Source organism: Streptosporangium heterodermiicola (genome assembly GCF_051390675.1).
Classification (GTDB): domain Bacteria; phylum Actinomycetota; class Actinomycetes; order Streptosporangiales; family Streptosporangiaceae; genus Streptosporangium.
In genome coordinates this window covers 56552-114093 of sequence record NZ_JBPJSR010000012.1, presented here as the reverse complement: position 1 = coordinate 114093, position 57542 = coordinate 56552, and the positions used below count along the sequence as shown (strand labels likewise).

Annotated in this window: 48 protein-coding genes (2 of these 48 running past the window's edge); 32 read left to right on the top strand and 16 right to left on the bottom strand. The window is 71.7% G+C overall.

Features of this window, described 5'->3' with window-relative positions:
- On the top strand, positions 1-388 hold the 3' portion of the coding sequence (locus ACSC1Q_RS25290) for a hypothetical protein (protein WP_436761196.1). 236 nt of this gene lie to the left of the window's left edge; the window shows 388 of its 624 coding nt (coding positions 237-624); its start codon lies beyond the left edge, outside the window; the stop codon is at positions 386-388.
- A 138-nt stretch (positions 389-526) separates the two neighbouring features.
- Positions 527-1306 (top strand): class I SAM-dependent DNA methyltransferase, encoded by a 780-nt coding sequence (locus ACSC1Q_RS25285; protein ID WP_436761195.1) that lies wholly within the window; start codon positions 527-529, stop codon positions 1304-1306.
- A 68-nt stretch (positions 1307-1374) separates the two neighbouring features.
- Here ACSC1Q_RS25285 and ACSC1Q_RS25280 read toward each other — a convergent pair whose 3' ends face one another.
- Entirely contained in the window at positions 1375-1950 is a 576-nt protein-coding gene (locus ACSC1Q_RS25280) for a TetR/AcrR family transcriptional regulator (protein WP_436761194.1), read from the bottom strand.
- Positions 1951-2040: 90 nt separating this feature from the next.
- Between ACSC1Q_RS25280 and ACSC1Q_RS25275 the strand changes: the two genes are divergently transcribed.
- Together ACSC1Q_RS25275 and ACSC1Q_RS25270 are read left to right on the top strand one after the other, a co-directional pair.
- Positions 2041-2874, top strand: coding sequence for an NAD(P)H-binding protein (locus tag ACSC1Q_RS25275; RefSeq protein WP_436761193.1), 834 nt, complete (start codon positions 2041-2043; stop codon positions 2872-2874).
- Positions 2875-3073: 199 nt separating this feature from the next.
- The gene (locus ACSC1Q_RS25270) at positions 3074-4705 is read left to right on the top strand and encodes an NsdA family TPR-like regulatory protein (protein ID WP_436761192.1); all 1632 of its coding nucleotides are present in this window, start codon (positions 3074-3076) and stop codon (positions 4703-4705) included.
- Here ACSC1Q_RS25270 and ACSC1Q_RS25265 read toward each other — a convergent pair.
- From ACSC1Q_RS25265 to coaA, 3 genes are all read right to left on the bottom strand, one after another.
- Positions 4669-5247: a GNAT family N-acetyltransferase gene (locus ACSC1Q_RS25265; protein WP_436761191.1), complete on the bottom strand. Its 579-nt coding sequence runs from the start codon at positions 5245-5247 to the stop codon at positions 4669-4671. The two genes, ACSC1Q_RS25270 and ACSC1Q_RS25265, sit on opposite strands and share 37 nt — an antisense overlap.
- Positions 5248-5348: 101 nt before the next feature.
- A complete protein-coding gene (locus ACSC1Q_RS25260) occupies positions 5349-6104 on the bottom strand; it encodes a GntR family transcriptional regulator (protein ID WP_436761190.1) in 756 nt (251 codons plus the stop codon).
- A gap of 837 nt (positions 6105-6941) precedes the next feature.
- Positions 6942-7877, bottom strand: a complete 936-nt coding sequence (gene coaA / locus ACSC1Q_RS25255) for a type I pantothenate kinase (RefSeq protein ID WP_436761189.1) — start codon at positions 7875-7877, stop codon at positions 6942-6944.
- A gap of 203 nt (positions 7878-8080) precedes the next feature.
- Here coaA and glmS point away from each other — a divergent pair, with 203 nt between their 5' ends.
- The 12 genes from glmS to tsaD all read left to right on the top strand — a co-directional run bounded on the left by glmS (position 8081) and on the right by tsaD (position 20210).
- Positions 8081-9934 carry a glutamine--fructose-6-phosphate transaminase (isomerizing) gene (gene glmS / locus ACSC1Q_RS25250; protein ID WP_436761188.1) on the top strand — a complete coding sequence of 618 codons (1854 nt, stop codon included), beginning with the start codon at positions 8081-8083 and terminating at the stop codon, positions 9932-9934.
- A 177-nt stretch (positions 9935-10111) separates the two neighbouring features.
- Complete coding sequence (locus ACSC1Q_RS25245) at positions 10112-11527, top strand: PhoX family protein (protein WP_436761187.1); 1416 nt, start codon at positions 10112-10114, stop codon at positions 11525-11527.
- A 61-nt stretch (positions 11528-11588) separates the two neighbouring features.
- Positions 11589-11939, top strand: a complete 351-nt coding sequence (locus ACSC1Q_RS25240) for a holo-ACP synthase (RefSeq protein ID WP_436761186.1) — start codon at positions 11589-11591, stop codon at positions 11937-11939.
- A 10-nt stretch (positions 11940-11949) separates the two neighbouring features.
- Positions 11950-13509: an NAD(P)H-hydrate dehydratase gene (locus ACSC1Q_RS25235; RefSeq protein WP_436761185.1), complete on the top strand. Its 1560-nt coding sequence runs from the start codon at positions 11950-11952 to the stop codon at positions 13507-13509.
- Entirely contained in the window at positions 13506-14633 is a 1128-nt protein-coding gene (gene alr, locus ACSC1Q_RS25230) for an alanine racemase (protein WP_436761184.1), read from the top strand. Before ACSC1Q_RS25235 ends, alr begins: the two co-directional genes overlap by 4 nt.
- A gap of 20 nt (positions 14634-14653) precedes the next feature.
- Complete coding sequence (locus ACSC1Q_RS25225; RefSeq protein ID WP_436761183.1) at positions 14654-15742, top strand: alpha/beta fold hydrolase; 1089 nt, start codon at positions 14654-14656, stop codon at positions 15740-15742.
- A gap of 241 nt (positions 15743-15983) precedes the next feature.
- Entirely contained in the window at positions 15984-16436 is a 453-nt protein-coding gene (gene tsaE, locus ACSC1Q_RS25220; RefSeq protein ID WP_436761182.1) for a tRNA (adenosine(37)-N6)-threonylcarbamoyltransferase complex ATPase subunit type 1 TsaE, read from the top strand.
- 306 nt (positions 16437-16742) lie between these two features.
- Positions 16743-17411 (top strand): hypothetical protein, encoded by a 669-nt coding sequence (locus ACSC1Q_RS25215; RefSeq protein WP_436761181.1) that lies wholly within the window; start codon positions 16743-16745, stop codon positions 17409-17411.
- Between the two features lie 6 nt (positions 17412-17417).
- Positions 17418-17978 (top strand): class F sortase, encoded by a 561-nt coding sequence (locus ACSC1Q_RS25210; RefSeq protein ID WP_436761180.1) that lies wholly within the window; start codon positions 17418-17420, stop codon positions 17976-17978.
- 75 nt (positions 17979-18053) lie between these two features.
- Positions 18054-18737, top strand: coding sequence for a tRNA (adenosine(37)-N6)-threonylcarbamoyltransferase complex dimerization subunit type 1 TsaB (gene tsaB, locus ACSC1Q_RS25205; protein ID WP_436761179.1), 684 nt, complete (start codon positions 18054-18056; stop codon positions 18735-18737).
- The gene (rimI, locus tag ACSC1Q_RS25200) at positions 18734-19186 is read left to right on the top strand and encodes a ribosomal protein S18-alanine N-acetyltransferase (protein WP_436761178.1); all 453 of its coding nucleotides are present in this window, start codon (positions 18734-18736) and stop codon (positions 19184-19186) included. Before tsaB ends, rimI begins: the two co-directional genes overlap by 4 nt.
- Positions 19179-20210, top strand: coding sequence for a tRNA (adenosine(37)-N6)-threonylcarbamoyltransferase complex transferase subunit TsaD (gene tsaD, locus ACSC1Q_RS25195; protein WP_436761177.1), 1032 nt, complete (start codon positions 19179-19181; stop codon positions 20208-20210). The genes rimI and tsaD overlap by 8 nt, the downstream gene beginning before the upstream one ends.
- Before the next feature lie 288 nt (positions 20211-20498).
- Here tsaD and ACSC1Q_RS25190 read toward each other — a convergent pair whose 3' ends face one another.
- Positions 20499-21557 (bottom strand): alkene reductase, encoded by a 1059-nt coding sequence (locus ACSC1Q_RS25190; RefSeq protein WP_436761176.1) that lies wholly within the window; start codon positions 21555-21557, stop codon positions 20499-20501.
- Positions 21558-21666: 109 nt separating this feature from the next.
- Here ACSC1Q_RS25190 and ACSC1Q_RS25185 point away from each other — a divergent pair, with 109 nt between their 5' ends.
- Positions 21667-22311 carry a MarR family winged helix-turn-helix transcriptional regulator gene (locus tag ACSC1Q_RS25185; RefSeq protein WP_436761175.1) on the top strand — a complete coding sequence of 215 codons (645 nt, stop codon included), beginning with the start codon at positions 21667-21669 and terminating at the stop codon, positions 22309-22311.
- A gap of 48 nt (positions 22312-22359) precedes the next feature.
- Here ACSC1Q_RS25185 and ACSC1Q_RS25180 read toward each other — a convergent pair whose 3' ends face one another.
- Both ACSC1Q_RS25180 and ACSC1Q_RS25175 read right to left on the bottom strand, forming a co-directional pair.
- A complete protein-coding gene (locus ACSC1Q_RS25180) occupies positions 22360-23649 on the bottom strand; it encodes a hypothetical protein (protein WP_436761174.1) in 1290 nt (429 codons plus the stop codon).
- Positions 23650-23887: 238 nt separating this feature from the next.
- Positions 23888-25054: a class I SAM-dependent methyltransferase gene (locus ACSC1Q_RS25175; RefSeq protein ID WP_436761173.1), complete on the bottom strand. Its 1167-nt coding sequence runs from the start codon at positions 25052-25054 to the stop codon at positions 23888-23890.
- 243 nt (positions 25055-25297) lie between these two features.
- On the opposite strand from ACSC1Q_RS25175, the gene groES reads away from it, so the two are divergent.
- From groES to ACSC1Q_RS25155, 4 genes are all read left to right on the top strand, one after another.
- The gene (groES, locus tag ACSC1Q_RS25170; RefSeq protein ID WP_329090052.1) at positions 25298-25609 is read left to right on the top strand and encodes a co-chaperone GroES; all 312 of its coding nucleotides are present in this window, start codon (positions 25298-25300) and stop codon (positions 25607-25609) included.
- A 91-nt stretch (positions 25610-25700) separates the two neighbouring features.
- Positions 25701-27320 carry a chaperonin GroEL gene (gene groL / locus ACSC1Q_RS25165; RefSeq protein WP_436761172.1) on the top strand — a complete coding sequence of 540 codons (1620 nt, stop codon included), beginning with the start codon at positions 25701-25703 and terminating at the stop codon, positions 27318-27320.
- A 310-nt stretch (positions 27321-27630) separates the two neighbouring features.
- Positions 27631-28269 (top strand): sigma-70 family RNA polymerase sigma factor, encoded by a 639-nt coding sequence (locus tag ACSC1Q_RS25160; protein WP_329090055.1) that lies wholly within the window; start codon positions 27631-27633, stop codon positions 28267-28269.
- An 82-nt stretch (positions 28270-28351) separates the two neighbouring features.
- Entirely contained in the window at positions 28352-28555 is a 204-nt protein-coding gene (locus ACSC1Q_RS25155; RefSeq protein ID WP_436761171.1) for an anti-sigma-D factor RsdA, read from the top strand.
- Here the strand turns inward: ACSC1Q_RS25155 and ACSC1Q_RS25150 are convergent.
- Together ACSC1Q_RS25150 and ACSC1Q_RS25145 are read right to left on the bottom strand one after the other, a co-directional pair.
- The gene (locus ACSC1Q_RS25150; RefSeq protein ID WP_326635634.1) at positions 28516-28893 is read right to left on the bottom strand and encodes a DUF5319 family protein; all 378 of its coding nucleotides are present in this window, start codon (positions 28891-28893) and stop codon (positions 28516-28518) included. The two genes, ACSC1Q_RS25155 and ACSC1Q_RS25150, sit on opposite strands and share 40 nt — an antisense overlap.
- Before the next feature lie 105 nt (positions 28894-28998).
- A complete protein-coding gene (locus tag ACSC1Q_RS25145; protein ID WP_436761170.1) occupies positions 28999-30009 on the bottom strand; it encodes a helix-turn-helix transcriptional regulator in 1011 nt (336 codons plus the stop codon).
- A 539-nt stretch (positions 30010-30548) separates the two neighbouring features.
- Here ACSC1Q_RS25145 and guaB point away from each other — a divergent pair.
- From guaB to ACSC1Q_RS25130, 3 genes are all read left to right on the top strand, one after another.
- Positions 30549-32030: an IMP dehydrogenase gene (gene guaB / locus ACSC1Q_RS25140; RefSeq protein WP_436761169.1), complete on the top strand. Its 1482-nt coding sequence runs from the start codon at positions 30549-30551 to the stop codon at positions 32028-32030.
- A 133-nt stretch (positions 32031-32163) separates the two neighbouring features.
- Positions 32164-33282, top strand: a complete 1119-nt coding sequence (locus tag ACSC1Q_RS25135; RefSeq protein ID WP_436761168.1) for a GuaB3 family IMP dehydrogenase-related protein — start codon at positions 32164-32166, stop codon at positions 33280-33282.
- A 148-nt stretch (positions 33283-33430) separates the two neighbouring features.
- A complete protein-coding gene (locus ACSC1Q_RS25130; RefSeq protein ID WP_436761167.1) occupies positions 33431-34363 on the top strand; it encodes a hypothetical protein in 933 nt (310 codons plus the stop codon).
- A gap of 57 nt (positions 34364-34420) precedes the next feature.
- On the opposite strand, the gene nagA is transcribed toward ACSC1Q_RS25130, so the two are convergent.
- Together nagA and ACSC1Q_RS25120 are read right to left on the bottom strand one after the other, a co-directional pair.
- Positions 34421-35557 carry an N-acetylglucosamine-6-phosphate deacetylase gene (nagA, locus tag ACSC1Q_RS25125; RefSeq protein ID WP_436761166.1) on the bottom strand — a complete coding sequence of 379 codons (1137 nt, stop codon included), beginning with the start codon at positions 35555-35557 and terminating at the stop codon, positions 34421-34423.
- Between the two features lie 108 nt (positions 35558-35665).
- A complete protein-coding gene (locus ACSC1Q_RS25120) occupies positions 35666-36397 on the bottom strand; it encodes an HAD family hydrolase (RefSeq protein ID WP_436761165.1) in 732 nt (243 codons plus the stop codon).
- A gap of 82 nt (positions 36398-36479) precedes the next feature.
- Between ACSC1Q_RS25120 and ACSC1Q_RS25115 the strand changes: the two genes are divergently transcribed.
- From ACSC1Q_RS25115 to ACSC1Q_RS25105, 3 genes are all read left to right on the top strand, one after another.
- The gene (locus ACSC1Q_RS25115; RefSeq protein ID WP_436761164.1) at positions 36480-37691 is read left to right on the top strand and encodes a helix-turn-helix domain-containing protein; all 1212 of its coding nucleotides are present in this window, start codon (positions 36480-36482) and stop codon (positions 37689-37691) included.
- A gap of 96 nt (positions 37692-37787) precedes the next feature.
- Positions 37788-38192 carry a hypothetical protein gene (locus tag ACSC1Q_RS25110; RefSeq protein WP_436761163.1) on the top strand — a complete coding sequence of 135 codons (405 nt, stop codon included), beginning with the start codon at positions 37788-37790 and terminating at the stop codon, positions 38190-38192.
- Between the two features lie 597 nt (positions 38193-38789).
- Entirely contained in the window at positions 38790-40532 is a 1743-nt protein-coding gene (locus ACSC1Q_RS25105) for a glycerol-3-phosphate dehydrogenase/oxidase (RefSeq protein WP_436761162.1), read from the top strand.
- Between the two features lie 268 nt (positions 40533-40800).
- On the opposite strand, the gene ACSC1Q_RS25100 is transcribed toward ACSC1Q_RS25105, so the two are convergent.
- Both ACSC1Q_RS25100 and ACSC1Q_RS25095 read right to left on the bottom strand, forming a co-directional pair.
- Positions 40801-43713 (bottom strand): M36 family metallopeptidase, encoded by a 2913-nt coding sequence (locus ACSC1Q_RS25100; protein ID WP_436761161.1) that lies wholly within the window; start codon positions 43711-43713, stop codon positions 40801-40803.
- A gap of 359 nt (positions 43714-44072) precedes the next feature.
- Positions 44073-46349 (bottom strand): beta-propeller domain-containing protein, encoded by a 2277-nt coding sequence (locus ACSC1Q_RS25095; protein WP_436761160.1) that lies wholly within the window; start codon positions 46347-46349, stop codon positions 44073-44075.
- Between the two features lie 146 nt (positions 46350-46495).
- Between ACSC1Q_RS25095 and ACSC1Q_RS25090 the strand changes: the two genes are divergently transcribed.
- Positions 46496-48019: a succinic semialdehyde dehydrogenase gene (locus ACSC1Q_RS25090; RefSeq protein ID WP_436761159.1), complete on the top strand. Its 1524-nt coding sequence runs from the start codon at positions 46496-46498 to the stop codon at positions 48017-48019.
- A 40-nt stretch (positions 48020-48059) separates the two neighbouring features.
- Complete coding sequence (locus ACSC1Q_RS25085; protein WP_436761158.1) at positions 48060-49775, top strand: GMC family oxidoreductase N-terminal domain-containing protein; 1716 nt, start codon at positions 48060-48062, stop codon at positions 49773-49775.
- Positions 49776-50203: 428 nt separating this feature from the next.
- Here ACSC1Q_RS25085 and ACSC1Q_RS25080 read toward each other — a convergent pair whose 3' ends face one another.
- Positions 50204-50671 (bottom strand): Lrp/AsnC family transcriptional regulator, encoded by a 468-nt coding sequence (locus ACSC1Q_RS25080; protein WP_436761157.1) that lies wholly within the window; start codon positions 50669-50671, stop codon positions 50204-50206.
- Between the two features lie 65 nt (positions 50672-50736).
- On the opposite strand from ACSC1Q_RS25080, the gene ACSC1Q_RS25075 reads away from it, so the two are divergent.
- On the top strand, positions 50737-52131 hold the full coding sequence (locus tag ACSC1Q_RS25075) for a pyridoxal phosphate-dependent decarboxylase family protein (protein ID WP_436761156.1): 1395 nt from the start codon (positions 50737-50739) through the stop codon (positions 52129-52131).
- Between the two features lie 15 nt (positions 52132-52146).
- Here ACSC1Q_RS25075 and ACSC1Q_RS25070 read toward each other — a convergent pair whose 3' ends face one another.
- A complete protein-coding gene (locus ACSC1Q_RS25070; RefSeq protein WP_436761155.1) occupies positions 52147-52554 on the bottom strand; it encodes a winged helix-turn-helix transcriptional regulator in 408 nt (135 codons plus the stop codon).
- An 84-nt stretch (positions 52555-52638) separates the two neighbouring features.
- Between ACSC1Q_RS25070 and ACSC1Q_RS25065 the strand changes: the two genes are divergently transcribed.
- A complete protein-coding gene (locus ACSC1Q_RS25065; protein WP_436761154.1) occupies positions 52639-53472 on the top strand; it encodes an NAD(P)H-binding protein in 834 nt (277 codons plus the stop codon).
- 249 nt (positions 53473-53721) lie between these two features.
- On the opposite strand, the gene ACSC1Q_RS25060 is transcribed toward ACSC1Q_RS25065, so the two are convergent.
- The gene (locus tag ACSC1Q_RS25060; protein WP_436761153.1) at positions 53722-56814 is read right to left on the bottom strand and encodes a class III lanthionine synthetase LanKC N-terminal domain-containing protein; all 3093 of its coding nucleotides are present in this window, start codon (positions 56812-56814) and stop codon (positions 53722-53724) included.
- A gap of 590 nt (positions 56815-57404) precedes the next feature.
- Between ACSC1Q_RS25060 and ACSC1Q_RS25055 the strand changes: the two genes are divergently transcribed.
- Positions 57405-57542: the beginning of a DUF885 family protein gene (locus ACSC1Q_RS25055; RefSeq protein WP_436761152.1), read on the top strand. The gene runs 1398 nt beyond the window's last position; the window shows 138 of its 1536 coding nt (coding positions 1-138); its start codon is at positions 57405-57407; its stop codon lies beyond the right edge, outside the window.

The window sequence follows — 57542 nt, the reverse complement described above, 5'->3', positions numbered from 1 at the left end:
CGACGAGGTGTCCGACTTCTTCCACGTGCGCGGCGGCAGGCCGGAGCCGAGGGAGACACAGGTCGCCGTCGGGCGGGCGGCGCGGGCGGCGCTGTGGGCGCGCGTGGTGCGGGCGGTCGCCGGTGAGGTGCGCGCCCGGCGGGCCCGCGCGGGACCTGACGGGCCCGGTGACCCGCTGGACGCCGTGCTCGGGTCCACCCCGCAGGACACGCCCGCCGCGCGGGTCGCCCAGGTGTACCTCCTGCCGTTCCGGACCTCGGTGGCGCCGGTGGGCCACGTGGTCGCCTGGGCGCTGCTCGCGGCCGCGACCCACGGCGTCGACCTGGCGGCCGTGCCCGCGGGGTCGGCCGTACGGGAGTCGCTGAGGCTGTGGCCGGTGGCTTCGTGAGGAAGTTGCTGCGCCGGGTCACCGGCCGCCGGGTCAACCGGCAGGCGTGGTTCATCTGGTAATCCCCGCCGGGCCCGACGGCCCGGCGCGGTACCCGGCCCCGGCCCTCGACGGGATGTCCGCGCGGAGGAGGCGCTCATGACACATGTGGACGAGACGCTGGCGGCGTACGAGAGCGTCGCGGCCCGGTACGACGAGCTGAACGCGCGGATGGACACCGCCACCCTGGTGGACCGCTACGTGGAGGTGGCCGATCGGTACGGCGCAGGCGGGCGGCGGCTGCCGGACGCCGGGTGCGGGACCGGCCGCAGCAGCGTGGCCTTCCGCGAGCGGGGGTTCGAGGTGACCGGCTACGACCTGTCCCCGGCGATGGTGGCGATGGCCCGCGACAGGCCCGGGGCCGAGGACGTCCGGTTCCTGGCGGGACGGCTGCAGGAGCCCCCGCCCGGGCTGACCGGCTTCGACGTGGTCGCCTGCGTGGACCTGCCGATGGCGTACCAGACCACCACGGACGAGCTGCGGCGGGCGCTGTCGGCCGCGCGCGACCAGCTCGCGAGGGACGGGGTGCTGGTCTTCGACCTGAGCACCATCGGTTACTACCGGCGCGCGTTCGGCGTCCCCGCGGTGGCCGACCGGGGGGACCGGTACGTGGCGTGGTTCGCGGTGTCCCCGCGGATCGAGGCCGACGCGGTCGTGGTCACCCAGTTCGACCTGTTCGAGCGGGCCGGCGCGGGCTGGGAACGGGTGTCGATGCGGCACGCGCAGCGGCACCACTCCGACCGGACGGTGCGCCGGGTGGCCGAGCGGGCCGGGCTGCGCGTCGTGGCCACCCGGGGGCTGGAGGGGACGTCGGCGCGGGAGCCGGCCGACGAGGACGCCCACGACCGGATCCTGTACGTCGCCCGCCGGGCCGGCTGAGCGGGGTTTCTCCGTGTGTGCACCCGGTCGCCGACCGGGTGCCGCGTCAGAGGCGTCGGGCGGGCCTCTCAGGCGAGTGAGTCGATCCAGCGCTCCAGGCGACGGCACTCCCCGGTCATGAGCTCGGGGTCCCTGAAGGTGTTGGTGAGGAGCGAGATGCCCTGGTAGGCGGCGACCAGGGCGATCGCGAGCTCGCGGGAGTCGGACCGGCCCATCGACCCGAACTGCCGCTCGGCGTAGTCGATCAGCAGCCGCATGACCTCGGCCGCGGCCCGGTCCAGGCCGTCGGTGCGCTTGTCGAGCTCCGAGCAGAGGGTCCCGGTGGGGCAGCCGTACCGGGCGGTGACCTCGCGCTGCTCGACCCAGCCGCGCAGGAGTGCCTTCAGGCGGTCCTGGGGGCCGCCGGCGCGCAGGTCGAGGGAGGCGGTCATCGCCCGGAAGCCGAGCGCGTGCGCGTCGATCGCCGCCTCGACGAGCTGGTCCTTGGTCTTGAAGTAGTAGTAGACGTTGCCCAGGGGGACCTCGGCGACGCGGGCGATGTCGGCCAGCGTGGTCTTCTCGACACCCTGCTCGTGCAGGACCCGGGACGCGGCGGCCACGAGCCGTTCGCGCTTGCCCCGCTTCGTTTTGGTTGAGTCAGTCATCTCACTGAGAAGTGTAGACAGCCGGTGCGGCGGCTGGCTATGGTCCACTTAGTCAGTCAACTAACTCAGCTGCGACGGGCGGGACCTTTCATGATCGTGGTTACGGGATCGACCGGGAACGTCGGACGGGTGCTCGTACGGGCGCTCGCCGAGGCCGGAGAGCGGGTGGCGGCGATTTCGCGGCGGCCTGCGGACATGCCCGAAGGCGTGACGCACCACACGGCCGACCTGGCCGACCCGGAGAGCCTCCGGCCCGCCCTCGACGGAGCCGACGCGCTGTTCCTCCTCGTCGCAGGTGCCGGTGAGCACCTGAACCCGAGGGCCATCCTCGACGTCGCGAAGGCGGCCGGGGTCCGGCGGGTCGTCCTGCAGTCCTCCCAGGCCGCAGGGACGCGACCGGAGTCCGGCTCCCACTCACCCCTCCGGGCGCTGGAGGACGCCGTACGGCGGTCGGGTCTTGAGTGGACCGTCCTGCGGCCGGGAGGCTTCGACTCCAACGCGTTCGCGTGGGCGGAGACGATCCGCTCGCGGCGGACGGCCGCCGCGCCGTTCGGCGACGTCGGGCTGCCGGTCGTCGACCCGGCCGACATCGCCGAGGTCGCGGCCGTGGTCCTGCGCGAGGGGGAGCACGCCGGTCACACGTACGAGCTCACCGGCCCGGCGCCGATCACCCCGCGTCAGCGGGCTCGGGCGATCGGGGACGCGCTGGGCGCGCCGGTGCGGTTCGTCGAGCAGAGCCGCGAGGAGGCTCGGGAGCAGATGCTGCGTTTCATGCCCGAGCCGGTCGTGGACGGCACCCTCGCCATCCTGGGCGAGCCGTCGGCCGCCGAACGGCGGGTGAGCCCCGACGTGGAACGGATCCTCGGCCGCGCCCCCCGCGCCTTCGCCGAATGGGCGCGACGCAACGTCGGCGCCTTCGAATGACTTTCGGTGACCCCCCGGGTTCCGTCGTTCCCGGTACCGGTCCGGGACCGGCGCGGGCCGGGTGCGACGGCTGATCGGTTCAGGAACCGGCGGCCGGGCCGCCGGTTTCCGAATGGGCCGTCACTTGGCGTAATCGATGCCGTAGCGTTTGGAAGACAACACACCGCCTTGGGGGAGTGACGCCCGGGAGGGGCGAGCGATGCCACCCAGACCCCGCAGCCTCAAGCAGCAGATGGACGCCCTCACGGCCCAGATGCGCGAGCACGGGGCGACGTGGAGTCAGATCGCCGCGGACTATCAACTCCGATTCACGTTCAATCCGCTGCGTGGCTACCGCGAGGCACACCGATACACGCAGTCCAAGGTGGTCCAACTATGGAATCTGCGCTGGCCCGACGACGCGCTCAGCGAACGCCGGCTCGGGGCGTGGGAGGCCTGGCCCTCGGTGACCGGGAACGAGCCGCCCCTCTCCGGTCTGGAACGCCTGGCCCGCATCTACCAGTGCCGGGCCGGGGATCTCGTCCACGGAGAGGACCACGGTCGTGACGACGACCACCCCGGCGGGCACCCGGCGATCAAGGACGGCCCCGTTCCCCGGTCCGCACTCACAGTCACCGACATCTCCTCGTTCCTGGGCGGGTTGCCGACGCGGTCGCCCGGCCACGGGGCCGACCGGGTTCTCGCGATCGCGGATCTGCGGGAGCGGGAGTTCGGCTATCTGGTCGCCGCTCTCACCCAGTGGGCGGACGGGATGAAACGCCGCGACCTACTGGCCGTGATCGCCTCGGCGGCAGCGGCGGCGCACGCCTCCCCCCTTCTCGCCCACCTGAACGACGACTCCCTCGAACGTCTGGCGCTGGTCTCCAGGACGCCCTCGCGGGTCGACGGCGAGGCGGTCGGGCACGTGGAGACGATCCTTCGTCACGCCATCAGACAGGAGGACATCCTGGGGCCCCAGGCCGTGCTGGAGACCGCTCTGGCGCAGTACGGGCTCGTCCGTCGGCTCCTGACCGGCACCGCCGACGAGGCCCTGAGCCACCGGTTGGTGTCGCTGCTGGCGGACACCTCCCGCTTCGTCGGGTGGCTGCTGTTCAACTCCGGTGACTTCGCCGGAGCCGAGCACTATTACGGCCAGGCCAGGCGCGCCGCCCACGAGGCCGACGACGACCTCATGTCCAGCTACGTGCTCGCCCAGTGGAGTCATTTGGCCACCTGGTCCGGTGATCCCCGCCTCGGGGTCGAGCACGCTCTCGGGGCACTCGCCTGGGCGCGGCGAGGCGGCAGTCCCACACTGGTCGCCTACGCCAACGACGTCGGCGCCCGCGCCTACGCGGGGGTCCTGCGTCGCGAGAACGCCGGCAACCGGGCCAAGGACCACGCGCGGTGCCGTACCGCGTTGTCGGCCGCCCGCTCGGGGCTGGACGACTCCGCGGAGGACGACCCCGGCCGGAGCCTGGCGTACTTCTTCGGCCCGGCCATGCTCACGCTGACCCGCGCCCTGTGCCACCTCGACATGCGCGAGCCCGACAGCGCGATCTCCTGCGCGCGGGAGGCGATGACCTCGATCGGGACGGCCTTCTCCCGCAACCTGGCGTTCGGTCACCTGTATCTCGGCCGCGCCTTCGCCCAGAAACGTGAGATCGGCCAGGCCTGTACGGAGCTGGCCAGGGCCGCCGAGCTCACCGGCCGCAACCGGTCCCCGCGGCTGGTCGCGGCCACCGCCGACGCCCGCCAGGCCCTCTCGCCCTGGAACCGCACCGACCCCCTGGTCCGCCTGGACGAGCGGCTGCGCTCCTACGGCCTGCCCGCTGGCAGGTCTTCCAGTACGTAGATGTCGTAGACGTCGTTGACGGACGACGCCGGGGCGTCCACGCTCCCGACCTGCCGCCAGCCCCACGACCGGTAGAGCCGCTGGTTGCGCTTCAACCGCGGCTCCACGGCCAGCACCGCCCGCCGCGCCCCGCATCCGGCCAGCGCCGCCTCGGTCAGCCGCCTGGCGACGCCGCGCCCGCGGTGGCCGGGCAGTACGCCCAGATCCACCAGGTGCCAGGTGCGGGAACCGGACTCGTGGGTGAACCCGGCCGGGAGCGGATCACGCATGCCGTTCCACCAGCGGCCGCCCTCCCGCAGGAACGCCCCGTAGGCGAAGCCGACCAGCAGCCCGTCCTGCCGGGCGACCGCGAGCCGGAACCCCCGCCGTTCGAGGAGGTCGGCGTAGGAGGCACGCTGGTGCTCGAACTCGGCGGCCCCCTCGTCGTTGGGCGGGGCGCCGAACGACTCCCGGTACGCCGCACCGACCTCCTCGGTGATCGTCTTGGCCTCCTCAGGGCCCAGGACCCCCACGACCACCCGACCGCTCGCCGTCTCGCCCACGGCACCCGCCTTCCTCACCGGCTCCCGTTCCGAAACTATCCACGCGGCTCCGACCGAAACGGCCGGGAAGCCCGAGCCGACAGGCGTAAGGATCGTCGGGTCTACAGGTCCATGCGGTCCACCCGGACCGCACGGTCTCCGGGGACGACGATCGGGTCCGCCACCTCGACCACGCGTCCACGGGAGCGCATTAGCCGGGTGATCGAGAAAACGGGCACTCCGGAGCCGATCCCGAGGCGTTCGGACTCGTCCGGGGTCGGCATGCGGACCGCCGTCTCCTCCGTGATCTCGTCGACCTCGATGCCGAGCGTGCGCAGCTGGCCGATGGTGCCACCGGGCCACGGCTCGTTCCTCGGGTCCGCGACCGGTGTGCCCTCCACGTCGGAGGCGAGCAGGCACGGCCGGGACATCTGTGAGGGGACGCCCCTGGCGTAGAACACGAACCGGCGCTCCAGCACCCGGGCCCCGGGCTCGACACCGAACAGACCGGCCAGGCGCTCGTCGGCCTCGATCCACCGGAACGCCTTGTCCAGCCGGTACTCCGCCCAGGTGATCCCGGCATCCGTGGTGAACGAGGTCCGCGGTGTCTCCTGCGGGCCGGTGTCGGCCCGGTAGCGTTCCATGGAAATGCGCCTGGTGACCGGCCGCTCGCGGACCCAGGTCCCGCCGCGCCCCCTGGTGTCGACCAGGCCCGAGGTCTTGAGACTGTCGATCGCCTGTCTGATCACGATGTCGGAGACGCCGTACCGGGCGGCGAGGTCGGCGTGCCGGGGGAGCTTGGTGCCGGGCGGGTGGTCGCCACGGAGGATCGCGTCCCGCAGCTCGGCAGTGACGTGCTCGTAGGCGTGGCCGGTCACATGCTTCCTTTCTGTCTTTCTGTCTCTCTGCGTAGATAACCCATACGACTTGACAAGCATCCTACCCGTTACTCGTTGCCGTATACGGTAATCAATCAGTGTACTCGACATGGAGGGATAATGGCGGTTTCTCATGATCCAGCGCGTTATGCTCGTCTGTCTTACACATGGCTTGACGAGCGCCATCACCTGTTCGACACGCCGGAACCCACTGTCGTATTCGTGAGCCGCAGCGTTTCCCGAGGGGAGCCTCATCCCACTCTTGAACGGGCTGAAGCCGCGTTCTGGCGTGCGATCACCGACAGCATCCTGAGTCGTGAGCGGCGCGTCGTCTCGGTCGCGTGGCCCAAGGTCGATGTCGAGGCGGCCGTGCTGGTCGACTACGACACCGGCCTGGTCCACCTTGCCTGCCGCGACGGCCGGGCAGCGGGCGCCCGCTTGTTCGCCGACGAGGATCTGCGTACCGAACTCGCGGCTCTGGACGTTCACGCCGACGTCCACCACGGGTTCGGCGTCGCCCTGGTGTCGGTCTGGCGTGAACTTCTCGTCTGGACGGACGGCACGGTCTACCGGTGGTGGACCGGTCACCTGTCGTGGAAGACGGGACGGCGGCTCTACACCGCGTACGGCGCGGACGATCCGGTGACGGCGGCGCGCCGCGTCGCCCGTCGCTGCGAAGCGCTCCAGCGGGCTGGAGGGACCCGCGCCACCACGCCTCGAAGCCGGGGAACCGGCCATCGACCGGGGAGTGTGAGGGGACGGGAGGTTCTTCGCCCGGGGGACCATGGGGCGAGGCCCGAGCGCGGGGCGCGCGGCGGGTGGGAGGACCCGGGGAGGTCAGGTGCGGCGGAGGCGGACGCGTTGGATGGAGTGGTTGGCGCCCTTGTGGAGGACCAGGTCGGCGCGGCCTCTGGTGGGGGCGATGTTCTCGACGAGGTTGCGCTCGTTGATGTCGCGCCAGACGTTCCTGGCGAACTCGGTCGCCTCCTCCTCCGACAGGTCGGCGAGGTATTTGAAGTAGGACTTCGGGTCCTCGAAGGCCGTGCGGCGGAGCTTGTGGAAGCGGTCCACGTACCAGTCGCGGATGTGTTCGACCTTGGCGTCCACGTAGATGGAGAAGTCGAAGTAGTCGTTGATCGCGAGGGCGGTGGGCGGGGCGGGCTGGAGGACGTTGAGGCCCTCGACGATGAGGATGTCCGGGCGGCGCACGGTCTGGGTCGCGCCGGGCACGATGTCGTACTCCAGGTGGCTGTAGACCGGGGCCGTCACCTCCGGCAGGCCCGCCTTGACGTCGGCGACGAACCTGACCAGGGCCCGCCGGTCGTAGCTCTCGGGGAAGCCCTTCCTGTGCATGATGTCCCTGGCGGTGAGGGTCTCGTTCGGGAACAGGAAGCTGTCGGTGGTGATCAGGTCCACCCGGGGGTGCTCGGGCCAGCGGGCGAGCAGGGTGTGCAGCAGCCTGGCCGTGGTCGACTTGCCGACCGCGACGCTCCCGGCGATGCCCAGGACGTACGGGGCCTCGCGCCGCCCGCCGCCGAGGAAGGTGTTGAGGGCCGCGCTGCGCTGCCTGGCCCCGGTGAAGTGGAGGTTGAGCAGCCGGGTGAGCGGCAGGTAGATGTCGGTGACCTCGGCCAGGTCGATCGGGTCGTCGACGCCGCGCAGCTCCTCCAGCTCGTCCACGGTGAGCGTGAGGGGGGTGTTCTTGCGAAGGTCGCTCCACTGAGCCCGGCTGAGCTGCACGTACGGTGTCGCGGTGTCCGAACCGTTGGCCATGCTCAGAGAGCCTACTGATCCGCCGGGAGCGGGTTCCCGCCGGGTGTTGGTCCGAGAGGAACTCAGAGAGGGACTCCGAAAGAACGAGACCATGCCGGGGGTTGATCCGTCGGGAGCGGGGCCTTGTCGGGGACCGGGCGGGATTCTTGGGCTGTCCGGGGGGTTCGCCATAGACGCTGTGGACGATCTCTCAGGGAGGGGGTATGACAATGTGCGGAATAGTGGGATATACGGGACAGCGTCCGGCGGTCGAGGTCGCGGTCGAGGGGCTGGGCCGGCTGGAGTACCGGGGGTACGACTCGGCGGGGATCGCCCTGGTCGGGGCGGACGGCCTCGCCGTGGAGAAGCGGGCGGGGAAACTGGCCAACCTGCGTTCGGCACTGGTCTCGCGGCCCGTGCCGCCGGTCGACGCGACGACGGGGATCGGGCACACCCGGTGGGCCACCCATGGAGCCCCGACCGACCGCAACGCCCACCCGCACACCGACTGCGACGGGCGGATCGCGGTCATCCACAACGGGATCATCGAGAACTTCGCCGCGCTCAGGGCCGAGCTGGAGGGCGCCGGGCACCGGATCGTCTCCGAGACCGACACGGAGGTGGTCGCGCACCTGCTTGAGGAGTTCGCCGCCGGGGGGCTCATGGAGGCGATGCGCCGGGTCTGCCTGCGGCTGGAGGGGGCGTTCACCCTGCTCGCGGTCTCGGCGGACGAGCCCGACGTGGTGGTGGGCGCGCGGCGCAACTCGCCGCTGGTGGTCGGCAGGGGGGACGGGGAGAACTTCCTCGGCTCGGACGTGGCGGCGTTCATCGCGTACACGCGCGAGGCGGTGGAGCTCGGCCAGGACCAGGTGGTCGAGCTGCGTCCCTCGAAGATCACGGTCGTCGACTTCCAGGGCCTCCCCGCCGTGACGCGCGACTACCACGTCGGCTGGGACGCCTCCGCCGCCGAGAAGGACGGCTACGACCACTTCATGCTCAAGGAGATCGCCGAGCAGCCCCGGGCCGTCGCCGACACGCTGCTCGGCAGGATCGGCCAGGACGGGCGGCTGGCGCTGGACGAGATGCGGCTGTCGGACCAGGAGCTGCGCGACGTCAACAAGGTCATCCTGGTCGCCTGCGGGACCTCGTACCACGCCGGGCTCATCGCGAAGTACGCCATCGAGCACTGGGCCCAGCTGCCCTGCGAGGTCGAGGTGGCGAGCGAGTTCCGCTACCGCGACCCGATCCTCACCCGCGACACGCTGGTGATCGTGATCAGCCAGTCGGGCGAGACCATGGACACCCTCATGGCGGTACGGCACGCGCGCGGGCAGCGGTCCCGGGTGCTGGCGGTCTGCAACGTGAACGGTTCCACGATCTCCCGCGAGTCCGACGCCGTCCTCTACACCCACGCGGGCCCCGAGGTCGCGGTGGCCTCCACCAAGGCGTTCCTCACCCAGTTGGTGGCGTGCTATCTGGTGGCGCTCTATCTCGCCCAGGTCAGGGGGGTGAAGTTCGGCGACGAGATCGGCCAGATCGTCGAGCGGCTGGCGCAGACGCCGTCCAAGGTGAGCGAGGTCCTCTCGACCGTCGAGCCGGTCCGCGCGCTGGCCAGGTCGCTGGCGGGCGAGCGGTGCGTGCTCTTCCTGGGGCGGCACGTGGGCTTCCCCGTCGCGCTCGAAGGGGCGCTGAAGCTCAAGGAGCTGGCGTACATGCACGCCGAGGGCTTCGCGGCGGGGGAGCTGAAGCACGGCCCGATCGCGCTGATCGACAGGGGGCTCCCGGTGGTCGTCGTCGTCCCCTCGCCGTCCGGCCAGCGGGTGATCCATGACAAGATCGTGTCCAACATCCAGGAGATCCGGGCCAGGGGCGCGAGGACCCTCGTGATCGCCGAGGAGGGGGACGTCGCGGTCGGGCGGTACGCCGACACGCTGATCCACATCCCCGCCGTGCCGACCCTGCTCCAGCCGCTGGTCGCCACGGTGCCGCTCCAGGTCTTCGCCTGCGAGCTGGCCACGGCCAAGGGGCACGACGTCGACCAGCCCCGCAACCTCGCCAAGTCGGTCACGGTGGAGTGAGCCCCGGCCGGAGGTTCTCCACAGCCTGTGGACAAAGCCTATGGATTACCCACAGCCGGAAGTGGGTATAGGGGTGGGCCGCCTGCTTGTCAGATTAATTGTCGATATATGCCATATAGCGGTTTACTAGGGCGGATTAACGTGGCGTGAATCCACCGGACCCAAGGGAGCCGCAAGATGGATCGTCGTCGTTTCCTCGCCCGAGGCGGTGCGCTGGCCGCCCTCGGGGTGGCCGGGCCGTTCGCCGGTGTCGCACAGGCGGGACTGAACGGGGAGATCCTTCCGGGCGCCGGGTACGGGCCGCTGAAGCCGGTCAAGGACGAGCGGGACGGCGTGGTGCGCCTCCACCTGCCCGCCGGTTTCAACTACAGGTCCTTCAGCGCAGCCGGTGACAAGTACGGCGACGGATCCACCGTCCCCTCCCGGCACGACGGCATGGCCGCGTTCCGCGGGCCCGCGGGCAGCGCGATCCTCGTCCGCAACCACGAGGTGAACGGCCCGGTCGGCGCGTTCGGCGACCCGGCCAGGGCCTACGACCCGGCGGCGGGCGGCGGCACCTCGACCCTCCGGGTCACCCGCCACGGCAAGGTCCTCAAGTCCGCCCCCAGCCTGACCGGCACCCAGATGAACTGCTCGGGCGGCCCGATGCCCTGGGGCGCCTGGGTGACCTGCGAGGAGACCGTCAACGGGCCCGACGTGGGCAACGACTCCACCGGCCAGGACAACAGCAAGCTCACGCAGAAGCACGGCTACGTCTTCGAGGTCCCGCTCGACGGCAAGGCCGGAGGGCCGATCAGGAGCGCCGGGCGGTTCGCCCACGAGTCGGCCGCGTTCGACGGGTTCACCGGCGCGGTCTACCTCACCGAGGACAACTTCAACTTCGCCTCCGGCTTCTACCGCTACCTGCCCCCGAAGAACCCGCTGACGGCCCGCCGCATCCTCGACGGCGGCAGGCTCCAGATGCTGGCCGTGCGGGGCGCCCCGGGCAAGGACCTCTCCCTCGGCCAGCCCAAGGGGGCCTCGTACGCGACCACCTGGGTGGACATCGACGACCCCGATCCCGCCTTCATCGGCACCCCCGCCAACGTCGTCGCCGGTCAGGCCGTCGGCAACCAGGGCAGGGCCAAGGGGGCGGCGATCTTCTCCCGGCTGGAGGGGGCGATCAACCACCACGGCACGATCTACTTCGTCTCCACCCAGGGCGGCGCGACCGCGCCCGGCGACACCCCGGCCAGCGGCTTCGGCAAGGGACGCGGCCAGGTGTGGGCGTACGAGACGTGGAGCGGGCGCCTCAGGCTCGTCTACGAGTCGCCGGGCGCGGTCACCCTCGACCTGCCCGACAACGTCACCGCCAGCCCCCGGGGCACCCTGGTCCTCTGCGAGGACGGCTCGGGCGACAACTACCTGCGCGGCCTCACCCGCCGGGGCGAGATCTTCGACTTCTCCCGGCTCGTCCCCGTCGAGGGCGACTCCGGCGCCGAGTTCGCCGGATCGACGTTCGGCCCCGGCGGCCACACCCTCTACGTCAACGTCCAGGCGTCCAAGGGGATGAGCTTCGCCATCTGGGGCCCCTGGCAGCGCGGCGACTTCTGACCTCCGGCTCCCGGCCCGGTGGCCGGGATCCAGCAGCGCGTGCCGCCGCTAGCCTGGGAGCGTGATCGTTGGTATCGGCGTCGACGTCGTGGACACGGCCAGGTTCGAGGCGACGCTGGCGCGGACGCCCGCGCTGCGGGGGCGCCTGTTCACCGAGGGGGAGAGCGCGCTGGGCACGGCCTCCCTGGCCGCCAGGTTCGCGGCCAAGGAGGCCGTCGCCAAGGCCCTGGGGGCGCCTCCCGGGCTGCGGCACCTGGACGCCGAGGTGGTCAGCGGGGAGCACGGGCGGCCCGAGCTGCGGGTGACCGGGCGGGCGGCGGAGGTCGCCGGGGCGCTGGGCGTGGCCAGATGGCACATCTCCCTGACCCACGACGGGGGCGTCGCCATCGCCTATGTGATCGCCGAGGGATAGATTCGGTGGAATGCGGACCGCGTACACATCCGACCAGATCAGGGCGGCCGAGGCGGCGCTGATGGCGACGCTGCCCGAGGGCGCCCTGATGGAGCGGGCGGCCACCGGGCTCGCGGTGGTCTGCGCCAGGATGCTCGGCGGGGTGTACGGCTCCCGCGTCGTGCTGCTCGTCGGCGGCGGCGACAACGGCGGCGACGCCCTGTACGCCGGGGCCCGCCTGGCGGCCAGGGGGGCGAGGGTCGAGGCGCTCCTCGCGGGGACACGCGTCCACGCGGGCGGCCTGGCGGCCCTGCGCCGCGCGGGCGGCCGGGTGACCGGCCTGCGCTCCGACCACGGCCCCGCGCAGGACCCGGCCCCGGGAGGCCCGACTCGGAGGACCCTGGAAGACCCGGCGGGAGCGCGCGTCCGCGCCCTGCTCGACGCGGCCGACCTGATCGTGGACGGGATGCTCGGCATCGGCGGGGCCGGGGCGCTCAGGGAGCCGTACGCGACCCTCGCCGGGCTCGCGAACGACGCGCCCGGCGAGGTCCTCGCGGTGGACGTGCCGAGCGGCGTGGACGCGAGCAGCGGCCGGGTGGAGGGCCCGGCGGTCCACGCGGACGCCACCGTCACGTTCGGGGCGTGGAAGGCCGGGCTGCTCGTCGATCCCGGCTCCGGGCACGCGGGCCGTAAGGAACTCGTCGACATCGGCCTCGGCCCCCACCTGCCCGACCCCGACGCGGCCGTGCTCACCGGCCCCGACGTGGCCGCGCTGCTGCCCAGGCCCGGCGCGTCGTCCGACAAGTACCGCAGGGGCGTCGTCGGGATCGCGGCCGGGAGCGAGCGCTACACCGGCGCCGCGGTGCTCGCCGTGGGCGGGGCGCTGCGGGCCGGGGTGGGCATGGTCCGCTACGCCGGGGCCGCGGAGCCGGTGGCCCAGGTACGGGCCCGCTGGCCCGAGGCCGTGATCACCACGCTCGCGCCGGGAGAGGGGGTCGAGGAGGTGGGCCGCGTACAGGCGTGGGTGCTCGGACCCGGCCTCGGCACCGGCGACGAGGCGCGCGCCGTCGCCCGCTCGGTGCTGTCTAGCGAGGTCCCCGTGCTCGTCGACGCCGACGCGCTGACCCTGGCGGCCCAGGACAGGTCCCTGCTCCGCCGGGCCGCGCCGGTGCTGATCACCCCGCACGCGGGCGAGCTCTCCCGCCTGATCGGCGTGCCGAGGGAGCGGATCGAGGCGCGGCGCCTGGAGAACGCGCGGCGGGCGGCGGACGAGCTGGGCGTGACGGTGCTGCTCAAGGGCTCGACCACGCTGGTCGCCGAGGAGGGGCGGCCGGTCAGGATCAACCCCACAGGCAGCCCCTGGCTCGCGACCGGCGGCACCGGCGACGTGCTGGCCGGCCTGGCGGGCGCGCTGCTGGCCGCCGGGCTGAGCGGGTACGACGCGGCCTCCTGCGCCGCCTACCTGCACGGGATCGCCGGTGGGGAAGGCCCTCTCACCGCCTGGGACGTCGCCGAGGCCCTGCCGGAGGCGGTGCGCTCCCTGGCCGAAGGACCTCGGCACAACCGCTCACCTGCCAAACTGGGAGCATGAGTTTCCCGATGACTCCCGCCGAGGCACGGGTGGACCTCTCGGCGATCGGCGAGAACCTGGCGCTGCTCGCGAGCCACGCCCCGGGCGCCGAGATGATGGTCGCGGTGAAGGCCGACGCCTACGGGCACGGGCTGGTCCCCGTCGCGCGCGCCTGCCTGGAGGCCGGGGCGGGGCGGCTGGGCGTCGCCTACGTCCGCGAGGCCCTGGAGCTGCGGGCCGCGGGGGTCACCGCGCCGATCCTGGCGTGGATCCTCCCGCCGGGCGAGCCGCTGGAGCGGGCCGTCGGGCACGACGTCGAGCTGTCGGCGGGTTCCGTCGTGACGGCCGACGCGATCGCCGGCGCCGCCGCCAAGGCCGGCAGGGCGGCGAGGGTGCACCTGAAGGCCGACACCGGCATGTCGCGCGGCGGCGCGTCGGCGGCCGACTGGTCCGCCCTGGTCGACCGGGCGCTGCGGCACCGGGCCGAGGGCACGATCGAGATCGTCGGGCTCTGGTCCCACTTCGCCTGCGCCGACATCCCGGGAGACCCGTCCGTCGCGGCCCAGCTGGCCGCCTTCGACGAGGCGCTGCTCGTCGCGGAGAAGGCGGGCGCGGGGGGCTCCCACGTCGTCAGGCACATCGCCAACTCGGCGGCCATCCTGACGCTGCCGCGGGCGCGCTATGACCTGGTCCGTCCGGGCATCGCGGCCTTCGGGCTGAGCCCGGTGCCCGGGCTCGGGGACTTCGGGCTGCGCCCGGCGATGACGCTCACCGCCCGGATCGCGCTGGTCAAGCGGGTGCCCGCCGGATCCGGCGTGTCCTACGGGCACCTGTACATCACGGATCGGGAAACGACGCTTGGCCTCGTCCCGCTCGGGTATGCGGACGGGGTCCTACGGCACGCCACCAACCTGGCGGAGGTGCTGGCCGGTGGCCGCAGGAGGCGGATCGCGGGCAGGGTCTGCATGGACCAGTTCATGATCGACGTGGGGGACGACCCGCTGGCGGAGGGTGACGAGGTGATCCTGTTCGGCGACGGCTCGCGAGGTGAGCCCACCGCCCAGGAGTGGGCGGATTCCCTCGGCACGATCACGCATGAGATCGTGACCAGGATCGGTTCGCGGGTCCCGCGCGTTTACCGGTGAGAGGCAGCTCAGGGGGTCGCATGAGTAGTACCAGACGGCGCAGGGCCGGTATCGCGGGCGCGATCGTCGGTGTCGCGTCGGCGGGGGTGGCCGCCGGGGCCCTCGCCAAGCGGTACGCCGTCGGGCGCATCAGGCTCCGCCCCGACCTGGAGGCGAGCGAGCCGCTCGGCGAGCTGCGCGGCCGCCCCACCACGGTCACCACCTCCGACGGTGTTCCCCTGTACGCCGAGGTCGACGGGCAGGAGGACGCCCCGCTGACCGTGGTGTTCTGCCACGGCTACACCCTCAACCTCGACTCCTGGCACTACCAGCGGCGCGACCTGGGCGGCACGCACCGCCTGGTCCTGTGGGACCAGCGCTCCCACGGCCGCTCGCCGCGCATCCCGATGCGGGACTGCTCGATCGACCGGCTCGGCGACGACCTGGCCGAGGTCATCGAGGCGCTGGTGCCCGGCCCGTGCGTGCTCGTCGGCCACTCCATGGGCGGTATGACGATCATGGCGCTGGCCGACCGGCACCCCGAGCTGTTCGGCGACAGGATCAAGGGCGTCGCGCTGATCTCCACCTCCACCGGCAAGCTCGGCGAGATCTCCCTGGGCCTGCCCGCGCTGCTGTCGAAGGCGGTGCACAGGGTCACGCCGGGCACGGTCTCGCTCCTGAGGCGCGGCGGCTCGCTGGTCGACAAGAGCCGCCAGGTCGGCAACGACGTGGCCTTCCTCGCCCTGCGATACCTGGGTTTCGGTGACTCCAGGAACGTCAGCCCCACGGTCGTCGACTTCGCCGAGTCGATGATCCGCTCCACCCCGTTCGAGGTGATCGCCGAGTTCTACCCGGCGCTGATGTCGCACGACAAGCTGAGCGCGCTGCGCGTGCTGGACGGGGTCCCGACCTCCATCATGGTCGGCGACAAGGACTGGCTCACGCCCGTCGAGCACAGCAGGGCGATGGCGGCGGCGCTGCCGAGCGCCCGGTTCACCGAGGTTCCGGAAAGTTCGCACCTGGTCCAGCTGGAGCGGCCTGCGGTGGTCAACGACGCCCTGCGCGACCTGCTCAAGCGGGTGGACGCGGGTGAGATCGACGCCGCCGACGCCGGTGACGCGGACCGGTGAGCCGGGGGCACGCGCACGGCGTACGGGTGATCCCGAGGTCCTACGGGAGACCGGGTTCGGAAGGGTGCCGGGCGGCGCCGTGGGCGCGCACGGCGTACGGTGAGTCCCGAGGTCCGACGGGACCGGGGTTCGAGAGGGTGCCGGGCGGCGCCACGGGGTGGTCGGCGGGCCCCGGGAGGCGCCGTGAGACACCAAGAGGCACGAAGAGACACCAAGAGGCATCGACAGGAGTGACGAAGCGGTGAGAATCGTGGCGACCGCCGAGGAGATGCGGGAGCTGGGCGAGGAGCTGGCGGCGCTGTTGCGCCCGGGAGACCTGGCGGTGCTGTCGGGCCCGCTCGGCGCGGGCAAGACGACCCTGGTGCAGGGGATCGCCGAGGGGCTCAAGGTGCGCGGCCCGATCACCTCGCCGACCTTCGTCATCGCCCGGGTGCATCCCTCGCTCTCGGGGGGCCCGCCGCTGGTCCACGCCGACGCCTACCGGCTCGGGGGCGACCTGGAGGTCGACGACCTGGACCTGGACGCCTCGCTTGAGGAGTCGGTGACGGTCGTGGAGTGGGGCGAGGGCCTGGTGGAGGGGCTCGCCGACGACCGGCTGGAGATCCTCATCGGCAGGGGCGCGTCCGGAGAGCCGGGCGAGGAGCGGACCGTGACCCTGCGGGGAGTCGGGCCGCGCTGGCACGGTGTCCTCTAGCGGTGTCCTTTGGCGGTGTCGGCCGGCGGTGTCCTTTGGCGGTGTCCTTTGGCGGTGTCGGCCAGAGGTGTCCTCCGGCGGTGTCGTCCGAGCGTCGGCGCGGGGTCCGCTCAAGTCATCTTCACGGTGTCGTCTGATGTGCCTACGAAGAAGGAGAAATCCTGGCACGCTGGCACTACGCCCCATTGGTCTAGATCGTCAGGCGTGATGATCGACTCTGGCGGGTTTGCCCATGTTTAATGGGGAACAGGTGGGAAATCGTGCCGGGCGAGGGTCGTCGGCCGGAGGGCGAAGTGGAGTTCGACGGTGCCAAGCGTCAAGCGTGTCGCGGTTCTGGGAGCCATCCTCCTTTTCGGACTGGTCGGGTGCTCGGCGGGCGCCGAATCGGCCAGCCCAACGGGCACGCCCACCCCAACCCCGCCTGATTCCGGCATCAGCCGGCAGGACATCGAGGTCCAGCTCCAGCCGGCCCGCGCCAAGGCCGGGCAGAAGGTGTGGATCCTGGCCAACTGCCCGATCCCGCAGGGCGGCCCCGAGCATCGCGGCACCGCGTCGTCCCGGATCTTCCGTACCCCGGTGACCCTCGACCCGATCCTCGCGACGCCCACGCCCGACCCCGCCTCGACCGCGACCCCGACGCCGCGCCCGTGGGTGCGCGGCCAGGCCACCGTCGCCGAGGGCACCGCCCCCGGGGTCCACGAGGTCAACGCCAGGTGCGAGGGGACCAACGACACCGGCAAGGCCAACCTGAGGATCGTTCCCGACACCGAGCCGAGCTCGACCCCCTCCGAGGAGCCCACCTCCAGGCCGACCCGGACGATCATCAGCACCGAGGCGCCGGGCACGGGTGGCGGCGGCACCGCGGCCGGAGGGCCCGGCGAGTCGGGCGCCCCGATCGGCACGACCGGAATCCTGCTCGCCCTCGCCCTGGCGGGCGGCATCGGCATCGCGGTCGTGCGTCGCCGCCGTTCGTAGTCCCCGATGGCAGATTCCACCCGCTGGTCCAGGATCGTCCTGGCCGGAGTGATCACCGGTGCCGTCATGGTCGCGTTCGGCAACCGGGGCGGCGACGTCAAGGAGGAGAAGGCGCCCGCCCGCTCCGCGATCGTGCCCAGCCGCATCGACATCCCGTCCCTGGGGATCAAGGCGCCCCTGATGAAGCTCGGCGTGACGGACGGCCGGGTCGACCTGCCGCCGTACGAGAAGCCGAACGTCGCGGGGTGGGTCAAGGACAGCGCGGTCCCCGGCGACGAGGGGTCCGCGGTGATCCTCGGGCACGTGGACACCAAGACCGCGCCCGCGGTCTTCTACAAGCTCAAGGACATGCGGGAGGGGCAGGTCATCAAGGTCGTGCGCAGCGACGGCAAGGTGGCCCAGTACCGGGTGGACACGATCGAGCAGATCAGCAAGCACCGGTTCCCCGCCGACAAGGTCTATCTTGAGGACGGCCTGCGGCTGATCACCTGCGGCGGGGACTTCGACTGGGACAACCACGAGTACCGCGACAACCTCATCGTCTACGCCACCCTGGTCAAGACCTGAGTCCCGCCCGTCCGGGGGGCCCGGCCCGGGGGGAGTGCCACCGAGCCCTCCCGGGACGGGATAGGCTAACTGTTCGTGCTGGTCCTGGCCTTTGACACCGCCACCCCCGCCGTCACCGCAGCTCTGCACGACGGTGAGAGGGTCCTCGCCGAGTCGGCGACGATCGACGCGCGCCGCCACGGCGAGTTGCTCGTGCCCACGATCGAGACGGTCCTGCGGGAGGCCGGAGCCTCGCTGGGCGACGTCACCGCCGTCGTCGCGGGCTCGGGCCCCGGCCCCTACACCGGGCTCCGGGTCGGCCTGGTGACCGCCCAGGCCCTCGCGACGTCGCTGGGCGTCCCGGCGTACGGCGTGTGCACCCTCGACGCGCTCGCGTACGGCAGCGGGCTCGCCGAGCCGTTCCTGGTGGCCACCGACGCCCGGCGCAAGGAGGTGTTCTGGGGCCACTACCGGGACGCGCGCACCCGGCTGTCGGGTCCCGCGGTGGACCGGCCCCAGGACCTGCCGGGGGAGCTCCCGCTGGCCGGAGCGGGCGCGCGGATGTACGCCGAGATCGTCGGCGCCTCCCGGATCCTGGACGTCCCCGAGTATCCCCACGCGGGCGCCCTCGCGGCGCTCGCCGCCGATCACCTCGGCGAGCCGGGCGTCGTGGAGGCCGTGGCGAGTGGCACCCACCCCGTGCTCGGCCCGCCCCGCCCGATCTACCTGCGCCGCCCCGACGCCAAGGTGCCCTCGGCGCCCAAGAGGGTCACCGCATGACGGCGGTGCTGCGCCCGATGACCGCGGACGACCTGCCCGCGGTCATGGAGGTCGAGCGGAAGACCTTTCCGGCCGACGCCTGGAGCGAGGGCATGCTCCGCGGCGAGCTCGACGACCAGCCGAGGACGAGACACTACGTGGTGGCCCTGGTCGACGACGTGATCGTCGGCTACGCGGGCCTCGCGGCGGCGGGGGACCAGGCCGACGTGCAGACCATCGCCGTCCTGGCCGAGTGGCGCCGGGCCGGTGTCGGCGGCGCCATGCTGACCGAGCTGCTGGCCGAGGCCGCCCGCCGGGGCGCGGTGTCGGTCTTCCTTGAGGTGCGCGCCGACAACCCGGGCGCGCAGGCCGTCTACGACAGGTTCGGGTTCGAGCGGATCGGCCTGCGCCGCCGCTACTACGAGGACGGCACTGACGCGATCATGATGAGGAAGGATCTCCATGCGTGACGAACCGGTGGTCCTGGGCATCGAGACCTCCTGCGACGAGACGGGCATCGGCATCGTCAGGGGGCACACCATGCTGGCCAACGCCATCGCCTCCAGCGTCGAGCAGCACGCCCGCTTCGGCGGGGTGGTGCCCGAGGTCGCCTCCAGGGCGCACCTGGAGGCGATGACCCCGACCGTGGAGCTGGCACTGGGCCGGGCGGGGCTGCGTCTCGCCGACATCGACGCGATCGCGGTCACCGCGGGGCCCGGCCTGTCCGGCGCGCTGCTGGTCGGCGTCGCCGCCGCCAAGGCGTACTCGCTGGGCCTGGGCGTGCCGCTGTACGGCGTCAACCACCTGGCCGCGCACGTCGCGGTGGACCAGCTGGAGCACGGGGCCCTGCCCAAGCCCTGCGTCGCGATGCTGGTCTCCGGCGGGCACTCGTCCCTGCTGCTGGTGCCCGACGTCGCCAGGGACGTCATCTCGCTGGGGTCCACGGTGGACGACGCCGCGGGCGAGGCGTTCGACAAGGTGGCCAGGGTGCTCGGCCTGCCGTTCCCCGGCGGCCCGCACATCGACAGGGTGGCCCGTGACGGCTCCGGCGCGGCCATCGCGTTCCCGCGCGGCAAGTACGACGACGGGACGCTCGACTTCTCCTTCTCCGGCCTGAAGACGGCCGTGGCCCGGTGGGTGGAGGCGAAGGAGAAGACGGGCGAGGCGGTCCACGTGCCCGACGTGGCGGCGTCGTTCCAGGAGGCCGTCGTCGACGTGCTGACCCGCAAGGCGCTGCGCGCGTGCGCCAAGTACGACGTCCAGGACCTGCTGATCGGCGGTGGCGTGGCGGCCAACTCCCGGCTGCGGGCGATGGCCCAGGAGCGCTGCGACGCGGCCGGGGTCCGGTTGCGGGTCCCCAGCCCCGGGCTGTGCACGGACAACGGCGCCATGGTGGCGGCCCTGGGCTCGGACCTGGTGGCGGCCGGCATCACGCCGTCGGGGCTGGACATCCCCGCCGACTCCTCGATGCCCATCACCACCGTCCACGTCTGAGAAGCCGCGCACGCACCGCCGCCGTCCACGGCTGAAGATCAGGTCTGGGTACGGCCGCGCACGCTCCGCCGTCCACGGCTGAAGATCAGGCTTGGGTACGGCCGCGCGCGTACCCGCCGTCCATGTCCGACGGGCCCGGCCCTCGTCCGCGGGTGTCGCCCGGCCGGGGCGCTCCGCCCACGCGCGCCCGGTGCCCGCCGGCCGTCGGCGCCCCCGTCGGGCGGCGGCTGTGCGGGCTCCCCGCGGCCGGGGTTCCCGGGGTGTCCTGGGCGGGGTGCGCGGGGCGTTCTAGGCGGAGTGCAGGGCCAGCACCGGGTAGTCGGTGTAGCCGCGGTGGTCGCCGCCGAAGGCCGAGGCGAAGTCGGCCTGGTTGAGCTCGGCGCCGAGGCGCAGCCGGAGCGGCAGGTCGGGGTTGGCCAGGAACGACGCGCCCAGCGAGACCAGGTGGGCGCCGCGCTCCAGCCAGTGCGCGGTCCTGGCCGAGGGGTCGCCGATCGAGGGGTCGTTGACGATCAGGGTGTTCGGCCAGGACTTGACGATCTCCTGGTTGAGGTCGTCGGAGGGGCCGGCCACCAGGTGCAGGTAGGCGAGGTCGAGCGCGGCGAGCTCGGAGACCAGCGCCGGGTAGACCTCGTGCCTGTCCTCCTCGACCAGGTCGCCCGCGCCGTTGCCGGGCGAGAGCCGGATGCCGACCTTGGAGGCGCCGATCCGGTCCGCGACCGCTCGCGCGGTCTCCGCGGCGAAGCGGATCCTGTTCTCCACCGAGCCGCCGAAGTAGTCCTCGCGCAGGTTCGCGTTCTGCGACAGGAACTGGTGGATGAGATAGCCGTTGGCGCCGTGCAGCTCGATCCCGTCGAAGCCCGCGTCCACGGCGCGCGCGGCGGCGTCGGCGAAGTCCTGGACGGTCGACTCCACCTGGGCGGTCGTCAGCTCGCGCGGGGTCTGGTAGTCCTGCGGGCCGGAGGGCGTGAAGATCTGGCCCGCCGGTCGTACGGCGGACGGCCCGATGGGCAGCGCGCCGGTGTTGTCGGGGTGGCCGATCCGGCCGGAGTGCATGATCTGGGCGAAGATCCTGCCGCCCGCCGCGTGGACGGAGTCGGTGACCTCACGCCACCCGGCCACCTGCTCGTCGGTGTGCAGTCCGGGGGTGTTCATGTAGCCCTTGCCGTCCTGGCTGGGCTGCACGCCCTCGGTGATGATTAATCCCGCGGAGGCCCGCTGCGCGTAGTAGAGGGCGGTCAGCGACGAGGGGACCCCGTCGACGTAGGACCGCGACCGGGTCATGGGCGCCATCACCAGGCGGTTGGGCAGCTGGAGACCGGCGAGCGAGTACGGGGTGAAAGGCATGACGACTCCTCATATTGGCTGGCCAACTTGGCTGGCCAATAAGTAGTTCTACAACTTGGTCGGCCAACATGCAAGCGGGTAGTCTCGGGGGTGACGGAAGGACCTGAACATGGCGGAGCCGCTGATCGACGAAGAGCGCGACGCGACCGACGAGCGCGCCGCGGCCCGCGAAGGCGCCCCCGACGGTGCCACGGACGATGTCACGGCCAGGGACGTGGCCGGGGCGTGCGGCGTGGCCGGAGACTCCGGGGACTCCGGGGACTCCGGGGAGTGCGGCGACTACGACAGCGACCTCAACTGCCTGATGGCGACCGCGACCCGCGGCCACCGCGTGCTGCTCGCCGGCCTCCTCGCGGAGATCGACCTCTATCCGGGCCAGGAGCGCGTGATGGGCGCCCTGTGGGACAACGGGCCGCAGTCGCAGAACTGCCTGGCGAGAATCGTCGGCATCGACGTGTCCACCATGACCAAGACCCTGCAGCGCCTGGAGCGCAGCGGGTTCGTCAGCCGCAGGCCCGACCTGGCCAACCGGCGGATCAGCATCGTCGACGTCACGCCCAGGGGGCACGCGCTCCGCCCCGAGGTGGACCGGGTCCTCGCCGAGATGCATCGCCGGATGACCGAGGGGCTGACGGCCGGGCAGACCGAGGAGCTGTCGGCCCTGCTCTCGGTGGTCAGGAACAACCTGTGCCGCGAGACGGGAGCCGTCGAGGGCCCGGAGAGCCCCCGGCTCGGCGTCGCGCGCGCGGGCTGACGGCTTCCGTACGGGTCCGGTCGGGCCGGTGGGGCCCGGCTCCGGGGGTCAGTCCTTGTCGCCTCTGGTGGGGCGGAGCAGGGCCTCGGCCAGGGCGAGCATGGTCTCCTCCAGGGCGCCCAGGCGGCGGGTGAGGTCGGTGTGCGCGGGCTCCACGGTCTCGCTCAGCGCCTCGGAGAGCTGGTCGCGGTCGGGCAGGGCGCGGAGCGTCTCGGCCAGCGGGGCGAGCGCGGCCTCGGCCCGGATGACGCGCTCGTCGAGGGAGTCGAAGCGCTCGCGCTGCTCGTCGGTCTGGACGCCGATGAGCGCGCCGACGCCGAGGACGGCGGGCAGGACCTCCAGGCGCTCGTCCAGGCTCTCCAGGCGCTCGGCGGACTTCTCCGCGTGCCCGTCCAGCGTGGACAGCCGGGAGTCGATGACGTCCATCCGGCCGGTGAGGCGGCCCTCGATGTCGTCGAGGCGCTCGTCGAGGGTGTCGAAGCGGCCACCGGCCGCCGTGCGCTGGCCGTCCAGCCGGTCGATGCGGGTGTCGATGCGGTTCTCGACGGCGGCGGCGCGCTCGTCGATCCTGGGCACGACCAGGTCGACCCTGCCGCCCACCTGCTCGATCCTGCCGCTCACCAGGTCCACCTTGCCGTTGACCTGCTCGACGGCGGCGAGCATCCGGTCGGCGGCGGTGCCGACGGACTGCTGGACGCTCGCCGACAGGTCGAGCATCCCCGCCTCGACGCGCCCGGTGCGCTGGGCGAGGTCGGCCAGCGCCCTGTCCAGGCGGCTGAACCGGTGCGCCGCGATGCCCATGTCGGCCTGGAGCCTGGCGAGGTGCTCGGCCAGCTGACGCACCTGCTCGTCGAGGCCCAGGGTGCCGTCCGAGATCGCCCGCAGGCGGGTGAGCGCCTCGTCCACGCTCTCGCCCACGGTGCCGAGGTCGGTCCACAGGCTCGGCAGCTCGCCGAGGGGGGTGACCCGGTCGCGGACGGTCTCGACCCGGCGGCCGAGGGAGTCGACCCGCTCGCCGACGGCGTCGACGTGGTCGCGCACCGCCTCGACGTGCTGGGCCAGGCCCTCGGCCCAGGAGGGCGGTTTGGCGGCGATGTCGTCCAGGCGGCCGTGGACGGACTCCAGCGTGCCGTTCAGCCCGCCGATCTCGCGCTCCCTGACCTCCCGCAGCAGCCACTCCATGCCCTCCAGGCGCTGCCGGATCTCGTCGAGCACCGCGCCCTGGGTCCGCTGCTCGTAGACGTGGTCCTGCGCCGCGCGGGCGAGGAGCTCGCGCATCCGGTCGGAGATGGCGGTCTGGCTGCCTGCCTGGAGCAGGGTGTGGTCGGAGTGATCCACCGAGAGCTCCTTCACTCGCCGACGCTCAGCCGCGCGGTTGGATTTGATGGGATTTGCTGATGAACGACATGAAACCGCAGGCGAGAGAGAACTCCCGCCCGGCAACCTTAGCCTCTGGATCAAGGTTTTCCGACAGCGAGAATAAAAGACAGGAATTGCCGGTTCGCTGGAAGAATTGACTATTTTGGCTGGTCAACCAGGGCCGATCCGGCCGGTTAGGCAAAGCCGGTCCGGCCGTTCAGCCGGGACCGCACACGAAGGCGAACGGCCGGTCGCCGATTCGGGTGAGAATGACCACCGCGGATTCGCCGCCGGAAAGCCGGAGGTCTTTCCTGAGGCGGTCGACGTCCACCGCGGAGCCGCGCTTCTTGATCGTCACGTTGCCCGCGCCGCGCTCGCGGAGCGCCGCGCGCAGCCGCTTGAGCGAGAACGGCATCGTCTCGTGGACCTCGTACCGCGACGCCCACGGCGTCGGCGTCGCGGTGTCGCCGGTGATGTAGGCGATCTGCGGGTCGAGCAGGCGACCGCCGACCGACGCGGCGATCTCCGCGACCAGGTGGGCGCGGATCGCCGCGCCGTCCGGCTCGTAGATGTAGCGGCCGGCGGGGCCGGTGGCGGGATCGCCGAGGGCGGGGTCGGGCGTCATCGTGGCGCCCGACGGCAGGATCGTGGCCCTGCGCGCCGTCCCGCCCGCCAGCGCGCCGCACCAGATCACGGCCTCCTTGACGTCGCCCTTGTACGAGACCCACTCGGCCTCCGCGCCCTCGGGGACGAACTCGTACGGGATCCCGGGGGCGACCTTCAGGCAGGCGGCCCCGGCCCTGGCCACCATCTCCAGCACGGCGGGCCAGGGCGGCGAGTAGCCCATCGGGTCGAAGGTCCTGCCCCGTGCCGTACGGCGCGCGGGGTCGGCGAACAGGACGTCGAAGGCGGCCGGGTCCAGGGTGGAGGCGTCGGCGGCGCGGACCGTGACCCGGTCGCCGAGGCCCAGGGCGTCCGCGTTGGCCTGGGCGACCGCCGCGGTGAGCGGGTCGGCGTCGACGGCCTCGACGGAGCACCCGGCCCTGGCCAGGGCGAGGAGGTCGCCGCCGATGCCGCAGCAGACGTCGGCGACCCGCGAGCCCGCGGGGACGCGTCGCGCCCGGTGGTCGGCGACCTCGCGGCGGGTGGCCTGCTCCAGGCCGGTCCGGGTGAAGTACATGAGATCGGCGTCGGTCCCGAACTTCTCCCGCGCGCGCAGCCGGAGCGTGGCCTGCGTGAGCGCGGCTGAGGTCAGGTCCGCGTCGTAGGTCCTCCGCAGCCTGGTCACCGCCGCCACCGGGTCGTCGCCGGTGGTCCCGGCCGCCGCGTCCAGGGCCTCCTGGCCGCGCGGGGTCAGGAGTTCCAGGAATGCGTCGAGATTCACACCAGCCGACGCTACCGCCTCAGCCGTAGGGGTTCGCGAGGGGCTTCCACCTGGCTTGACGTTCGCGTGAAGCGCAGAAGGGGTGCTTCGTGTTGACTGTCAAGGCCACCTTGCATACTGTTCCGTATTGGCACTCTCCCGGTGAGAGTGCCAAATACATGCGACGAGGCAGGTCTGACACCCGCGACGGCAGACCGCTGGTCGCCTCTTCTAGATCGTTCACATCTGAAGGGGAGGTCCGACGTGACGACCGCCACCAAGGTTCCCGTTAAGCCGCTCGGCGACCGCATTGTGGTCCAGCCGCTTGAGGCCGAGCAGACCACCGCTTCCGGTCTGGTCATCCCGGACACCGCCAAGGAGAAGCCGCAAGAGGGCAAGGTCCTCGCGGTTGGTCCCGGCAACTGGGATGAGGAAGGCGAGAAGCGCATTCCGCTCGACGTCAGCGAGGGCGACGTGGTCCTCTACAGCAAGTACGGCGGCACCGAGGTGAAGTACAACGGCGAGGAGTACCTCGTGCTCTCCGCCCGTGACGTGCTCGCCATCATCGAGAAGTAATTCTCGACTTCACAAAGATGACGTATCGAGCCCCGGGTCGCGAGAGCGCCCGGGGCTTTGATGCGCCGACGTACTTATAGAGAGGATTGTCATGCCGAAGACCCTGTCGTTCGAGGAGGACGCGCGCCGAGCTCTCGAGCGCGGCGTGAACGCTCTCGCGGACGCGGTCAAGGTGACGCTGGGCCCGCGCGGTCGCAATGTCGTCATCGACAAGAAGTTCGGTGCGCCCACCATCACCAACGACGGTGTCACCATCGCCCGCGAGGTCGAGCTGGAGGCACCGTACGAGAACCTGGGCGCCCAGCTCGCCAAGGAAGTGGCGACCAAGACCAACGACGTCGCCGGTGACGGCACCACCACCGCGACCGTCCTGGCCCAGGCCATGGTCCGCGAGGGTCTGCGCAACGTGGCCGCCGGAGCGCAGCCGCTCTCCCTCAAGCGCGGCATCGACCTCGCGGCCAAGGCCGTGAGTGACCGGCTCATCGAGTCGGCCCGCCCGGTCGAGGACAAGAAGGAGATCGCGAATGTCGCGACGATCTCCGCGCAGGACGCCAGGATCGGCGAGCTGATCGCCGAGGCGTTCGACAAGGTGGGCAAGGACGGTGTCATCACCGTCGAAGAGTCCAACAGCATGGGCCTGGAGCTTGAGTTCACCGAGGGCCTCCAGTTCGACAAGGGTTACCTGTCGCCCTACATGGTGACCGACCAGGAGCGCATGGAAGCGATCCTGGAGGACCCCTACATCCTGATCACCCAGGGCAAGATCGCCTCGGTCTCGGACTTCCTGCCGCTGCTCGAGAAGATCGCGCAGACGAAGAAGGCCCTGCTCGTCATCGCCGAGGACGTCGAGGGCGAGGCCCTCGCGGTCCTCGTCACCAACAAGATCCGTGGCACCTTCACCTCCGTCGCCGTCAAGGCGCCGGGCTTCGGCGACCGCCGTAAGGCCATGCTGCAGGACATCGCCATCCTCACCGGTGGCCAGGTCGTCAGCGAGGAGATCGGCCTCAAGCTGGAGCACGTCGGCCTGGAGGTGCTGGGCACCGCCCGGCGCGTCGTCATCACCAAGGACTCCACCACCGTCGTCGACGGTGCCGGTGAGGCCTCGGCGATCGCCGACCGCGTCAAGGAGATCAAGCTCGCCATCGAGCAGTCCGACTCCGACTGGGACCGCGAGAAGCTCCAGGAGCGCCTCGCCAAGCTCTCCGGCGGCGTCTGCGTGCTCAAGGTCGGCGCGGCCACCGAGGTGGAGCTCAAGGAGAAGAAGCACCGCCTTGAGGACGCCATCTCGGCGACGCGCGCGGCGATCGAGGAGGGCATCGTCTCCGGCGGTGGCTCCGCGCTCATCCACGTCGCCAAGGTCCTCGACGACCTGGGCCTCACCGGCGACGAGGCGACCGGCGTCTCCATCGTCCGCAAGGCGCTCGTCGAGCCGGCCCGCTGGATCGCGGAGAACGCCGGTCTCGAGGGCTACGTCGTGACGGCGAAGGTCACCGAGCTGCCCGTCGGCCAGGGCTTCAACGCCGCGACCGGCGAGTACGGTGACCTGATCGGCCAGGGCGTCATCGACCCGGTCAAGGTCACCCGCTCGGCCGTCCAGAACGCCGCCTCCATCGCCGGCATGCTGCTGACGACCGAGGCCCTCGTGGTGGACAAGCCCGAGGAGGAGGCCCCGGCCGCCGCCGGCGGTCACGGCCACGGTCACGGCCACTGATCGACACCTGACCGACATCTGGTCGGCCACCGGCCGATCGTCGGTTCCGAGTCCCGGACGGCTCGCGTCTCCAAGGAGGCGCGAGCCGTTCGCGTTTCGCGGTAAACCGAAAACGATCTCAAGCGTCACGCTGGACAGAAGACCAAACGCGGTTCTCCCCGAATAGCCGACGTATTTGGCAATCGAATGAAATATTTGCACATTCTGTAGTCGTTGCCGTCGCCGTTCGATTACGCGCCGTTATCTCCGCCTCAATGTGACCAATCCGTAGCCGTTTGCGATGACGACAGTCACTATCAGGGCGGGCATCATGCCTAACGTGACCGAGGGATGCGTCGCCGACGCCAAAAATGGGGTGAGGCTTGCGACGAGGTCTGATGGGGTCGCCCACAGGGATGATCTCAAGGATCTGACGAGCCTCGCCGTTCAGGGGGATCGCACCGCGATCGAATCTCTGATCGCGCAACTGCGGCCGATGGTCGTCCGATATTGCCGTGGTCGTCTGGGCCGGGTTTCCGGTCAGTATCACATCGCGGACGACGTGGCCCAGGAAGTATGCATAGCGGTGCTGTCCGCACTGCCCCGCTACCGTGACATGGGACGCCCGTTCGCGTCCTTCGTCTTCGGCATCGCGTCTCACAAGGTGGCCGACGCGCTGCGCAGCTCCGTACGATCCGCCGTGCCCACCCAGGACCTCCCTGACGGGCCCGACGAGGGTCCGGGGCCGGAGGAGACCGTGGTGCGTTACATCGAGGCCGAACACGCCCGCCGGCTGCTGTCGAGGCTGCCGGACAACCAGCGCGAGCTACTCATGCTTCGAGTGGTGTCGGGCCTTTCCGCCGAGGAGACCGGTAATGTACTTGGCATGTCACCAGGTGCGGTTCGTGTGGCCCAGCACAGGGCGCTGGCCCGGCTACGAGCGATGGCGGAGCTGGAGTCGATAGCTTGACCGCGGAGCCGTCGAGCAGGGGGCGCGAGCGGAAGCCCGAACCGCGGGACGGGGCTCGCGACGACCCGGAGCGAGAACGATCATGACAACGGTTCACCCGCGACGTCCGGCTCGGAGATACGGGCCGGACGAGGACCCGGCGGTAGCCGAGACCGACGAGCTCGTGGACGCGCTCTCAGGCAGGAGGCCCGTCTCCACCTCGGACGTCGCGGTCGCCCTGCTGGCGGCCCTGGTCGACGACGTGGATCAGCGGTGTTCCTCGGTGTCGATCACACCGTCCACGTAACCACGGGCGTATTCCCAGCTCACGTAGTCGGTGGGGTTGGGCTGATAGGCGGGCTCGTGCACCTGGGGCTGGCCGTTCTCGATCATCTGGCGCAGGTTGCCGCGCAGCAGCTCCCAGTCGAAGTAGTGCTGCTCCCCGCATTCGGGGCAGTCGAGCACCAGGCCGAGCACACCCTGGGGCTCCAGCAGTGAGCGGAAGACCTCCACGTCGGCGAGGTCGGTCATGGCCTCGTCGCGCTCGTCCGTCGTCAGCGGCTCGGGATCGTCGGGATCGCCCAGCGCCGCCGCCGGGTCGTCGGGGTCATCCGCGAACGGATCGCGAGGGACATCGTCGAGCACGATCCCACCTTATGGCCTGGATGTGACAGACAGGTTCCGAACTGCACGAGTAGGACGCTTCGGGGCGGCACGGGCAGGTCAGCGGCCGGGACGAGGCCCGCGATCCTAGGCGAGCCAGCCACGCCGGGAGGCCTCCGCCCCCGCCTGGAAGCGTGACTGCGCCCCCAGCTCGGCCATGCCGTCGGCGAACCTGGCGCGCACCGTGCGGACCGAGACGCCCAGCTGCCGGGCGATCATCTCGTCGGAGACGCCCTGACCGGCCAGCCGCAGCACCCTGACCACCCCGTCGTCGCGGTGGGTGCCGGGCAGGCGGGCCCCGCGGGCCCACAGCTCCTCGAAGAGCGAGCGCAGCGCGGCCACCACGACCGGAGCCCTGACCAGGTGGAAGTTGTAGGCGTTCTCGGCGAGCGTGCCGCCCCACTGGGCGGGCATGCCCGCGGCGTCGTCCCCCGCGACGAGGAACCAGCTGGGCACCGTGTCGAGGGTGCGCACCTCGGCCCCCGCCCGCTCGAACTGGTCCAGCTTGTCGCGCAGGCCGGGGATCTCCAGCGTGTGGACCGGGATGCTGACCCGGCAGGAGAGCAGGCCGGCGCGCTGGGCGCCGATCCACTGGTCGGCGTAGCGGTGCGCGAAGTCGCTCATCGTCCGCCGGTCGGGGATGCTCGACAGCAGCTTCAGCGGCGGGGCCTGGACCGCCATGCCGATCACGCTCTCGTAGAGCTCGTCGGCGCCCCCGACCAGGTCCACGGAGAACTGGCCCGTCTGGTAGTCGCGCCCGGCGTCGTACTGGTGGATGAAGCCGCGGATCGAGCCGAGCACGGTGTCGATCCTGCGGCTCTCGGCGGCGAGCCGGTCCAGCCTCTCCGCGATCAGGTGGCCGAGGGCCGCGGCCGGATGACGGGCCAGGTATTCGCCCCCCTGCTCGTCGACCACGCCCAGCCGTACCAGGGTGGCCAGCTCGCGGCCGAGCGGCTCGGTCGAGCGGTTGGTGGCCTGGGCCAGCTCGGCACAGGTGGCGCGGTGCAGGCGCAGGACCGCGTTGTAAAGGGCCGTCTGGGCCGGGGTGAGCCCCAGGCTCTCCAGCGGGTCGGGCAGTGTGGGTGTGTCGGTACTCATCAGCGAGGGACTCCTGCAAGTGACACGAGGGTCTGGCGAGGATAACTCGGCGAATCGTCCCTGTCCGGGCGTTGCTCCTACTCGCGGGCCGTGGTGTGCAGCTTCGTGCAATTGCACGTTTCGACATTGCGAGAAGAACGCATCGTGACGCACTCTTGACGCAGCGTCGGCAGAAGGCGCGGATCACGTCACCGGCCGGATGCGGAGGGGGGTTCGGCCGGCGTCAAGGCATCTCCGCGCCGATGCCGGTGATCCGGGGGATCGAGCGGGTCACCGACCGCTCGGTCCCCCGCTTTTCCCCGGGTCCCCGGGGGCCCGTCCTTCCTCCGGGCCCCCCGGGGCCCCAGGTCCCTCCAGACCCCCTCCGAGTCCCCAGACCCCCTCCGAGTCCTCGGGCCCCCGGCTCCTCCGGGCACCCGACCTCCTCCGTGACCCGCCTTTTCCCCCGGGTCCACCAGGTTTGGCGCCAGACTCTAAACTGTGACCCGGGGGTCGGCGCCTTTCCCCGTCCTGAGAGCGCCGCGGCAGGAGGGTTGCAGATGGCCAAGTTCACCGAGCCGGGGCTCACGTTCGACGACGTGCTCCTCGTTCCCGCGTATTCGGACCTGCAGCCGGGGCAGGCCGACACCACCACGCGGCTGTCGCGGGGCATCACCCTGCGGATCCCGCTGGTCTCCGCGGCGATGGACACGGTGACCGAGGCCCGCATGGCGGTGGCGATGGCGCGCCAGGGCGGCATCGGCGTCCTGCACCGCAACCTGTCGATCGAGGACCAGGCCCAGCAGGCCGACCTCGTCAAGCGCTCCGAGGCCGGGATGGTCACCAACCCGGTCACCTGCTCCCCGGACGAGACGCTGGCCGACGTCGAGCGCCTCTGCGCGACGTACCGGATCTCCGGCGTCCCGGTGACCGACGAGACCGGCGTGCTCGTCGGCATCGTCACCAACCGCGACATGCGCTTCGAGACCGACGAGAACCGGCCGGTGCGCGAGGTCATGACCCCGATGCCGCTGGTCACCGCGCCGGTCGGGGTCTCCACCGACGACGCGTTCGCCCTGCTCAAGCAGAACAAGATCGAGAAGCTCCCGCTGGTCGACGCCGGGGGGCGGCTGCGCGGGCTCATCACCGTCAAGGACTTCACCAAGAGCGAGCAGTACCCCCTCGCCACCAAGGACGCCGACGGCCGGCTCGTCGTGGGGGCGGCCGTCGGCGTCGGCGGCGACGCGGAGAAGCGGGCGATCGCGCTGATCGAGGCCGGGGTCGACGTGATCGTGGTGGACGTCGCGCACGGCCACTCCAAGGGCCTCGCCGACATGATCGCCAAGATCAAGTCCAACAGCCGGGTCGACGTGATCGGCGGCAACATCGCCACCCGCGCGGGCGCCCAGATGCTGGTCGACGCCGGGGTCGACGCGGTCAAGGTCGGGGTCGGGCCCGGTTCCATCTGCACCACCCGCGTGGTCGCCGGTGTCGGCGCCCCGCAGGTGACGGCGATCCACGAGGCCTCGCTGGCCGCCGGTCCCGCCGGGGTCCCGGTGATCGGCGACGGCGGCCTCCAATACTCGGGCGACATCGTCAAGGCCATCGCGGCCGGGGCCGACACGGTCATGCTCGGCTCCCTCCTGGCGGGCTGCGAGGAGTCCCCGGGTGAGCTGATCTTCATCAACGGCAAGCAGTTCAAGTCGTACCGGGGCATGGGCTCGCTCGGCGCGGTCCGCAACCGTGAGCGCGGCGGCGCCTCCTTCAGCAAGGACCGCTACGCCCAGGGCGACGTCGGTGCCGAGGACAAGTTCATCCCCGAGGGCATCGAGGGGCAGGTCCCCTACCGCGGCCCGGTCGCCGCGGTGGCCCACCAGCTCATCGGCGGCCTGCGCCAGGGCATGTGGTACGCCGGGTGCCGTACGGTCGCCGACATGCACGTGCGGTGCGAGCTGATGCCGATCACGGCGGCCGGCCTCAAGGAGAGCCACCCGCACGACATCCAGATGACGGTCGAGGCTCCCAACTACCACGGTCGCTAGGGCGGCCCGCGCCGGGCGCGCGGCCGTACCGCACGGAGACCCGCATGGACCGGATGGAACGCGTCGCGCATCGCGCACGCATGGATGGAACGTGGCGTGCGCTGGGCACGCACGGGACGGGAAAGACAGACATATGACTCAGGTGGAGATCGGCCGCGGCAAGAACGGCCGTCGTGCCTACGCGCTCGACGAGATCGGCATCGTTCCGTCCCGGCGCACCCGCGACCCGGAGGAGGTCTCGATCGCCTGGCAGATCGACGCCTACCGCTTCGAGCTGCCCGTCGTGGTGAGCCCGATGGACAGCGTGGTCTCGCCGAGGACCGCCATCGAGGTCGGCAGGCTCGGCGGTCTCGCCGTGCTCGACCTCGAAGGGCTGTGGACCCGGTACGACGACCCGACGCCGCTGCTGGAGGAGGTGGCCGAGCTCAAGGGCGCGCCCGCCACGAAGCGGCTGCAGGAGATCTACGACGCGCCGATCAAGGAGGAGCTGATCGGCCGCCGCATCGAGGAGATCCGCGCCGCCGGGGTGGCGACGGCCGTCCGGCTCTCCCCGCAGCGCACGGTCCAGTACCACAAGGCCGTCATCGACGCGGGCGTGGACATCTTCGTGATCCGCGGCACCACGGTCTCCGCCGAGCACGTCTCCGGCAGGGCCGAGCCGCTCAACCTCAAGCAGTTCATCTACGAGCTCGACGTCCCCGTGGTCGTCGGCGGGTGCGCCACCTACACCGCGGCGCTGCACCTGATGCGGACCGGCGCGGCCGGGGTGCTCGTCGGCTTCGGCGGCGGCGCCTCGCACACCACCCGCACGGTGCTGGGCGTGGTGGTGCCGATGGCCACCGCGATCTCCGACGTGGCGGCCGCCCGCCGCGACTACATGGACGAGTCCGGCGGCCGTTACGTCCACGTCATCGCCGACGGCGGCATGGGCACCTCCGGCGACATCGCGAAGGCGATCGCGGTGGGCGCGGACGCGGTCATGGTCGGCTCGCCGCTGGCGAGGGCCGTCGAGGCACCCGGCAAGGGCTTCCACTGGGGGTCCGAGGCGCAGCACCCCGAGCTGCCCAGGGGCAAGCGGGTCGAGTTCGGCACGGTCGGCACGCTGGAGCAGATCCTGCACGGCCCCTCCTCGGTGGCCGACGGCTCGATGAACCTGATGGGCGCGCTCAGGCGCACGATGGCCACCGCCGGATACTCCGACCTGAAGGAGTTCCAGCGGGTCGAGGTCGTCGTCGCCCCGCAGGTCAGCTGACATCCCATGAGGCTGGGGCCGGACCCCCACCGGGGCCGGTCCCGCTCTCGCGCGTGCGCGTCCGGCCCGGCGGGCCGGGGTTCGCCGTCCCCCCCGTACCGCCGTTAACCCAAATGACGCGCTCGAAGAAATCTGTGAGCATTCATACGTGCCGAATGACCGGGAGCTCCGGGGCGCCCTCAAGGAGGGGCCCTTCCACGTCGCGCTACGCGCCGCGGTGGAGACCCGTGGGCTGACCCTCACCGGGATCCGCCGGCAGCTCGGGGAGCGCGGTCTGCGCGTCGGGATGACGAGCCTGAGCTACTGGCAACAGGGGCTGCGCCGTCCTGAGCGCCCCGAGTCGCTGCGCGCGGTGCGTGCCCTGGAGGAGATCCTCGTCCTGCCGCCGCGCTCCCTCATGGCCCTTCTCGGCCCGCCCCGGCCGCGCGGCCGTGACGCGAGGAAGCTGCCGGTGGGCGCCCTGCCCTACTCCGCGATCATGGAATCCTCCCAGACGCTGTCGGCGATGATCCACGACCTGAACGGGGTGGCCGACGACCGGCGCCTGCACATCGCCGGGATGTACGAGGCGCTGCAGATCGGTCCCGACCGCAGCACCGTGCGGCGCGAGACGCTCCAGGTGGTGCAGGCGCACGAGGAGGCCACCGACCGCTACATCATGGTCTACCGGGGCGACCTGGGGTGCGACGTGGAGCGTGTGCGCGTCCGGGCCCTGGAGGACTGCCGGGTCGGCCGGGTCCGCCGTGACGGGCCGACCGCCCTGGTCGTGGCGGAGCTGCTGTTCGACCAGATGCTGCGGCCCGGCGAGACGCAGATCATCCGCTACGAGCTGGCCGACCCGAGTGGCGTGGAGACCGTCGAGTACGAGCGGGGCTTCCGGCACCCGGCCGGGCAGTACGTGCTCCGGGTGAACTTCGCGCCGGAAGCCCTCCCGGTGCGCGTCCGGCGGTTCGCCCGCCAGGGCTCCGGCACCGGCGAGGAGAAACTCGGCGCGCTCTCCCTCAACGCCCACCACGCCGTGCACCTGGTGGCCGGGTCGCTGGAACCCGGCCTGGTCGGCATCCGCTGGGACTGGTCCTGATCCGTCCGCGTCCGGCTGTCCGCTGGGACCGGCCCTGACCCGCCCGGATCCAGCGGTTCAGCGGGGTTCGGTGATCCAGGTGCCGCCGCGCATGACGCCGGAGACCTCCAGGTCGTCGGTGAGCACCACCAGGTCGGCCCGCTTGCCGACCGAGACGGATCCCAGGCGGTCGGCGAGACCGAGGACCCGCGCCGGGGTGAGCGAGGCGATCTCGGACGCCTCGGACAGCGACAGGCCCACCTCGCGCACGGCCCGCCGGAACGCGACGTCCATGGTCAGGGTGCTGCCCGCGATGGTGCCGCTCTCGGCCAGCCGGGCCACCCCGTCCGCGACGTTCACCGTCATCGGGCCGAGCCCGTAGACGCCGTCGCCCATGCCCGCGGCCGCCATGGCGTCGGTGATCAGCGCGGTCCTGCCGGGGCCCGCGACCTCGAACGCCAGGCGCGTCATGGCCGGGTGCAGGTGCACGCCGTCGTTGATCAGCTCGACCGTGACGCGCTCGTCCTGGAGCAGCGCGGCGATCGGCCCGGGGTCGCGGTGGTGCAGCGGCGGCATCGCGTTGTAGAGGTGGGTGGCGACGCTGCCGCCCGCCTCGATGCCGGAGATCGTCTGCTCGTAGGTGGCGTCGCTGTGGCCGAGGGCGGCGATCACGCCGTGGGCCACCGCCTCCCGTACGGTGTCCAGCGCGCCGGGCAGCTCGGCGGCGATGGTGACCATCCGCACGTGGCCGCGCCCGGCCTTGATCAGCCCGGCGAGCTCCACCGGCGAGGGGTCGCGCAGCAGCGCCGGGTTGTGCGCCCCGCAGCGGGCGGTGGAGATGTAGGGGCCCTCGAAGTGGATCCCGGCCAGCAGGCCGTCCTCGCACAGGTCGGCGAGGGACGCGGCGGCGCCGGCCAGGTCGTCGGGGGACGCGGTGACCAGGCTGGCCATGAGCGTGGTGGTGCCGTGGCGGGCGTGCAGGCCGACGGCCCGGCTCGCCTGGTCCGGGTCGCCGGTGGGGAAGGAACCGCCCGCCCCGCCGTGGTTGTGGATGTCGACGAAGCCCGGCACGACGTACCGGCCGCCGAGAGCGAGCCCGGCGCCGGGGGCCGAACCCTGGCCCACGTGGGTGATGCGGCCGTCTTCGATGGTGAGCCAGCCTTCGTGGACACCTTCGGGGGTCACGACGCGGGCGTCGGCGAGTGTGATGCTCATGCTCCCCATCCTCGCGGGTCCCCGGCGGAACCGGCTCCCGGCACTCCCGGAGCCGGGATCTTGTGGCGTACGGGATGATCTCGGCCGCCCCCCTCCTGAGCTTCGGCCTCAGATCGGGTTTCGTGTCTGGTCGTCCGGGTGTTCGACCGTGACGACGGCCCGGACGAGGGCGGCGGTATCGGAGAGGTCGGAAAGCACATGGTGCGCGCCCGCCTCGGCGAGTTCTCGCGGTGAGCTCTTCCCGGTGGCGACTCCGATCACGAGGGCTCCGCCGTCGAGGGCCGCCTGGACATCGCTCGGAGTGTCGCCGATCAGAATGGTCGTCTCGACGTCGAAGTCGAGGTGATGCCGTTCCTTCGCGCGGGCGCGGGCGATGGGTACCAGCTTCGCGCGTACCTCGTCGTCGTCGCCGTAGGCACCGCTGTCGAAGTCGATGTGCCGATGAAGATCGAAGATCTGGAGTTTCGCGACCGCCGACGGCCGGGGGTTGCCGGTCAGAACGGACTGGACGATGTCACCGTGCCCGGCCAGCGTCGTGAGGGCCTGCCGGGCGCCGGGCAACGCGCGGCCCCTGCGTCGCATGTCCTCGGCGCGTTCCCGGTACCCCCGCGCCTGTGCCTCGGCGAACCTGCCGAAGTAGTCGCCGGGATCCTCCAGGCCGTGAAGTTCAAGGGTCTCCTGGAAGATCACGCGCTCTGTCCTGCCCGTGACCTCGGCCATCCGGGTCATCGGGCCGCCGGTCACCTCTTCGAAGGCGGTACGGAAGACCTCGCCTCCCACCCCGCCAGTGGCGATCAACGTATGGTCGATGTCCCACAACACCAATCGGACAGTGGACACGGTTCGCCTCTTCCGCTGCTTCTTCGACCTGCACGTTTCATACTGCTTCAGAGAGCCGTCCCAGCGTGAGGGGGGAACACGCGTGTCCGAGATCCCCGTAGGCGAGCGGGTGCAGTTCTACCGCAAGGCGCAGAAGAAGAAACAGGCCGTCGTCGCGGGTCTCGCCGGGATCACCGAGGATTATCTGTCGCAGATCGAGCGGGGTTTGAAAACACCGGCGATGCCGCTCCTGCATCGGCTGGCTCGCGTGTTGAACGTACCTGTCTCCGCGCTGCTCGGTGAGCCCGCGTTCGAGGAGGAGAGCGCGGTTCACCCCGTTGGAAGGATCTTGCAGCGGGCTCTGACCTCGTACGTTCCCATCCCGTCCGATCGGCCCCTTCCTGATCTGGCCGAGCTTCGCGAACGGGTGAATGCTCTTTGGGCGCTGTGGCAGACATCTCCCACGCGATTCACGGACGCGGCTCCCCTGGTCCCTGATCTTGTGCGTGACGTGCAGTTCGTAGCGCGTGCGCTCCGGTCCGGGGGTGATGCGGCAACGCGCCGAGACGTTTACCGGATGTCGGCGGACCTGTACTTCTTCCTGCGGACATTCACCAAGCGGATCGGACGCCCTGATCTGTCGCTTTTGGTCGCGGATCGAGGGATGGTCGCGGCAGAGGAAGCGGACGACCCGCTGCGGGTCGCGGTGGCCAAATGGAATCTCGGACAGATCCTGCTCTCACAGAGCGAGGCGGAAGGCGCGGAAGAAGTCGCTCTCTACGCGATCGAATCACTTCGTCATGACCTGCCTTCAGATGCATATGCCCGCACCGCCATGGAAGGCGCGCTGTGGTTGGTGGCGACGGTCGCGGCAGCCAGGAGGGGCGATTTCTGGACGGCTCGTGATCGGTTGCGGGAGAACGCCCTGCCTGCCGCACAGCGGTCAGGTGACGGCAATGTGTTGTGGACCGTGTTCGGCGTACCGAACGTCGGCCTTCACGCGGTGAGCGTCGAGGTGGAGGCGGGCGAGACAGCTGAAGCGCTGCGCCTGGCAGATGATGTCGCCGTCTCTCGTCTTGCGTCGCTGGAACGACGTACGACTTTCGCTCTGGAAGTGGCACGTTGCTACGAACAGCGCCGCGACGATGCGGCAGTCTTTCTCCACCTCCTCACGGCAGAGGCCAGTGGTCCGGAGGACCTGAGGTACAACGTCCTGGCCCGCGACCTGATCCGTGGGCTGCTCAAACGAGCTCGCCCCACCTACGCGCCGCAGGTACAGGCCCTGGCACAACGGGTTGGCCTGCTGGCCGGGTAACCCGGACCGATGGCTCACCCGAGCTGAGAGTTCGGGGCGTTCGCCTCGCTCGCGCCTAGCGTCGATACCCCGACGTGAGACGAGGAGGAGGACTCCGTGGCAAAGACGCCGAACGGCCAAGGCACGTCTCATCCACAAAAAGCAGGCACGGGTGCCGATCTGTGGCGGTTTGGGCCGCAAGCCATGACCGCGCCGACTCCCGCCGACATGGCCGAGGAGCTTCGGGCCGAACTGGGGCGGCTGGGCATCAAGGCTGACGTCCACGACGGGTACGGCCTGGCGCTGGTGTCGGTCTGGGTGGGGCTGGTCGTGTGGTGCAAGGATGATCGTTACTGGTGGCGTACCGGCTGGGACGCCCGGCGTCACCGGCCCGTCTACGCCTGGCATCCGGCTGCAGATCCCGTTCAGGCCGCTCGTCGGGTCGCGTTTCGCCATGCGGAGCTGCGCGTAGTCCATCCTCCGTCCGAGCTGGCGGCGGGGGCACGCTGTGATCCTGCTTGACGAGTGCCTGAGTCCGCACGTGGCCATGGTTCGGCGAGATCATGTACGGCTGGAATGGCGGCGACGGTATGCGGATTCAGCGCTTGGGCGGGCTCGCCCGGTGTTGTGGACCTGCCTGTGCCGCGCCACGGTCTACGAGCTGTACGAGGGCGGCGGGCGGGCCTTCGTCCGGCGAACCGTCCAGCTCGACCGTACTCCCGAGGTCCATGACACCTTCATGTATCCGATCGGTGAAGCTCGGGCCGTCTGGACGGCGCTCCTGTCCGGAACTGCTCGTTAGACGGCGTGGCGGCGTGGGATCTGGAGGGAGTCGCGCCGTCACGCCTGCTCAAGATCATGCCGGGAGGTGGGGTCCCGTCGCTTCCGGCCGATGTTGAGACCGGGTTTTCGTTCCCGTGGGCTGATCGGCGGGTGCCTGGTCCCGGGGAGGTGTTCCCGTGGCGTTGCTCCCCCTTGGGCGTCTCATGGTGTTCTCGCTGTTCGCGGGGGTATGGCGTGAATCACCGTCGCCGTTTCCTACTGGTCGGTAATGGTGCCTAGGGTAGATGGGTAGATACCTCACGTAAGGCGACAAGCCGCACCCCAGGGGGTTGCACAATGACGGCGCGAATGGGCACCGGACGGCTCGGTCCTGCCGAGCGGTCCGCCGCACTGGCGCAGATGAGCGCCGAGGAACTCGACGTGGTGGTGATCGGAGGCGGGGTCGTCGGAGCGGGGGTCGCGCTGGACGCGGCGACCCGGGGCTTGTCGGTCGGGCTGCTGGAGGCGCGCGACTTCGCCTCGGGCACCTCGTCCAGGTCGTCCAAGCTGATCCACGGCGGCCTGCGCTATCTGGAACAGCTCAACTTCGAGCTGGTCAGGGAGGCGCTCCAGGAACGGGCCCTGCTGCTGCAGCGGATCGCCCCGCACCTGGTGCGGCCGGTGCCGTTCCTGTTCCCGCTGACGCACTTCGGCTGGGAGCGGCCCTACGTCGGCGCGGGCCTGGTGATGTACGACACGATGGGCTTCTCCACCGGCCTCTCCCGGGGCGTGCCCGGTCACCGGCACCTGTCGCGCAAGAGGGCGCTGCGGCTCGCGCCCGCGCTGCGCAGGACGGCGTTCTCCGGCGCGGTGCAGTACTGGGACGCCCAGGTCGACGACGCCCGCTACGTCATGACCATGCTGCGGACGGCGTCCACCTACGGGGCCAACGTCGCCTCGCGGGCGCAGGTGGTCGGCTTCCTGCGTGAGGGGGAGCGGGTCACCGGGGTCCGGGTGTGCGACCTGGAGACCGGCAGGGAGATGGACGTACGGGCCCGCCAGGTGGTCAACGCCACCGGCGTGTGGACCGACGACATCCAGGAGCTGGTCGGCGGGCGCGGGCAGATCCACGTGCGCGCCTCCAAGGGCATCCATCTGGTGGTGCCGCGCGACCGGATCCACTCCCTCACCGGGATCATCCTGCGCACCGAGAAGTCGGTGCTGTTCGTCATCCCGTGGGGCCGTCACTGGATCATCGGCACTACCGACACCCGGTGGGAGCTGGACCGGGCCCACCCGGCGGCGTCGCGGTCGGACATCGACTACGTCCTCGACCACGTGAACGAGGTGCTCTCGGTCCCGCTCACCCGTGAGGACGTCGAGGGCGTCTACGCCGGGCTGCGCCCGCTGCTGTCCGGGGAGTCGGAGGAGACGTCCAAGCTCTCCCGCGAGCACGTGGTGGCCCACCCGGTGCCGGGGCTGGTCATGGTGGCCGGTGGAAAATACACGACATATCGTGTTATGGCGAAGGACGCGGTCGACGCCGTGGCGCACGGCCTGGACCAGCGGGTCCCGGCCTCCTGCACCGACCGCATCCCGCTGGCCGGGGCCGAGGGCTACCAGGCGCTGTGGAACTCCCGGCAGCGGCTGGCCCAGTCCTCCGGGCTGCACGTGGCCAGGATCGAACACCTGCTCCAGCGGTACGGGTCGATGATCGACGAGGTCCTGGCGCTGATCGAGCGGGACCCGTCGCTGGCCAAGCCGCTGACGGGGGCCGACGACTACCTCCGGGCGGAGGTGGTCTACGCGGCGACCCACGAGGGAGCCCGGCACGTGAACGACGTGCTGACCCGGCGTACGCACATCTCGATCGAGACCTTCCACCGGGGACTGGCCGTGGTCGAGGAGGCGGCCCAGCTGCTCGCCGATCCGCTGGGCTGGGACGCCGAGCAGGTCAAGCGCGAGGTGGAGTACTACACCAAGCGCGTCGAGTCCGAGCGCCTCTCCCAGGAACAGGACACCGACCAGGAGGCCGACGCCATCCGCCTCGGCGCCCCGGAGATCGTGCCGGTGGCCAGCCCCGAGACGAACCCGGTCTGATCCTCCCGGGACCGGAAGGTCCCAGGGGAATCGGAACCCCCGGAACCGGAAGGTCCCCGGGCCCCGGGAAGCTCGGGCCCCGGGGACTCCTCCGGAGGGACTGACGGTACCCCGGAGGGGCCGGCGGGTGTTCGGAAGGCTTTGGCCGGCCCCGTGGAGAGACCCAGGGGTCGGCCGGGTGTCCGGGGCCCCTCAGGAGGGGCCGGCGCGGGTGTCCGGAGGACCCGCCGGTCCCTGGGGAGGGACCGGCGGGAGGACTCCGGGAGGACTAGCGGGTGAAGGCCTGGAACTCGGCCGCGCGCAGGTGGTCCCTGACGGGGCTGGCCGTGGCGCAGTCGGTGGCGGAGTTGGGGTCGGCGTCCTGCTCACCGGCGTAGACCGGGTTGCCGGTGCACTGGGTGGAGACGGCCCGCAGGGTCAGGTGGGTCGCGGTGGTCGTGGGGATCTTGAAGGACTCGATCACCAGATCGGCGCCGCGAGGACGCGGCCTGCGCGTCTCGAAGGCGTTGGACGGGCTGGTGTAGACGACCGAGAAGGACGCGGGCAAGGAACAGTCCTTCTTGGTGGCGTCACAGGCCAGGACCTCGAAGGCGCGCAGGGCGCTGAAGCGGTTCTGGCTGCCCGGGTCGGCCGGGTCGGTGGCGGCGGGGGGCCTGAGCATGGCGCTGACCTGAACGCGGCGGATCCTCTCCGGCGTGGTCCCGGCCAGGTCCACGGTGACGGACTTGCCGGTGACCGGGCCGGTGAGCGAGGCCCAGTTCGTCGCCTCCGTCTCGTCGATCAGCTTGGCCTGGTTGACGCCGTCACCGGCCGCGGTGGCGCCCAGCGCCGCCGAGGCGAGGTTCTTCGGGATCGCGAGCGGCAGCGGCAGCTTCAGGCCGGGCAGCACCGCGAACTTCACCCGGGTGTGCCCGAACCCGTTGCCCGCGACCACGAAGTCGTAGATCCCCGGGGTCATCTCGACGGTGTCGCCGAGCGGGGTCGCCGGGTCGGTGTCGGCCACCGGCACGACGCGGCCCTCGTAGTCGCCGACGTACAGCCGCAGCGCGGCGTCCTTGGCGTCGAGCAGCGGCTTGAGCTGGATCTTGCCGTTCTTACCCGCCGGGTCGACGAAGCTCGGCGTCGGGTCGGGGTCGTTGGCCCCGACGCTCGCCGCGCCCTGGCCGAGGCCGTGCTCGGCGAACGCGCGCCACATGATGGCCTGGTTCGCGCCGCCGAAGCGGATGGTGTCGGCCGCGAGCAGCGCGTCGCGGTGGTCGACGTAGCTGACCGCGCCGGAGGCCATCAGCAGCAGCGCGTCGAAGGAGACCTGCGCCCAGCGGCGGTTGCCGGGGCACTGCGCGAGCGGGGTCGTGCCGTCGGCGCACGCCTTCTGCCTGGCCGGGGTGCCCTGGCCGTACTTCTGCAGGAAGCCCTTGCGCACGTCGTACTGGGTCGCCGACCAGATCTCACCGTCGGCGTGCACCTGCTGGCCGACGATGTCGTACGCGATGTCGCTGTAGTTCAGCGGGGAGTCGGACATGTCGTAGTTGCGGATGCCCGCCTTCTTGTCGCCGGTGACGTAGCCGCCGGTGACGTACGGGGTGTCGCCCGCGGGGCGGAAGCCGTACTCGGAGAGGTACTCCATCGCGAACAGGTCGGAGGTGCTCTCGTTCATCGCCCCGGCCTGGGCGCCGCTCCATCCGGCGTTCGGGCCGCCGATCATGCGGCCGGAGATCGCGTGGGTGTACTCGTGCCCGATCACCGACATGTCGTAGTCGCCGTCCACGCAGGGCGAGTAGAACGAGCCCGCGATCGGCTGCCACATGTACATGTTGGTGATGGGCGCGACCCCGTCGGGGCCGGTGATCTGGTTGGCGTTGTCGCGCACGCTGAGCACCCGGGCGCCCGCCTGGGCGTTGCCCTGCTCGGGGTCGCCGCCGAGGCCGCCGCGCTCGCCGTTGTCGTTCTGCATGTTCCAGGCGGTCTCGGTGAAGCCGAGACGGTAGGACCAGTCGTGCATGCGGTTGTGCATGACGTGCAGGTTGGAGATGGCGGCTTCGAGGTCGGCCTCGCCCGGCTGGTCCAGGGAGGCAGGGTCGCACTTGGCCGTGTACCACTTGTTGGTCCACGGGTAGACGTACTCGCGGTTCGGCGTGGCCACGTTGGTGCGGGTGCCGACGGAGAACGCGTCGCCGCTGGCGCGGTTCTCCACGGTCTTGGCGGCGTTGCCGACGCTCGTGTTCGTCGGGGTGTCCGTGGCGTGGTCGACGTCCCACGCCTTGCCGGTGCCCGGGTCGGCCCCGACCACGTCACAGCCGGGACCGGCCGTGGCGCACCACGTCGCGCGGGTGTCGGTGGAGGAGTAGTCGGCCGGAGGGTTGGCCGGGAACGCCTCCCAGCGCGGGTCGTCCGGCGCGCTGTGGTGGTCCACCAGGTTCTCGCGGGTCAGGATCTCGCCGCTGACCGCGTCCACGTGCGTCGTGTACGCGGCGGGCTCGCCCTCGCCGCCGCCGATCAGGGTGATCTGGAACGCGTTGTGCGTCCCGTCGGGCGCGGGCACCGCCGTGGCCGTGGCCTTCTTGACGGTGGCCGTGGCCAGGTCGATCCCGCCGTCCCTGGCCGCGATCTCCAGTGCCTGCCGCTCGGTGAGCCTGGCGGCGGGAGGCGCCTCGGAGGAGCGGGAGAGGGTCGAGGTGACGTGGAGGACCTTCCCGCCCTTCACGCCGACCACGACCTGGCCGTCCACGCCCGCGGGCAGGCCGCCGAACCTCTGCCGCAGGAGTACGGCGTACCCGTCCCCGATGGGGTTGGCGGCGATCTTCTCCAGCGCGTCCACGGCCTCGCCGGAGAGGCCGAAGAGGCTCTCGTTCGCCTTGAGGTAGGCCCGCGCGGCCCGCTCGGGGTCGGCGTCCAGGCCCTCGGCGAGCGGGGTGGAGCCGGTGACGACGGCGGGAGTGCCGAGAGCGTTCCACCGGATCGTCGCGGTACTCGCCGCGGCCGACCTGGAGAGTGATGTCGGGGGTGCGACGCTGCCGCGCCGGTTGTCCAGGTCGGGCTTGGCGCCGTGTTCGGCCTGGAAGTCGTGGACCTTGGGGGGCTGCCCGCCGGGTTCGCCCTGGGCGACCCCCGGCAGGGGAATGACGAGCGCCGCGGTGGCGGCGGCGATGACGGTAACGCGTGACCAGGGTTTGGTCGACACCGATCCTCCAGCGAAAGATGGCCGTCGCCGGCCATGCCACACGCAGATCACGTGTGTTGCGCAAGAGGTAACACCGATTCAAGTGTCATGACAAGATCTTGTAAAGGTGTATACGTCGGTGTTATGGGGGCGCTCTGGGGTGCGTGAACGAGTGCGCCCCCGGCGGTCGGGCCGGGGGCGCGGGCGGGAAGTCCAGCGAGGTCAGGACGGGTCGGAGGGGCCGGGAAGGCCGGCCCGGGGGCCCGGGAGGGTCGATTCGTAAAGGGTTCGGAAGGGTTCGAAAGAGTTCGGGAGGGTCGGCCGGGGGTTCGGGAAGGTCGGTCCGGGAGGGTCGGTCCGGGAAGGTCGGTCCGGGAAGGTCAGGAGAAGGGGATCCAGGCCTGGTCGGTCAGGTCGCTCATGGCGCTGACCTTGAGGCCGAGGTCGGAGACCGTCCACAGGCTGTCGCCGACGACGACCGAGCGGCGGATGCCCGGGTCGTAGGCCATCCGGCCGTTCTCCGGCGCCTTGGGCCTGGGGTGGCTGACCGTGCCGGTCCTGGTGATCGCGGAGTCGTCGATCCTGAGGACCAGGGCGGTCCCGTTGGTCTGCTCGGTCCCGGTCCACGAGTTCACCGGGATGACCGCCATCCCCGTCTTCGCCCAGTACAGGAAGGCGTGCGGGTCCCACTCGGCCTCGGAGCCCGAGTCCTTCTGGAACATCCGCGACAGGCGGCGCGGGTCGGCCGGGTCGCTCACGTCGAACAGGGAGACCTGGGTGCCGAGCGTGCGGCCCTGCTCGCTCGCCTCCTGGCCCACGCCGATCAGCCGCCCGTCGCCCGCCGGGTGCAGGTACGCCGAATAGCCGGTGATCTTCAGTTCGCCCGTCTTCCTCGGTGCCGCCGGGTCGCGCAGGTCGAGCGTGTAGAGCGGGTCCACCTGCCTGAACGTCACCACGTAGCCGACGGGGCCGATGAAGCGGACCGAGTAGATCCGCTCACCCTGCCCGAGGCCGCCGACCTCGCCGGTCCTGGCCAGGGTGCCGGCGTCGAGCACGTAGACGGCGCTGGAGGTGTCCGGCGCGGCGGTCGGGGAGGTGGCCGGTTCGTTCCGCGAGGCGGTCGAGGTGGTGGCGACCCGCAGGTGCCCCTCGTGCTCCGACAGGGAGTACTGGTTGAGCAGCCTGCCGGGGACCTTGCCCGAGGCGACGTAGCGGGGCGCCCCGGCCGCGGTGATGTCGAACCGGTGGATCTCGGTCTCCTCAGGCGGCGGCGCGGGGGCCTTCGTCGGCGGGACGGTGTCACCGGCCGAAGGAGCCCGGGACGGTGAGACCGTGACGCCCGGTGTGATGGTCTGGGTCGGGGCGTCGGGGAAGGTCACCGAGGGGGCCGGAGTCAGCGAGACGGTCGGGGGCGCCGAGGGCTCGGGGAGCAGGCTCGGCGCGGGGTCGCCCGACGCGGCGGCGGGAGTGGCGGGCGTGGCGGGTACCACCGGCGGCGTCGCGGGTGTGGCGAAGAGGGTCGCGGACCCGGACGGCGCGGGCGTCACCGGAGTGGGAGCGGGAGTGGCGATGGTCGCGGGGGTGTCCTCGACGATCACCGGGTCGATCGGCCGGGGCCACCACCAGCGCGGGTTGCTGGCCACGTACAGGCTGGTGCCCGTCCCGTAGACGGTGTCGCCGTCGGCCGCGACGGCGATCGGGGCCGTCTCTGTGAGCGCCTCCGACAGGTCGAGGCTGTGCATGGTCAGCATCGACGTCCCCGTGTACTCCGCGGGGTGGCTGACCTGCCCGCAGTCGACCTTGCGGTCAGAGGTCCTCCCGTCCGCGGTCGTCAGCTCGTACTTCGGCAGCCACGCCTCGATCGGCGCCTTGGCGACGACCTCCGCGTTGCGCCGGGTGCGCTCGTTGTCCGACAGGCCGGGCCCGACGTCGGGGAACTCGATGCGCGGCTGGCTGCGGACCACGATCCGCACGGTCGAGCCGACCATCCTGGCGTCCACGTGGGAGCCGTCGGGGGTGAGCGAGCCGATCACCTCCGGCTTCCCCGACAGGTCGACGAGGACGTAGCGCGGTCCCGGGCTCGCCGCGCGCTTGGACGTCGCGCCGTACGGGATGATCCCGCCGCCGGAGAACAGCACCAGCGCCCGGTCCCCGCTGACCAGCAGGTCGGCCGGGGCCCACACCTGCTCGGCGTTCACGAGCTTCAGCGTGCCGGTGACCTTCCTGGTCGCGGTGTCCACCACCCGCAGCACGCCGCGGTTCACGGTGATCACCCGGTCGCCGTCGGTCTTCACCAGGTCGGGCTCGTCGACCCCGGCCTCGTGCGTGTTCGTGGTGGAGTGCTCGGGCGCGCCGGACGCGCTCCTGGCGGAGTCGTCGGCGCGCGCCGTCGTCTCCGCGTACATGACCACGGGGCCGCCGAGACCCCAGGGGCCGACGTTCCTCACCGTCGCCTCGCGCAGGCCGGTCAGCATGTCGTCGCAGCCGCTGTAGGAGACGAGCTTGACGTTCCCCAGATCGACGGGCGCCGTCGTACGGCCCGCGACGGGCTTCGTCTCCGTCGAAGGCTCCGTCGAGGTCCCCGTCGACGTGCACGCCGTGGCGAGCAGCGCGGCGGCGAGGGTGACCGCGCCGGCCGTACGAATCGATGTCCTCATGCCACTACGACGGATCGGGAGGACATGTGGTTCAACACCTTGCTACCCGCTGGTAGTCAGGGCACGCCTCCCACGATTACGCTGCGGACATGGCCGTTCCCCCTGAAATGACACGGGCCGAGATGACACGGGTCCTCGCTCCCCGCATGATCGAACGCGTCGTGCGGCACGTGACCTCCGACGGTAAGACCCGGGAGATCACGGCGCCGTTCACCGGCGAGGTCCTCGCCGAGATGCCCGTCTCCACCGCCGACGACGTCCGCTCCGCCCACGCCGTGGCGCGGGAGGCACAGCGGGAGTGGGCGGCCCGGCCCGCGCGGGAGCGCGCCGAGCCCTTCCTGCGCCTGCACGACGCCATCCTCGACCGCCGCGAGGAGATCCTCGACGTGGTCCAGTGGGAGACCGGCAAGGCCCGCAGGCACGCCTTCGAGGAGGTCCTCGACGTCGCGGGCTGCACCCTCTACCACGCGCGGCGGGCCCCCGGCCTGCTGGAGCCGAGGAGGCGGGCCGGGATCATGCCCGTCGCCACCAGGACCGTCGAGACGCGCCAGCCCCGGGGGACGGTGGCGCTGATCTCGCCGTGGAACTACCCGCTCTCGCTCGGCGTCACCGACGCCGTTCCCGCGCTGCTCGCCGGGAACGCCGTGGTGCACAAGCCCGACACCCAGACCGCGCTGTCCACGCTGTGGACGATCGACCTGCTCGTCTCCCTCGGCATGCCCAGGGAGATCTGGCAGGTCGTCCTCGGCGACCCCGAGGAGGTCGGCGGGCCGCTGCTCGACGAGGCCGACTACGTGGCGTTCACCGGCTCCACCCGGGCCGGCCGGAAGATCGCCGAGGAGGCGGCGAAGCGGCTGATCGGCTGCTCGCTGGAGCTCGGCGGCAAGAACCCGATGCTCGTGCTCGACGACGCCGACCTGGACGCGGCGACCCAGGGCGCGCTGCGCGCCTGCTTCACCAACGCCGGGCAGCTGTGCCTGTCCGTCGAGCGGCTCTACGTCCACGACTCCGTGCACGACGCGTTCGTGTCGAGGCTCGTCCGGCAGGTCGGGAACATGAGGCTCGGCGCCGGGCTCGACTGGAACGTGCAGATGGGCTCGCTCTCCTCCCTGCGGCAGCTGGAGGCGGTCGGCGCCCACGTGGACGACGCCGTCGCGAAGGGCGCCCGCGTCCTCGCCGGGGGAAGGACCCGTCCCGACCTCGGCCCGCTGTTCTACGAGCCGACCGTCCTGGCCGACGTCGACGAGAGCATGGACCTGTGCCGGGCCGAGACCTTCGGCCCCGTCGTCGCGGTCTACCGCTTCGACGACGACGACGAGGCGGTCGAGAGGGCCAACGACACCGCGTACGGCCTCAACGCCTCCGTCTGGACCCGCGACGTGCCGCGCGGGCGGGCGCTGGCCTCCCGGATCAGGGCGGGCTCGGTCAACGTCAACGAGGGGTACGGCTCCGCCTACGCCTCCTACGGCGCGCCCATGGGCGGCATGAAGTCCTCGGGCCTCGGCCGCCGCCACGGGTCCGAGGGGCTGCTGAAGTACACCGAGGGGCAGACCATCTCCAGCCAGGCGTCCTGGCTGGGCTTCGAACCGGTCCTCGGCATGGCGTACGAGAAGTACGCCGACACCCTCGCGACCGCCTTCAAGGTGATGAAGACGCTCCGCCTGAAGTGAGGGCCCCGGGGTCGTTCGAAGGTCGTCCGAAGGGAGCGCGGTGTTCGACCACGACGTGCTGGTGATCGGATCGGGGTTCGGCGGGAGCGTCTCGGCGCTGCGGCTGACGGAGAAGGGCTACCGGGTCGCGGTGCTGGAGGCCGGTCGCCGCTTCGACGAGACCACGCTCCCCAGGACCTCCTGGCGGGTCCGCGACTTCCTGTGGGCCCCGGCGCTGGGACTGAAGGGCATCCAGCGCATCCACGTGCTCCGGGGCGAGAAGGGCACCGGCGTGATGGTCCTCGCGGGCGCCGGGGTCGGCGGGGGTTCCCTGGTCTACGCCAACACCCTCTACGAGCCGCCGGACGCGTTCTTCCTGGACGCCCAGTGGTCGTCCATCACCGACTGGAAGGCCGAGCTGGCCCCGTACTACGACCAGGCCTCGCGCATGCTGGGCGTGACCCTCAACCCGACGGTCACCCCGGCGGACAAGGTGGTGCGCGCGGTCGCCGAGCGGATGGGCGTGGGCGACACCTTCCACTTGGCGCCGGTCGGCGTCTTCTTCGGCGCCCCGGGCGTGGAGGTGGACGACCCCTACTTCGGCGGCGCGGGGCCGCGCCGCAGCGGCTGCACCGAGTGCGGCGAGTGCATGACGGGCTGCCGCCACGGGGCCAAGAACACGCTGGTCAAGAACTATCTCCACCTGGCGGAGCGGGCAGGGGCCACGGTTCTCGCCGAGACCACGGTCACGTCGGTCGTCCCGGTGGACGGCGGCTACCGGGTCGAGACGCGCGGGACGGGCGCGCCCTGGCGCCGCCGCGCGCTCACCGCCGAGCACGTGGTCTTCGCGGCGGGGACGTACGGCACCCAGCGCCTGCTGCACCGGCTCAAGGCTTCGGGCGCGCTGCCCCGGCTCTCCGACCGCCTGGGGGCCCTCACCAGGACCAACTCGGAGGCGCTGCTCGGGTTCGAGCGTCTCTCGGTCGAGGGGAAGGCCGGGAGGGAGGCCGGGGGGGAGAAGCTCAACCGGGGGGTGGCGATCACCTCCTCGATCCATCCCGACGCCCACACGCACATCGAGCCGGTCCGCTACGGGGACGGTTCCAACGCGATGGGCATGCTCCGCACCCTGCTCGTCGACGGCGGCGGCGCTCCGCGCTGGCTGAGGTTCCTTGGCGAGGCCCTGCGCGCGCCGCACCGGGTGGCGAGGCTGTTCAACCACCGCCGGTGGTCGGAGCGCGGCATCATCGCGCTGGTCATGCAGGCGAAGGACAACTCGATCACCCTGTCCGAGCGCAGGGGGCTGTTCGGCCGGAGGCTGCGCTCGGGACGGGGTCACGGCGAGCCCAACCCCACCTGGCTGCCCGCAGGCCACGAGTTCGTCAGGCACGCGGCCGAGGAGGTCGGCGGCGTCCCGGCCGGCTCCTGGCTCGACCTGTTCGACATCCCGGCCACCGCCCACTTCCTGGGCGGCTGCGCCATCGGCGCCGGGCGCGACACCGGGGTGATCGACCCCTACCATCGCGTCCACGGCTACGAGGGCCTGCACGTCGTCGACGGCTCGGCCGTCTCCGCCAACCCGGGCGTCAACCCCTCCCTCACCATCACCGCCCAGGCCGAGCGCGCCATGGCGCTGTGGCCCAACCGGGGCGAGCCGGACACCCGCCCCGCCCAGGGCTCCCCGTACGCCCGCCTGCCGCCCGTCGCTCCCGGGAACCCCGCAGTCCCGGCCGCCGCCCCCGGGGCCCTGCGCCTGCCCATCGTCGGGATCACCTGACGGGAGAGGCCGGGTTTCGCCGATCTCCATGTGGCTGCCTCCGGTGAGTGAGCACGTCCGCTGATCGCGGGGTGTTCACGAGCGGGCCTGGTCCGTCGCGGAAGAGGTCACTGTCCCCATTTCTCCGGCTCTCGCCGTTCGTACTCGGCGAGGCGATTCCCGTGGAGCCAGGTCGCCCCCCCGCCCACGACCACAGGCTCACGCGAGGACGCCGCACCTTCGGTTCGGGGAAGCCTTCGGCCCGCGGCGTCCGACGGCCCGGTGATCGGCTGTTGCGAAGGTCCGGCCGGTACGGTCGGCGATCTCGGCGAGCGTCACGAGATCCTCGCTCACCCCTGTCACCTCTAGGCCGACGAGACGTCGCGGTCGCTTGGCGTGCCCTTCCGGTGAGCGCGGTGTCGACCAGACGGACGTGCTCCAGGCGCGGGTCAGCCGGTGGGCCGCTGGATGGGCTGGGGCTCAGTGCGGTAGATGAGGGTCGTCTCGACGTGCACTATCTCGGGCCGGATCAGGAACTTCTCCAGGAGCAGGCGGTGCAGGCGGTCGGCGTCGGCGACCGCCACGTGGACCAGGAAGTCCTGCGGTCCGGCCACGTGGAACAGGGCGATGGTCTCGGGCAGGCCCAGGACGAAGGCCCGCAGCGGGTCGACGAGCTGGCTGGTGTGCGGCCGGACCCGCAGGGCGAGCAGCGCCTGCATGGGACGGCCGAGCGTCGCCGGGTCGACCTCGGCGCGGAAGGCGCCGATCACCCCGCGCCTCCGCAGGGAGCGCACCCGCTCCAGCGCGGTGGAGGGGGCGACGCCCACGCGTTCGGCCAGGTCCTTGTTGGGGAGCCGCGCGTCCTTCTGCAGCTCGACCAGAATTCGCCGGTCCACCGAATCCAGTTCGACGCTCACCGGGTTCACCTCCGTCGAATTCGGCTCATCTGGCGAGCCGTCGTGAATTCCACCAGTATCCCCGTGTGACGTGGAACGTTGAGGAATTCGTGAACGCGGCGGGTGTGACCGTCGACGAGCTGGCCGCCTACGTGGACGGGAGCCAGCGGGGGGAGTCGCCCGTCATCCGCCGCACACCCCCGCGCGAGCTGGCCGAACGGCTCGGGCTCGCCCGGTGGATCCGCGAGGGCGGGATGACGCCGGAGGGGTACCGGGAGTTCCTGCGCGACTACCTCGCCGAGGGCACCCGGCTGCACCACCCCGCCCAGCTGGGACATCAGGTCGCCACCCCCGACTTCCCCGCCGCGCTCGCCGACTTCGTGCACGGCGCGCACAACAACCCGATGGCGATCTACGAGATGGGCGCCTCGGCGGCGACGGTCGAGTTCGAGGTGCTGCGCTGGATGCTCGGCACGGTCGGCTTCGGAGAGACGGGGGGCGGGGTCCTCACCCACGGCGGCTCGCTGGCCAACCTCACCGCGCTGCTCGCCGCGCGGGCGTCGGCGGCCCCGGATGCGTGGACCGAGGGCGTCCCCGGCGACCTCGCCCTGCTCGCCCCCGAGTCGGCCCACTACTCGCTCGCCCGCGCCGCCGCGATCCTCGGGCTGGGGGAGCGCGCGGTCATGCCGCTGGACGTCGACGGGCTCGGCAGGATCGACGTCGCCCGCCTGCCCGACGCCCTGGAACGGGTGCGCCGGGCGGGACGGCGGCCGATGGCCCTGGTCGCGAACGCCTGCGCGACCGGGACCGGCCTCTACGACGACCTGCGCGGGACCGGGGAGTTCTGCGCCGCCAACGGCGTCTGGTTCCACGTGGACGGCGCCCACGGCGCCTCCGCGCTTCTCTCCGAGGGGCACCGCCACCTGCTCGACGGGATCGGGCTCGCCGACTCGCTCGTCTGGGACGCGCACAAGATGCTGCGTACCTCCAGCCTGGCCGCGGCGGTGCTGACCCGGCGCGAGGGCGACCTGGACGCGGCCTTCCGGCAGCGGGCCAGTTACCTGTTCTACGGGGAGCAGGGCTTCGACCTCATCGGCAGGACCGTGGAGTGCAGCAAGGCCGAGCTGGGCCTGAAGGTCTTCCTCAACCTGGCCTGGCGGGGCGAGCGGGGCCTGGGCGAGTACGTCGCGCGCCAGTACGCCACCGCGCGCCGCTTCTGGGAACTGGCCCGCGAGCGGCCGGGCTTCGAGTGCCCGTACGAACCGGAGAGCAACATCGTCTGCTTCCGGTACGGCACCGGCGACCAGGCGGACATCCGCGAGCGGCTGATGGAGGACGGAGCCTTCCAGCTGACCTCGGCCGAGGTCGGCGGGGTCCGCCACCTGCGGATTACCGTGATGGCCCCCGCCACGGACGACAAGACGCTGGAGGCGCTGCTCGACCGGATCGCCGGACCGGAGGCCGTGGCCGGTCCCCGGTGAGCTCCCCGCGGGGCCTCAGTGGATTCCGGAATCGGGGTGGGCGGCGTCCCAGCGGCGGCGCGACTCGGCGATGCCGTCGCGGTGCTCGGCCGACCAGTCGACGAGGGTCCGCAACAGGTGGGTGAGGCTGTGCCCGGACGGGGTCAGCTCGTAGTCGACCTGCGGCGGGACGACGGCGTGGACGGTCCTGGAGACCAGGCCGTCGCGCTCCAGGCGGCGCACGGTCAGGGTGAGCATCCGCTGCGAGATGCCGGGCACGGCCCGCTGGAGCTCGCGGAACCGGCGCACCCCCTGGGCCAGCTCCACGACCACCAGCACCGACCACTTGTCGCCGATCCGGTCGAGGACCTCACGGATGCCGCAGTCCTCGCCCCCGCAGGAGACGACCGGCTCCGTGGTTACCGCGGTGTGCCCCACTGACATCGAAGTGCCTCCTTATGTCACGCGTCCTTGGTGTCGATGATGGACCCGGTTACCGAAGAGAACCAACTACGCGGGGGAGATCCCATGATTCTCATGACGGGGGCGACGGGCGCACTGGGGCGGCTCGTCGCCGCGCGGCTGGCCGGGCGGGACGACGTGGTGATCGGCAGCCGCGCCCCGGAGGCGGTCCCAGCCGGGGGACCGGCCCGGCTGATCGACTTCGAGTACCCCGCCTCGCTGGCGGAGGGCTTCGCCGGGGTGGACACGCTGCTGCTGATCTCCGCGGGCTACGGCGAGGACGACGTGGTGATCGCCAGGCACGGCGCGGCGATCGAGGCGGCGGAGAAGGCCGGGGTCGCGCACATCGTCTACACCAGCCTCAGCGCCGCCGGGGACCACCTGGCCTACGCGCTCGCCCACCGCTGGACCGAGCGCAGGCTCCGCGAGGGGACCGCGAGCTGGACGATCCTGCGCAACGGCCTCTACGCCGAGCTGCTGGCGACGCTCGCGCCCGCCGTGGACGGCAGGATCACCGCGCCGCTGGGCTCCGGACGGCTGGCCGCCGTGGCCCGCGAGGACCTGGCCGACGTGGCCGCCCTGGTCGCGGCCGGCGCCTCCGCGCACGCGGGCCGGACCTACGAGCTGGTCGGGGAGGAGGCGGTCGGCGGCGCGGAACTGGCCGCCGCCCGCACCGAGGCCACGGGGGACGCCGTCTCGTACGAGCCGGGCACCCTCGCCGGGGCCCGCGAGGCGTTCACCGCCTCCGGCCTGGTTCCCTTCCAGGTCCCGATGCTGGTGAGCACCTACTCCTCGATCGCGAACGGGTTCATGGACGCGACGGACGGCGACCTGCGGAGCCTGCTCGGCAGGGCTCCCCGGTCCGCCCTGGAGGTCATCGTCGCGGGAGCGCGCGAGTAGGCGAGTAGGGCCGGCGGCAGTCGGCCGAAGGCCCGTGCCGGGCTGTGGAGAGGGCCAGGACAGGATCAGGACAGAGCCGGCGCACCCCGAGGGCCCCCTGCCCGGCCGCGGAGAGGGCAGGGGGCCCGTGTGATCAGTTGTCGGTGCAGAACATGTGGATCCGGCAGTTCGTGAGGCGACCCGCCTCGCTGGAGGCCGGCTCGCGCTCCTCCAGACCCTGAAGGTCCTGAACGTCGAACGACATCGATTTCACCTCCTCGCCGATCTCGTGGCCGCGCCGGGCGCGGGCCGCTTCTCCTTCCGCCGCCCCGGAACGGGCGGCGAGCCTGGGACGGGAGGACGCCAGGCGTCCCCCACGACGTCGTCGAGCATCCACGGCCGCGCGTGCCGGTGGCGCAGCCGGACCAGGAAGGCGACGATCCCGGCCACGCCGCCGAGGAACGTCGGGACGACCTTCGAGAACGGGTCCGGCACGAGCAGCCTGCCGGAGCGGGTCACGGCTCTGGCCTCCAGGCATCCGGCCAGGTCCCCGGCCCAGCGCAGGTACCGGTCGTCGGCCGTGAAGTCGGCCATGTCGAGGAGGAACTCGCCGTCGCCGGGCAGGCCGTGGCACGGCACCGCCCCCGACCGCCAGCGGGTCCTGTGCACCGCGACCGCCGCCTGGCCGGCGAGCCGCAGGGCGTCCGGGTCGCCGGTGGCGCGCCAGTACCGGACGAGGAAGGAGCCGATCCCCGACGAGCCGCTGCACCAGTGCGGCCGGCGCGGCCGGACCGTCCGCGGGTCCCGCGCGAGGGTCGGCCACCAGGCGGTGTCGCCGTCGACGTCGGCCCGCTCGTACAGGGCGTGGGCGACCTCGCGCACGGTCGCCATCCAGTCCGGGCGGCCGAGGGTGACGGCGGCGTAGAGCAGCGCCGTACCGGCCCCGGCGATCCCGTGCGCGAAGCCGAGGTGGTCGGCGCCCGCGAGACCGGAGTCGAACGACTCCGGCGTCGGCCATCGCGGGTGCCCCATCCGGTAGGACCGCGCATTGTGCAGGTTCTCGAACGTCTCCACGGCCCGCCTCCGGAGTACGGGGTCGCCCGAGCGCAGGGCGAGGCGCAGCACCGTCATACCGGCCCCGGCCAGCCCGTGCGTCACGTCGGAGCTCGGGTGGTCCACCGGAAGCCGGGCCGCCGCCCGCAGCGCGAACTCCCTCGTCCCGTCGTCGCCCGAGGTCTCCGCCGCGTCGTGAAGGGCCCAGACGGCTCCCGAACGCCCGAAGTACAGGCCGGGGGGCCAGACGTCCTCGTCGGAGAGGCGGCGGCGGAGCCACCCGGCCGCGGCCTCCGCCGCGCCTTCCAGGCCTTCCGTGCCTGCCGCGCCTTCCGCGCCCGCCGTGTCGCCTGCGACGGCGCTGCCCGTGACGGGGTTGTTCGTGACGGGGTTGTTCGTGACGGCGTCGCCTGTGACGGCGCTGTCCACAACGATGTCGTCCACGACGACGGCGCCGCCTGTGAAGGCGTCGTTCGTGAAGGCGTTGTGCGTGACGGCCGTGCGGGAGGCGAGCGTCAGGACGGCCAGGATGCCCGGCACGCCCCCGTTCACCGAGCACGGATCCGCCTCGGCTCCACCGGCCCCGCCGACCGCGTTGGGCCACGGCGACGGGCTGTCCTCCCGAGTGTCCATGGTCTCCACCAGCCACGTCAGACCGTCCGCCACCAGAAGGTCCGCCCGTCGTATCCCGCCCGCCACCGGGAGATCCACCAGCCGTGCCGGCCCGTCCGCCACCGGGAGGTCCGCTCGTCGTGGCCCGGCCGTTCTCACCTCCGCTAGGGCGGGGCCCGCGAGGACGCGGGCCTTCCCCGTCTCGCGTGTCGCCGCGAGGCCGGTGGCGGGGGCCGCCGGGGCGAGCGTGTCCAGGAACTCCGCGCAGCGGTTCAGGGACCAGCGCTCCTCCGGTTCGATGACCAGTCCCTCCACCAGCGGGCGGAGGAGCGCGAGGGCGGGGTTGGCCGTGGACACCGCGGCGACGTGGCCGAGAAGGCGACGCCCGCGGGCCGGGCCCGTCGTACCGTCCTCGGGGAGTTCCAGTCCGGCGCCGGTCGCGAGGAAGTACGCCAGCCCGCCGAGACCGAACAGGTCGGCCGTCTCCCCCGGGGCGGGCCGGAGTTCGCCGGTGTGCGGCACCAGCTCGGGGGCCAGGTAGCCGGGGGTCCCGCCGATCATGACGATGTCACCCGGAACCGTCGCGTGCTCCAGGTCGACGAGCCGGAGGTCGCCGCCGGGCAGGAGCATCACGTTGTCCGGTGAGAGGTCGCGGAAGACGTGGCCGAGGTCGTGGACGGCCCGCAGCGCGTCGACGAGGCGCCGCAGGATCGGCAGGACCCCGGCGGCCCCGTTCCCGAAGCCGTCGTGCCCGAGAGGCCCGGCGTTCTCTTCGGACCAGCGCCGCAGCGTCGTCCCGGGCACGCGCTCCTCGACGAGGAACGCGTGCCCGCCCTGCTCGAAGAAGTCGACCACGGCCGGGACGAACCCGCTGGAAGCCAGGACCTCCAGCCGGGACCTCTCCGCCGCCAGCCGGTCCCGCGCGTCCCGGCCCCCGAGGTCGGACGAGGCGTGCGGCCGTCCCTCCTTGATCACGACCTCGGCGCCGCTCCCGGTGTCCTCCGCGATGTACACGCCGCCCCTGTTGGCGTGTCGCACCGCCTCGCGGACCACGAAACGGCCGTTCAGCATCACGGCGCGCCGCTCCGGCCGCCCGGGGGCGCCGGGCGTGGCGAAGGGTGAGGTGGCGAAGGAGGGCGGAGAAAACCGTGGCAGCCGCTCGTCGTGGACCGTCGTCCCCTCCGGCGTGCGGAGCCGGACCTCGTAGAAACCGTCGTTGCCGAGCACCCGGTGCCCGCCGAAGGCCCCGTAGCGGTAGTGGACGATCCCGCCGGGCCGGTAGGGGTGGTCCGACAGGATCGCCGGGCCGGGAAGCCCCCAGGTGGCCTCGTCGAGCAGCGGCGCCAGCCGGGCCGCCTCGGCGCCGCCCGCCGGGTAGGCGGTGACGAACTTCCCCGCCTGGGCGCGGGCACAGTGGGGAGCGAGGAGTTCCCAGTAGTCACCCAGCCGCGCGGGGAACTTGAAGGCGCATCCCTCGGCGGCCAGCACTCGTACGACCCGGGAGAGCACGATCGGGGCGGAGAGCATCGTCGCGGAGATGTGGAGTTTCCAGCCCTGCGCGGGCATCGCGTATCCGCCGGGAACGACCAGGCACCAGAACTCCCCGTCGGTGACCGACCAGTCGCGGGCCGGGACCCGTCCGATCTCGGCGATCGCGATGTCACGCAGGAGGGCGCTGTCGCCCGGGGGGCTTTTCACGGGAGGTCGTCCTTCGGCTGTCACGGTTCGGCGTCGCATGGGAAACACGTCTTACGGGAAATCCGTCACACGAGAAATCCGTCTACGGGAAGTCCGTGTCACGCGGGAAGTCCGTTTCACGCGGGAAGTCCGCGTCACACGGGGAGTTCGTGCCGCGCGGGAAGTTCGTGTCGCGCGGGAAAGAGAGACGCGCGAGGTGTTCGCGTCGGGGAGCCGCGCCGATGGCGTGGGTCCCGCTCGGGGGCGCGGCCGTCGTCGTTCCCGTCACCGGGACCGCGTCGTGGTGATCGCGCATATGTGAGATCGGCGGATCCGCCGCGTTCTTTTCGCCTACCGGCGCTGGGTAACACACAAGCACGGCGGATATGGGGTGCGCCATGTAAAAGTACGCACTTCTCGTTCGGCGTGGGTGATCTGCCGGGCATTTAATGCACTTATTTCATATTCACATATATTAATTCCGGTCCGCCGTGACGGGGCTTCACATGGACGTCCGAGGGAATCGAGCGGCGGATTTCCCCGGCCCGACCTCGGATGCGCGGGTGTCGTTCCCAGGCTCGGAAGACCCCTCCTGATATAGCGTCGCGTCCATGACCGAACTCGACGGCCGCCTCCGCGCGGTGTGCGACCTCACCGTGTCCGGCGTCCGGGAAATGGCCGGGCGGCACGAGTACGACGGCCTGATCCAGGACCTGTCGCCGGAGGGGGTGCGCGCCGGGCTGGCCGCG

Bases quoted from the DNA above. Each gene is read 5' to 3' on its own strand.
- ACSC1Q_RS25285 (WP_436761195.1), top strand. From the start codon at position 527: ATGACACATGTGGACGAGACGCTGGCGGCGTACGAGAGCGTCGCGGCC.
- ACSC1Q_RS25280 (WP_436761194.1), bottom strand. From the start codon at position 1,950: ATGACTGACTCAACCAAAACGAAGCGGGGCAAGCGCGAACGGCTCGTG.
- ACSC1Q_RS25275 (WP_436761193.1), top strand. From the start codon at position 2,041: ATGATCGTGGTTACGGGATCGACCGGGAACGTCGGACGGGTGCTCGTA.
- ACSC1Q_RS25270 (WP_436761192.1), top strand. From the start codon at position 3,074: ATGCCACCCAGACCCCGCAGCCTCAAGCAGCAGATGGACGCCCTCACG.
- coaA (WP_436761189.1), bottom strand. From the start codon at position 7,877: ATGGCCAACGGTTCGGACACCGCGACACCGTACGTGCAGCTCAGCCGG.
- glmS (WP_436761188.1), top strand. From the start codon at position 8,081: ATGACAATGTGCGGAATAGTGGGATATACGGGACAGCGTCCGGCGGTC.
- ACSC1Q_RS25245 (WP_436761187.1), top strand. From the start codon at position 10,112: ATGGATCGTCGTCGTTTCCTCGCCCGAGGCGGTGCGCTGGCCGCCCTC.
- ACSC1Q_RS25235 (WP_436761185.1), top strand. From the start codon at position 11,950: ATGCGGACCGCGTACACATCCGACCAGATCAGGGCGGCCGAGGCGGCG.
- alr (WP_436761184.1), top strand. From the start codon at position 13,506: ATGAGTTTCCCGATGACTCCCGCCGAGGCACGGGTGGACCTCTCGGCG.
- ACSC1Q_RS25225 (WP_436761183.1), top strand. From the start codon at position 14,654: ATGAGTAGTACCAGACGGCGCAGGGCCGGTATCGCGGGCGCGATCGTC.
- ACSC1Q_RS25210 (WP_436761180.1), top strand. From the start codon at position 17,418: ATGGCAGATTCCACCCGCTGGTCCAGGATCGTCCTGGCCGGAGTGATC.
- rimI (WP_436761178.1), top strand. From the start codon at position 18,734: ATGACGGCGGTGCTGCGCCCGATGACCGCGGACGACCTGCCCGCGGTC.
- tsaD (WP_436761177.1), top strand. From the start codon at position 19,179: ATGCGTGACGAACCGGTGGTCCTGGGCATCGAGACCTCCTGCGACGAG.
- ACSC1Q_RS25190 (WP_436761176.1), bottom strand. From the start codon at position 21,557: ATGCCTTTCACCCCGTACTCGCTCGCCGGTCTCCAGCTGCCCAACCGC.
- ACSC1Q_RS25185 (WP_436761175.1), top strand. From the start codon at position 21,667: ATGGCGGAGCCGCTGATCGACGAAGAGCGCGACGCGACCGACGAGCGC.
- groL (WP_436761172.1), top strand. From the start codon at position 25,701: ATGCCGAAGACCCTGTCGTTCGAGGAGGACGCGCGCCGAGCTCTCGAG.
- ACSC1Q_RS25160 (WP_329090055.1), top strand. From the start codon at position 27,631: ATGCCTAACGTGACCGAGGGATGCGTCGCCGACGCCAAAAATGGGGTG.
- ACSC1Q_RS25155 (WP_436761171.1), top strand. From the start codon at position 28,352: ATGACAACGGTTCACCCGCGACGTCCGGCTCGGAGATACGGGCCGGAC.
- ACSC1Q_RS25145 (WP_436761170.1), bottom strand. From the start codon at position 30,009: ATGAGTACCGACACACCCACACTGCCCGACCCGCTGGAGAGCCTGGGG.
- guaB (WP_436761169.1), top strand. From the start codon at position 30,549: ATGGCCAAGTTCACCGAGCCGGGGCTCACGTTCGACGACGTGCTCCTC.
- ACSC1Q_RS25135 (WP_436761168.1), top strand. From the start codon at position 32,164: ATGACTCAGGTGGAGATCGGCCGCGGCAAGAACGGCCGTCGTGCCTAC.
- nagA (WP_436761166.1), bottom strand. From the start codon at position 35,557: ATGAGCATCACACTCGCCGACGCCCGCGTCGTGACCCCCGAAGGTGTC.
- ACSC1Q_RS25105 (WP_436761162.1), top strand. From the start codon at position 38,790: ATGACGGCGCGAATGGGCACCGGACGGCTCGGTCCTGCCGAGCGGTCC.
- ACSC1Q_RS25095 (WP_436761160.1), bottom strand. From the start codon at position 46,349: ATGAGGACATCGATTCGTACGGCCGGCGCGGTCACCCTCGCCGCCGCG.
- ACSC1Q_RS25090 (WP_436761159.1), top strand. From the start codon at position 46,496: ATGATCGAACGCGTCGTGCGGCACGTGACCTCCGACGGTAAGACCCGG.
- ACSC1Q_RS25070 (WP_436761155.1), bottom strand. From the start codon at position 52,554: ATGTCAGTGGGGCACACCGCGGTAACCACGGAGCCGGTCGTCTCCTGC.
- ACSC1Q_RS25065 (WP_436761154.1), top strand. From the start codon at position 52,639: ATGATTCTCATGACGGGGGCGACGGGCGCACTGGGGCGGCTCGTCGCC.